A 57,671-nucleotide genomic window follows, 5' to 3' on the forward strand; every position below is an offset into this window, starting at 1 on the left:
TATTGTATTCTTTCTGGGTAAATTCTCTAATAATGTTTACTTGGTGCTCTTCCTCTCTTACCTGCTCAGTACTGCCGATTCTGTTGAAATTAAATATGGAGGTGTTACATTGAATAGTCCTATTCTAAATCAAATTGGAACGGTCTTTATTCCAGTAAGTAACATAGAACAAGCTCGAGATTGGTATTGTGACATATTAGGTGTACCAGCAGATGGAGAAATTCAGTTCGGTCATATTTATGTAATACCTATGAATGGTACAGGCATTGTATTAGATAGCAAAATTTTCTCAGAAGAAAATATATTTAAAAACCCTGTATTCCATCTCAATACAGAAAATATAGAAGAAGCTTTTCAATACATGAAGAAAAATCAAGTTGAGTTAACAAGTGATATCGAACATAATCACTATTTCAATTTTAAAGATCCTGATGGAAATCATTTAATGATTTGTAAGTGTTAACGAATCATTTTACGATAATTAGTCCTAATAAATTGAAGGAAGTAATAAATAATGAGTTTTCAAATCACAAGAGAATTAAATAATGACGACAAAAATCACATTAATAATGAGCTATATAAATTTAACTTGGCTCATTTTCCAGAGGATTTAAGAGGGCGGTACGAACAAATCAATTTATTTCTTAAAGATGAAAATGGTCTTGTTCGTGGTGGTTTATTAGGTGAAGCGTGCTGGAATTGGTTAGAAATCCACACTTTATTAGTTGATGAAGAAACTCGGAAATTCGGGTATGGCTCCAAGCTATTGATGGAAGTCGAGCAAATCGCATTAGAGAAAAAATGCGATTTCATCAAGGTAGATACATTAAGTTTTCAGGCGTTAGATTTCTATAAAAAAAACGGTTATCAAGTATTCGGAAGTATTGATAATGTGGGCAGAGAATTCACGCATTATTATTTAAAAAAGGATTTGAATATTTAATAGTAGGCGATATGAAAAGCTACAAAAAGTAATATTTTTCGTAGTCATCGGAGGTACATAATGGAGTTTTATCAATTTAATAAAGAAAGTGGTAAGCAGATTTCAAAATTCAACTCAGATTTTATTATGTCTCGTATTATTCAAACTGATAAGACAACTAACATTGGTTGTATGCATTTAGACAAGAATGGTATTGTAGGCTATCACCAAGCGGTAGTTCCTCAACTCTTGTTAATCTTATCCGGAGAAGGTACTGTTCGTAATGATAAAGAAGAATACTTTAAAGTCCAATCTGGAGATGCTGTATTTTGGGAGAAAGATGAGTGGCACGAAACGAAATCAAATGATGGATTAACTGCTATTGTAATTGAAAGTACAGAATTAAATCCTTCTTTATATATGCCATTAAAGAAATAGTTATAGTTTTGCTAACGGGTGTTTTACATCAAAATCGTTGAACGATAATGGAGGTAGACATAAATGAGAATTCAAAAAGCAACATTAAACGAGCTTGAGTCGCTAACAGAACTATTTGATTTATACAGATTGTTCTATGAACAAACGTCTAATCTGGAAGGTGCAAGAGAGTTTTTGAGAGAAAGGTTGATTAACGAAGAGTCAGTAGTTTTTATAGCATTTGATGAGAATAATCCTGTTGGTTTTGTTCAGCTATATCCAACATTTTCATCAGTTAGTATGCAGCGGTCATGGGTGTTAAATGATTTATATGTGAAAGAAAATGCTCGTAAAAAGGGATTTGCTGAGAATTTAATAAAGAAGGCAATTCATTTTGCAGAGGAAACAGGTGCAAAAGGAGTTTCGCTTGAGACAGGTAAGGAAAACATTACAGCACAAAGGCTTTACGAAAAAATCGGATTTATAAAAGAGTCAAATTGTTTTTATTATTTTTCAGTTTAATAGTAATCAAACCAACGAGTGCGGCAAATTAAAAGTTAGGAAAGCAAAACAAATTGGATTGATAAAACATCTAAAAGAAGGATAGTTCAAGAAAGGATTGTTAATTACGATGAAAAATGAAGAAAATTTGAAGATAAAAAAGGTCATAGAGTGCGAGATTGATAACGAAATAACTGAGAAGATTCAAGAGTTATTGACTGAGAGTTTTCAGGGTATTTATCCAAACAATAGAATTTATTTTAAACAAGTGCCTCATTTTAGATTCTTAGCCTTTAACGAGGATAAACACCTTCTTGCACAAGTTGGGTTAGATTACCGAGTTATGAATCTTAATGGAAAACTTATAAAAGTGCTTGGGATAATTGATTTATGTGTTTCACAGGAATCCCGTGCAAAAGGAATAGCTTCACTTTTACTATTAGAAATCGATAAGTACTGTGTAGGGAAGGATATTGATTTTATAATTTTATTTGCCGACAATCAAACATTGTATTTAAAGAACGGCTACAAATCTGTTAAGAACAAATGTAAATGGTTGAAAATCGATGATAGAAATCAAACTATGCTGGGAATAGGCTATGAAGAAATTAGTGAATTGATGATTAAGAAAATTGGTATGAATGAATGGACTGAAGGCGATATAGATTTTCTAGGTTATCTCTATTAAGATGGGGAATTAAATTAAGAATTGAATAGAATAGAATCCTGGAGGGTGTTGAAGTATCATTTTTCGTCAATTATGTCCCAATGCTTTCCGTCATGTCCTCCACAAACGTTTTAAAGAAATATATCCATACCATATAAAAGAGAACTAATGTCTATAACTTTTAAAGTCTCCTGGAAGTTTTATATCCTCGAATGTCCCTCCTTTATCTCCTCTTTTTATTTCTATCTATTTATTTACATAGCTTTTACTTCTGCTTCATAATGCACATACAATTCTCCCGTAAACTGATGATGGAATAAATTTACTTGGGAGGAATTTTGCTAGATGAACAAGAAATTTTTGGTGCCTATAGCGTTGATGAGTAGTTTAACATTTTCCACGGTAATTCCTTCACCAACCGAGTTATTGCAGAATAGCCAAACACATGTTGAGGCCGCAGCATTCTCTCCAATCCTCATTACGGAACTGTTGCCTAACAGCAATAATGTAGCTGATACGTCAACGGATGCGTTTGAGTTTATCGAACTATATAACAATAGCACCCAATCAATTGATTTAAAGAATTACAAGTTAGTCTACGGATATCCAGATGGGAAAATGGTAGATTGGACATTTAATGAAGACAAAGCGATTGCTCCAGGCGAGACACTCGTCGTGTGGGTCAAAAATAAAGCAAATACGAATCTGACTCTTGCAGATTTCAATACTGAATTCAATACCCAGTTATCGGAAAGTCAGTTTACCTACATCGAGTCGGATGGAATGGCAAACTCTGATGAGCGAACGATATCGGTTGCGGATACGTCCAACAATATTTTCACTTCAGCAAAATATGTGAAAGCTGATGTCGGCCTGAATAAAGGTATTCAATACAAAGCCGGGGAAGACGGGAAAACTATGGACATTCTTACGTCTTCAGAAGCACCGACCCCAGGTAGATTGATCACGGGACAAGCCCCTGCAGACCCAATAGTTGAGGATAAAGCAGCACCTGTCATTGCACATCAAGCGATCGACAAAGTGGCGGTTGGTGAACCAGTTAACATCAAAGCAGTGGTTACGGATGAAACAAAACTCGAAAACGTAAAACTATTTTACAAACTGACGGATAATGGCAGTTGGCTTCATAAGGATATGGTCGGTTCATCTGAAGAAAATACGTTTGAAACCCAAATCGACCAATCGGAAATATTGACGAACAAAGTAACCTACCGCATTGAAGCATTTGATGGGCAAAATACATCCAGGACAGAAGATTATCAAGTGTTGATTGAAGGTATGGACGTTAACCCACAAAATGTTCCTGCACTTCTTGTGACAGAGCTCGTTCCAGACTCGACGAATGTTGGATCACTGGATGGCTATGAGTTTATCGAAGTGTATAACAATTCGGCAGAAGCCATTAACTTGAAAGATTACAAGATTCGCTATCGTTATCCAGCGGAAGGTCCGGAAGCGGACTTGATATGGAAAGCAGATAAAGAGGATATTATCCTGCCTAGTGGCAAAACCATCGTCTATTGGATTAAAAATGCGAGCAATCAAGAAAAGACTGTGGCTGATTTCAACCAAATTTACAATGTGAACTTGATTGAAAATGTAGACATCGCGGAAATCCAATCTGGAGGAATGGCCAACTCGAGTCATCGCGGTTTGGCCATCGCAACAAATACAGGCATTGATATTTCATCTGCCTATTATTACGACCAGCCGGATGTAGATGACGTGGCTGCGAACAAAGGCATTTTATACACGTACCCTTCAGATGGCAAATCCACTGTCATGAAAAAATATAGCCACAGCTTGGAAAATGCGACACCAGGGAGCCTATCACCAATCCAGATACCAAAAGCCAAGGTTACTTTTACTGAGGACAAAACAGCGCCTTCAATCAGCGATTTGACTGAAGCTATCCCGACGTCAGGACACGAAAATCTTGATCTTTCATTCGATGTAACGGATGAGTCCATGGTCAAAACGGTGCGTCTTTTCTATAGAACAAATGAAACCGACGAATATCGTATTGTCGATTTAACCAAAACCTACGATTCTACTGTTTATTCTCATACGGTTGCTTCACCAGAGTTACTTGGGAAGGAGAACTTAAGTTATTACGTTCAGGTATCAGATGGCACAAATGAAGTGGCTTCGGATGTTAAGCAAATCGAAATATTAAACGACGATTCGATTGTAACAGGATTGAACGTGGAAGATGGCTCTTTTTTAAGTAAAACGGTTTTGCTGAAAACGTATGGCAAGGATTCAAAACTATTAATTAATCAAAAGGATGTCACGGGCGAAACCAAACCTGCGCTACCAACACAGGCTTACTTCGCCTTTGATGCGAAAAATGTCAATCTATACTTTAAAAACGGGGTCACGATTGGTGATGAGACGCTCCACATTTTCGATGACACAATTAACACTTATACAACCTTGACCATACCGGTGGATCCTGATCACTTTACGCAAGGGCTCGATACCAAAATATCGATACGTGCAGGTACAAAAGTGTCTCCTTTCGATACAAATTCAGAAGAAAATCGCGATGACTTCTATGTCAAAAATGTACGATTAGTTTTAGCGGATGGTACCACTCTTTACGATCCTCAATACAAAGATATCGAAAAAGAGCTATCGGTCGGAGACGGTGCGAGTGCCAAGCCGGTAATCGATTTCAGCTTCCATCTGCCGGATGAGAAATTTAGTGCAAAAGCCTACGCTTGGGACACAACTGCAGAAACTGAAGGAGCGCATACGGTCGAAGCGCAGGATGCAGAAAATACAAAAGCTGAAGTTATTATCGATAACAGTGCACCAATCATTACCCCCTCGATTGAAGAAGGAAAGGAATACAAAGGTGCCTTTACAATTCAGGCAGAGGTTGAGGATAAGTACTCTGCAGTTGAAAGCGTGACTGCGTTGCTGGATGGGGAAGAAATCACATTGCCTTTTGAGACGTCATCCGCAAAATTGGCACAAGGCAAACATACAGTTTCATTCACGGCAAAAGATGTTGCCATGAATGAAGTACAAAAAGATATTCACTTTACCGTATTGGAAGAAAAACCATACATGCCGGAAATCATTTCTCCAGTAGACGGTACGGAAAACGTCAACCCGAACGAGACGAAACTGCAAGTGAAAGTGACGGACCCTACAAAGGATGAGCTGAATGTTTCATTTTATAAAGGACACAAGTTTGAAGCGGATGCAGAGGAAATCACAGTGTTTGAAAACAGTGCAGACCGGGAACCGCCTAAAGAGCTAATTCCAGCAGGTGAATCCGTTGTCACGGCAAAAGATAAAATGGCCAAAGTGGACGGAGAGTACATTGAAACTACTTCACTGGATAAATTCCCGTATCATCGATTTGAAGTTGCTGTAGGGGAAAAGCTTGATGAAGATGACGAAATCGTCCTGAACTGGGAAGGGAAATCACTAATCGGCCGTAAAGTATCAATGTACGTTTGGAATCATGTAAATGCTTTATGGGAACTGCAGGAATGGAAAGTTGCAAAAGACGACAAGAACTTCACTTTACATGGATCCGTCAACGGGAAAGAGTTTGTCAAGGACGGAAAAGTACAAGTGATGGTACAGGATGAAATTGCGTCCACGACGGATTTCGATTATTCGTTCATCTGGATGTCGGATACACAATATTATTCCGAAAGCTACCCACATATCTTCGAAAGAATGACGAAATGGATGGCCGAAGCGAAACAAAGCCTGAACTTAAAATACGTTTTCCATACAGGCGATTTGGTCGATGAAGCCGATCAGCCGATACAGTGGGAGCGCGCGGATACATTCATGGGCACGCTTGACAATGCAGACATTCCTTACGGTGTATTGGCAGGAAATCATGATGTCGGTCACAAAACAGGGGACTATAATGAATACAGTAAACACTTCGGGGAACAAAGATTTATGGAAAAGGATTATTATGGGGTATCCTATAAAGACAACCGTGGCCATTACGATCTGATAAGTTCAAACGGAAATGATTTTATTATGATGTATATGGGCTGGGGAGTGAATGAAGAGGATATTGCATGGATGAATGAAGTCCTAGCCAAGTATCCTGAAAAGAAAGCCATTCTTTCCTTCCATGAATATTTATTGGTATCCGGCAACAGAAGCCCAATCGGTGAAGAAATATTCAACGATGTAGTCAAGAAGAATGAAAACGTAATTGCGGTATTGTCAGGTCATTACCATGACGCTGAAACACTGATCGACGAAATCGATGATGACATGGACGGTACAGCCGATCGGAAAGTGTATCAAATGCTAGCCGATTATCAGGGCGGACCTGAGGGCGGACAAGGCTTCCTGCGTCTTATGAAAGTAAATCCGGTTGAAAACACCATCCAGATGCAGACCTACTCGCCTTATTTGGATCAGTATAACTACTACAATCCGGTAGATTATCCTGGAAAAGATGAATTCACGATTGAAACGGACTTGACGCCGAAAGAAAAAGTTGTTGCTACAGATATGTTCAAGGCAGAAGTATTCACGACTGAACGAATCGGTGAAGTTAAAAACATCACGGATGGTTCGATTGCGGAAGTAAATTGGAATAATCTCGAACGTTCGACTAAACATGGCTGGTATGTTCAAGTGAAGGATTCATTTGGCGGAGAAATGCGCTCTGATGTTTCCGTGTTCACAACAGGTAACCAAGAAAGTGACAACGGTGGAAACGACAATTCTCCTGCGCCTATCCCACCAGTTACAGATGAACAAATCTTTAACGTAAATGAAGGCCAAATAACAAAAACGAATGATTCGTGGACTTTTGACCAAATACCAACTTCCGATAGCGCGAAATGGGTCATTCCAAAACAAGTAATATCCAATGCAATCATTGCGGACAAACCCCTACGTTTCTTGACGAAGAACGGTCATGAAGTTGTGTTGCCAGTTGAAGCTGCGAAACAATTGCAGCAGAATCAATACAGCATCTCGATTATTTCAACTGTTAAGGCTGAAAAAGAGGCCGGTCTTCCAACTGGCACTCGTTACACTGATATTGTAGACATCGCTTTAATGGCAGGAGATAAAGAGATTGACTCACTTGAGTATCCAGTCGAACTGAAACTGAAGTTAGCTCAAACTATTAATAAACATCGAACGACAGCAGTCTATTACGACAATGGAACGAACGCGTGGGTTTATGCTGGCGGACATGAGAAGAATGGCTATTGGACCGTTTCAACCAAGAATCCATCCATGTTCACGGTCATGTCTGCAAAGGTCGCATTMAAAGATACTGCCAAGCACTGGGCTAATAAAGAAATTGACTCAATAGCTTCACGCTTTATAACAGAAGGAAAAACAGCTGAATTATTTGCACCGGAACAAAAATTGACACGTGCTGAATTCGCCGTCCTTCTTGTAAGAGCGCTGCAAGTGCCTTTGGAAGACTATAAGGGAACATTCAAAGATGTCCCAGCTTCAAAAAAATGGGCAGCCCAACAAATTGAAGCGGCTCATCGCATGGGTATCGTAAACGGTAAGGACGACGGCTCATTCGATCCAGACGCAGATATCACACGTGAGCAAATGGCGGCCATGATGATGCGTGCTATTGACTATTCAAATCCAGAACTGACGACGAATTTGCCTCAAAAAGACAAATTCAAGGATGACTCGAAAATCAGTATGTATGCGAAAGAGGCAGTAAGCAACGCAAGTAAACTGGGTTTAATCAATGGTCGATCAAACGGAGCGTTCGATCCTAAAAAGCAAACGACAAGAGCGGAAACGGCGGTAGTTTTATATCGCATGCTCGACAAAATTGAATCTGTTGAAAAATAATAAATAAAGATCAAAAGGCTTCCGCACTTCTTTGGCTCATGTATCATCAGCAAGTAAAAGGACACGGTTGGGATACCATTCGTCCTCTTTTTCGCAGAAGAGGTTCTTTGCACATTTCGCTGGTGGGCTAGGAGCAAACATGGCCTAGCGATTTCGTAGCCATTATCAAGAAATAAAAAAGCGTCAATAAAATTGCAAAAAGACACCGCCAATCATTCAGAGAATTTTTGGCGGTGTCTTTTTGCATGGATTCTAATTTCTTAGACTAATACTGGTTTGACGTAGAAACAGCTTTCACTTTTCATTTTGCATATTTTTTTTAATCGAGTAGCCTCCGAGACAATATCTTCAACACAGGTAAATTCTTCATTCTCGTTTGTAACGACGGCAATCGATATAGAAACTAACGGAATCTTTTCCATTTGATACTCACGATTTGTGGTATAGATAAAATTTTCTTTTAGATGCTCATTGGTATAAAACTTTTTGATTTGCTCATCAAATGCATTGATTACTCTGTCACAGTAATCTTCATAGAAGTAATGGTTAAAGAGAACAATAAAATCGTCGCCTCCGATATGACCCAAAAAACTTTCTTTATTATCAAGGGAGTTAGTTAATAGGTCTGCAGTTAGCTGAAGAATTTCGTCTCCTTTTTTAAAGCCATAATAATCGTTATAAGCTTTGAAACGGTCTAAATCTATATATAAAAGACTAAACTCTTTTTTATGCTCCAAAACTTTGTTTAGATTTTGATTAATAATAATGTTTCCTGGCAGTCTAGTCAGGGGATTTAAATAACTAGCAAACTCAACTTGTATGTCAGAAACTTTCATTAAAAGGCTTTTAATACTCACTACACCGACGATTATATCGTCTAATTGTATAATTACGTCATCATATATTTCTTCTTCGGATCTATCCATCGCTAACTTACTGACTTCAACAATAGAAGTGAAAAAGTCCACAATCAATGGATTATTATTGGCTAATATTTCAATAGGCTTCTTAATGTAAAGGTTATAACCATATTGTGTACCCATTTTTTGATAAAAATTAGTTCTAGTAATTAAGGCTGTAGCTGAATTTTGCTCAGTGATAACAATGCCTTGCAGACTTAAATCATTATGAAAAATTTGGTCCACCTGATGACAAGGCGTTCCAAAAGGTACCTTAGGTATTTCTTTAGCAATATCTCCGATATAAGCAATCATATAAACCCCCATATTTAGTAATTTTGTCTTAAATTCACTTGAACATTGTGGTAAGAGTTGTACTTAAACTAAAGAAGGTAATAAATACTTTTAAGTTCAATTGGTAAAAACGTAAAACATATTACCTATACTATAATAGCTCTTTTAGTTTATATAAAGGAATATATTGGGTTAATTTTTGTATAAAAACAACCCTTCACAAAATCTGATTAAAAATGATGTGAGGGGTGTTTATGTTGAATTCAAAAAAGGAAATACGTATGTTTTTTCTAATCTGTACTTATTTAGAATTTCATTTAGCGCGATATAAATGTGCAGGTGTGACAATCGGTGATTGAGTTAAGGGTACTATTCCATTTTTTAATAGAGGGTTCGGTTTTCCTAATGCATAACCTTGTCCAAATCGAACGCCAAGTTTTTGAATAAACTCCAATTCTGACAATGTTTCAATGCCTTCTGCAATAACGTCGGTTTTGGATTGCAGTGCAAACTCGACCAGAAGTTCGACTAACTGTTGTTGAGCTGGTTGAATGTTAATATTACGGATCAGCGACTTATCAATCTTGATGAATTCAGGTTTTAAATATGCAAGCGTTTTGAGACTATTATAACCGGTTCCTGCATCATCCACGGCAACTCTAAATCCTTGTAGACGATAATTCTCTATTATTTTTTCAAATCGATTATAATCAATCACGGCGTCTTTTTCCGTCATTTCTAATACAACTTGGCTAGGAGAAAGATTATATTTATCTAATAGCTCCAACGTTTTTCCACTTCGATATGCCGAATCTGTTAGTACTTGTGGTTGAATATTAAGAAAAACCAACCGATTTTTATACTCTTGCGAGTGCTCTAACTGCTCCGAATATCTCTCAAGTGATAGATTGCGCAAAAAGGCTTCGACCATAAAGACGTTATCACTTTGACCCACATAATCATAAAATTTTTCTGTTGTTGGAAACAAGGATGTGATTTCAGGACGATTCAGTATTTCATATCCAATGGTTTCATTTTCCACAAGAGATAAAATTGGCTGAAATACCGTTGTTATCTTTTGCTTACTTATAAGTCCCTTAAACTCTTCACTTTTTTTAAATTCTTGAATAACAAAATTATGGTTATTATGTAAATATCGTAAATATTTAAACATCGTACTCATCTGGTTAATCTTCATTTAATCTCCCTTAACATCGCGTTCTATTTTTTTACTTTTATATAGTATATCGATGCAATATTTCTTGAGTATTAAGGAATTGTAAAAAGTTTCTAGCTATTTAGGGTTTATAGCACGTCTTCATAAAAGCGATGAATAAAATTGGTTTAAAAAGGAAAACAGGTAGTTTAGGAGAATTGGTATAGTAAGACTTACATAATCGAGGTGAAAAACGTGTCCAAAATAGCTCTCTTGACAGTTACTCACGATCCCAGAGGAAGAAATATTAAGCAATTTAATGAGTTACAAAAAGAATTTGAAGGTATTTATTCTGAGCTTTTTATTACGATTAGTGATGAATCGTCGATTGAATTAATTAAAGAAATGGAAAGAAGCAAGTTTAATGTGAAAATTATACCCAAAGAAGGTGCAGCCAAGGCACGTAGAGAAGCATTAAAGTTTGGGCTATTGGGTCAAAGTGAATATTACCATTACTGTGACTTTGACCGAATATTAACTTGGGGAAAGAACCATTTAGATGAATTAAAAAACATAGTATTAGACATTCCAAATCACGATTATTTAATTTTAGGTCGTACTGAAAGAGCAATGAAAACACACCCTGTAGAATGGATTGAAACAGAGAAGATTACAAACAAAATCTGTTCTTTAGAGTTAGGGATAGAAGTTGATATAACTGCTGGTTCTTGTTCTTTTTCCCAGGAAAGTGCTGAATATATTAACAGAAATTCGAAAGAAAAGATGACAGATGCAGAATGGGCAATGATCGCACTTCGAATCGCAAAATTAGATGTAGACTATCGTTCTGTGGATGGCTTAGAATATCACGAAGAAACGAATGGAATCTCTAGGATTATTAGTGATACCGAAAAATGGTTAGACCGATTGCAACTTAGTTTAATTATCAGTGAAACTGCATTCAAAACAGGCAAATAATTCTTTGTTGAACCAACGAGGAAGGTTTGTGAAATATGGATTAACCTAAATTGAAAACTTGAATTAGGGGGGACTGGCATGGAAGATTACATACTTACTCTATTAAATGAAATTCCACCCGTTGAAAAAGGTAAAAGAGTCGTTCTTGGAATAGATGGATTAAGCCGTTCTGGGAAAACAACCTTTGTAAAAAAAGTTCAACACCAGCTACAAGAAAAAAATATCCCAGTCTGCATTTTCCATTTAGATGACTACATTGTGGAGAAAAAAAGGCGTTACGACACCGATTATGAAGAGTGGTATGAGTACTACCATTTACAATGGGATACTGAGTGGTTAAAAGAGAATTTGTTCATCAAACTAAAAACGTCTGAAGAACTAAACTTACTAACTTATGATGATCAATCTGACACACACAATATACAAGTAGTTAGATTACCTGAAACTTGTCTAATTATCGTTGAAGGAGTATTTCTACAACGAAAAGAGTGGAGAAGTTTCTACGATTATTTAGTTTATTTGGATTGTCCGAGAGAAATAAGATATAACCGTGAAAGTGATGTGACACAAATCAATATCGAGAAATTTAGAAATAGATACTGGAAAGCAGAAGAGTATTATTTGGATACAGAATCCCCAAAGAAGCAAGCAGATCTAGTATTTCAAAATTAAATGGGAATCTAGTTTTTAAAGGAATACACTTTTCACACTAAAGACCTTGAGGTATATATTGAGCTCAAAATAGAGCTCTTTTAATTTAATGGCTGTAAGAAATAGGGAGGATAATTTTGAGAGACAGAGCTTCGGTTATTCTTGTAGAAAATAATAAAGTTGGGCTGATTAAACGTATTAGGAACGGTTCAATTTACTATGTTTTTCCTGGAGGGGGGATTGAAGAAGGTGAACATCCTGAAACAGCTGCAAAAAGAGAGGCCTTTGAGGAGTTAGGTGTAATAGTAAACGTTAGTAAGTGTATTGCAAAGGTGGACTGTAACGGTACACAATACTTTTTCTTAGCTGAAATACTCGATGGGATTTTTGGTACTGGACAAGGAGAAGAATACACTGATAATAATCGAGATAGAGGTACATATTTGCCAATATGGGTTGAAATAGAAAAATTATCTTACATTGACGTTAAGCCAAAAGAGGTTGCTGTCACAGTACAATCAATTTTCAACTAAACGACATTTTGGTAGGACATTCCTTTGGTGGCGTCAACATGCGCTTATTTGCTTCTGGATTTCCAAACGAAGTTGCAGGAATGGTGTCGGTCGATTCAACTTCTGAAGACTATAGGGAAAGATTTCTTCCAGCCATGTCATCGGAATTCCAGGAACTAATGATTAATAGCTAATTTGTCTTTAGTTTTCTTGTTCAACACCCGGGGGATTTAGTTCAAGATCATAAATAGAGGGAGTGATATTATTGCAATATTTTATTGGGATTGTACCTTCAGATGAATACAAAATGAAACTAATAGATTTTCAGCATAAGTGGAAAAATAATCTGATTACAAATGTTGTGGAACCACATATAACTCTAAAAGCACAAGGTGGATTAACCCCAGATGAAGAGTGGCTAAGTAGAGTTGAAAAAGTATGTAATAACTTTCAACCCTTTCAAATTACACTGGATAAACCAATGTTCTTTGGTGATGACATTCTTTATTTAAGTGCAAATTCCCATGAATTATATAAACTACATAAAACTATAGTTCGAGAAATTTCTCCTTCCAACGAATTAATTAAACAGTATTTTGAGCTGGACGACTTTGTACCACATATGACTTTGGGGAAAGCAAATTATGGTTTATCAAAAATAGATCTTATAGATATGAAAGTATTAGCAGAAAAAGAACTTAGTCCTTTTCCAACTTTTGATGTTAAATTTGTAAGGGTTTATCAAGAGATTGAAACAAATAAATATAAAAAGTATATAGATATCCCATTAAATGGTGTGAACTAAATTTCTGTTTTTGTGGTAAAATTTAGTAATTATAGATGCCGCAATAAAATTAGTATATTTTTCACCTTTTGAATAATTAATGTGGAAAGTATTTCTAATTCGAGCTAATCAGTGAGTATAGATAAATAAGATAAAAAGTGATTTTTTTAAATAAGGAATAACAACACTCGGGGGTGTGTCAAAATGAACAAATTTGTTATTGGGTGGAGAATCTTATTTTTAGTAATTCTAACATCACTACTATTACTCGGAGGGATTAGTAGAAATATATTTTTCGCTGTGATACTAGGCATAATTATTTTTTCAATCATCCCTGAAGTTTATTCAAAAAAGTTAGGTGATAAGTAAATGTTAATTCCAAAAATCGTATTAGAGGGTATGTTAACAACGCGGGCTTATGAGAGGATTTGTACGAGCAAATTAAAAACAGGTATCGGAAGTATTCTCCCAGATACCTGTTATTAGTGAAGCTTAAAGCTCTTTATATTCAGTCATCGAGTCCATATGGCTCGCAATCATTGCAATCATTGTGCTGGCCTCTTCTTTAGAAAACGTAAAGATGCTTTCGTCTTTATGGAGCTCGTCATCCAGCCAATAACGGTTGACTCTTTTGAGGACGCCGTGACCCGTGTCCCCAACCAGTCCAAACTGATAGGTGATTTCTACTTCATCTTCTATATGAAATGCGGTGACTTCAGGAGATTCCCAATCAACGCCGACCTCTTCAGGATCATAATCATCATGTACAATTTCATCTACATAATACTCTTCACCGTCTTCATCTTCATCTGTTACATAAGTTTCTTCCAATACATAATCATCTTCATCATCTATTTCATCCACATAAAACGCTTCACTATCTCCGTTCATAAAAGAATGGAAGCTTTCGTGAACGGCGTCAATAACGTCTTCAATATCTGGCAAAATAATCCGAGCTTGCATTTCATATTCGAAATCAAATGTTTCAATGTAAAATTCTTCGTTATGTGGATCAAAGAGGAGGGTACAGAAAAACTCCCTGTCATCATCTTCCGTCTCGACGAAAAATTCAATTCTCGGATGTTTGGCACTTTGATCAATCGTCATTTGACCGACTTTATCGTATTCATCGCAAAGCGAATTCAGATGATCTTGCAGCTCTGCTGTTACTCGGTTAAACCATTCCATCGACATGCTATTCCCGCCCCTTAAAATATATTCTTCATTCAATTTTTTATCTTTTCCCATTTCATGAATTTGTTGCATGCCATTTATATCCTTTTTTTAATTAAATGATTTTTTAAGAATAAAGGTTGGAAAACTGGGGAATTTAGAATGATAGATATAGAAAGTTAAATTTCAGGAATAGATATCAGAGGAAATTTAAACTCAACTGAAAAAGGAGTGTTTCAATGAATTCTCTAGAGCAATCCATTAAAAAATATGCTATTCCTTTTGAAACACAAGATGATTTTACACCTATTATAGAAGCTATCGGCGAAGCGAAAATCGTTCTATTGGGAGAAGCAAGCCATGGTACTTCAGAGTTTTATTCGATTCGTGCTGAACTGTCAAAAAGGTTGATTGAGGAAAAAGGATTCACGCTTATTGCTGTTGAAGGTGATTGGCCATCCAGCCAACAAGTTAATCGTTATATTAAAGGGTTCTTAGAAGAAAAAGAAGATGTAAAAGATGTGTTAAAGGCGTTCAATCGTTGGCCAACATGGATGTGGGCTAATGAGGAAATTGCTGACTTTATCACATGGCTCAAGGAACACAATGCCAAAAGTGGAGGTAGTCAAAACGTAGGTTTTTACGGAATTGATGTCTACAGTTTGTGGGAATCATTGGACGAAGTAATCACTTATTTAAGCAAGACAGATCCAGAAAGTGAGGATCTGGATCTGGCCAGGAAAGCGTTCGCGTGCTTTGAACCTTTTAATCGACATCCTGAAACGTATGCCATGTCTTCGGTGAATATATCGGAAGCATGTATCGATGAAGTGACTAAGCTACTAAAGTCTATACGCGTTCATGAAGATAACTATAATGATGTACAGGAAGCCGATTTGAACTTAAAAATCAATGCAATGGTTGCACAAAACGCTGAAGAATATTACCGAGCTATGGTCCGGAGTGATGACATCTCCTGGAATGTCCGTGATGAGCATATGGTTGAAGTGATAAACGAAGTCATGGACTATCATGGAAACGATGCAAAAATCATCATTTGGGAACACAACACCCATATCGGGGATGCTTCCGCAACGGATATGGAAGCGGCTGGCATGGTGAACGTTGGCCAAATTCTCCGCCTGCAGAACAGAAAAGAAAATGTCTTCGCTGTCGGGTTTGGCACATACAAGGGAACAGTGATCGCAGCTGACCAGTGGGCAAACCCATATGAAATAATGGTCGTGCCACCAGCTATGAAAAAATCATGGGAATACGCTATGCATGCAGCTGGTGAATTTAATAAGTTATTAATTTTCGATGATGACAATCGCCACCTGTTTGATGAATGGATTGGTCATCGGGCAATTGGTGTGGTTTATAATCCTGAGTTCGAGGCTTACGGGAATTATGTATCTTCAAAAATGGGAAGTCGCTACGACGCTTTCATTTATCTGGACGAAACCAAAGCCCTTACTCCAATTGAGCATGACAATCCATAATCACTCACTAATTGCACCGCATTTGCGGTGTTTTTTTGTTTTCGTTATTTAATTCAATAATGAAATAATGGTAAAATGTAACAATAATTAATTATGTACAATCAACAACTTAAGAAATATTTAATGCTTGTAGAAGGATGAAACTAAAGGAAAAGGACTGGTGGACGAATGATTATCATGATAAATGGAGCATTTGGAGTGGGGAAGACCACTGTTTCCAATGAACTACAGAAAGAAGTCGAAAATAGTATGATTTTTGATCCGGAAGAAATAGGTAGTTTGTTAGGAAAAATTCTCCCAGTAGATGTTATGGCTCTTGAAGCAAAAACAGGAGATTTTCAGGATTTGGAGCTTTGGAAACAATTAACCGTTACCGTAGCTGATCACTTAATCGCACAGTATAAAGTGAACTTAATTGTTCCAATGACTATTCGGAAAGTAGAATATTTTAATTACATATTCGATGGATTTAAGAAGATTGATGAACAAACAACCCATTTTTGTTTAACAGCAAATCAGGAAACTATTTTCGATAGACTTAGGGAACGTGGGGAAGAAGAAGGAAATTGGTGTTTCCAACAAACATTCAAATGCCTGAAAGCATATAAAGAACATTATTTTGGAGATTACATCAACACGGAGAATGTCCCAGTACATACGATTGTTCAAACCATAAAGGAAAAACTAAAAATAGTAGAAGCTGTTAAATAGATGAAGACTTTTGTGGTACATGGGGACATGTGACGGAAACTAATTTTGACGGAGGAATGACGATGGATGATTCAATCCATAAAATCTTAGAACTAACCAAACCAGAACAATTCGAATGTGCATTTCCACTAATGAAACAGTTAAGATTGGATTTGACGATGGAGTCTTTTCATGATTTGCTCGGGCAAATGACACAAGACGGATATCGACTTTTTGCCTTATTTGCTCAAAATCAAATCGTAGCTTTGGCAGGCGTAAGCTTGAGAACGAATTTTTATAGCGGCCGTCACGTTTATATTTATGATTTAGTTACGGACGTCTCTAAACGTTCGCTTGGGTATGGAGAGACATTGTTGGAGTTCATACATGAGTGGGCAAAAGAAAATGGTGCCGAATATGTAGCACTGGAATCGGGAATCCAAAGAACCGATGCTCATAGATTCTATGAAGACAGAATGGATTATGATAAATGGTGTTTTTCGTTCAGAAAAAAATTGTAAACGATGATGAAATGAGTTCTTTGAAGGAGTTGAAGGGTTTTTTCATTCTTGATGGAAACTGAAATTACTCACTACTATTCTTGAGATTTCCTGATAGTGTGCTAGTATGTAAGTAATTAAAATAGTTGCGGGGGGACGCATTGGCGTTGAGAAGGTTAAAACCTGACCCTTTGAACCTGTTCGTTAAGACGAACGTAGGGAGCAAAGTACATAGCGGTTTAACGCTTTTGTTTTGTACTGTAGCTCTCCATTATGGAGGGCTTTTTTGTTTCTAATTCAATATTTTAATTGCGGGGGGACTTTTTAGTTGAGAAGGTTAAAACCTGACCCTTGGAACCTGACAGTTAACACTGACGTAGGGAGCAATGTTTCATCAGAAACGCTCTTTTGTCATACGCAAAAGGGCGTTTTTTGCACTTGCGTCCATCCAAAGAAGGAGGACTAGTAATGACATTTTGTGAAGAAGTACGAAAAGAAACGGATCTTTATTGGCAAGGCAGTTTTGATCACCCCTTTGTAATGGGACTGGTGGACGGGACATTGCCACTTGAGAAATTTGCGTACTACATGATGCAGGACGCCTATTATTTAAAGCACTACACAAAGGTGCTGGCGATTGCCGCCACGAAGGCTGAAACGAATGAAGACATAGCATTCTTTTTAGAATCTGCCCGCTACATCAATGAAGCCGAGCTTGATTTGCACCGAACTGTTTTCAAAGAGCTCGGTATTACGGAGGAAATGGAAGCACACTTTGAACCTGCTCCGGCTGCCTACAACTACGTATCGCATATGTACAATGCAGCTCATAACGGGGATGTAGCAGAAGCGTTTGCCGCCATGTTCCCTTGTCCATGGCTCTATCAGGAAATCGGGGAGAAGTATAAAGACGCTAAACCAGGTGTCAAAGCTTATGAAGATTGGATTGCCATGTATAGTGCACCAGGTTACAAAGAAAAAATCGAGCATCAAATGCAAATGATGAATCGATATGCAGAGGAAAATCCGAATAAGAGAAGTGTGCTGAAAGGTCATTTTGCTAAGAGCTGCTATTACGAGTGGAAATTCTGGGAAATGCCTTGGACACTTGAGAACTGGGAAAACGAGGTGAAAGTCTATGCCTATTGAACAAATACGTCAAAAAAAGCCTCTCGTTCACTGCATGACAAACTATGTCGTGGCGAACTTTACCGCGAATGGGTTGCTAGCAATCGGTGCGTCACCGGTCATGGCGGATGAAATATCAGAAGTAGAAGAAATGGTTGCCATTTCCTCGGCTCTATTAATTAATATCGGCACAATCAATACACGAACGCAAGAAGCGATGCTTCTGGCTGGTAAAAAAGCGAATGAACTTGGTACACCCGTTGTTTTGGATCCGGTAGGCGTAGGAGCTACATCATTTCGCAAACAGGCAGTTAGGGATTTGCTGGAACAAGTTCGGTTTAATTTAATCAGATGTAATGCAGGTGAACTGGCTGCAATCGCAGGTGTTTCGTGGCAGTCAAAAGGAGTGGACAGTGGAGAAGGCGACATGGACATCGCGGACGTTGCCAAGCAAGTAGCGAAGGATTGGAATTGTATCGTAGCTGTGACCGGCGCTTCGGATTATATAACCGATGGAAACAAAGAATTTTGGATAACTGGCGGGCATGAACGAATGACAGAGATAACCGGTACTGGGTGTTTGTTGAGTGCAATTTGCACCGCGGCTTTAAGTTTGGATGGAGAGGCCCTCCTCAACTTACGCAATCTCCTTCAAGCTTATAAACAAATATCCGAGCAAACATCGTCTCAGACACAACTTCTTGGTTCTTTCCAGACTGAAGTACTAAATGCTTTGCATCTCTATTCCAAAGGTGAAGGAAAATGAACATTGTCATGACGATAGCAGGCTCGGATAGTGGGGGCGGAGCCGGTATACAAGCCGATTTGAAAACATTTCAGGAACTTGGCGTATTTGGTACGTCCGCGATTACAGCGCTGACTGCTCAAAATACGCTGGGTGTAGAAGGGATCTTTCCAGCATCACCCGATTTCGTGGCACAACAAATAGATGTTGTCTTTAAGGATATGCCCATCCAAGCAGTCAAAACAGGCATGCTCTTTTCAACAGAAATCATTGAAGAAGTAGCAAATAATTTGCGAGAAAAAAATGTGCAACTTGTCGTTGATCCCGTGATGATTGCCAAAGGAGGGGCAAATCTTTTGCAGAATGAAGCAGTGGAAGCTTTACAGACTAAACTTTTACCACTTGCAACAGTATTAACCCCAAATATTCCAGAAGCCGAGGTGCTGGCCGGTTTGGAAATCCAATCGGAGTCGGATATGCAAAGAGCAGCTAAAGAGATTTTGGGAATGGGTGTCAATTGCGTGGTCATGAAGGGCGGTCATCTAGAAGAAAGGGATACGGCAACTGATACAGTCTTTATGGCCGATGGGACAAGCTTCAAAATGGTATCTGCTCGTATCGACACCAAGCATACACATGGAACGGGCTGTACGTTTTCTGCCGCATTGACTGCATTTTTGGGACAAGGAATTCCTTTGAAGGAAGCTTTGGTCGAAGCGAAAAAATTTGTCCAGCTGGCTCTCGAGAATCCTCTTGGTATCGGCCATGGACACGGACCGACCAACCATTTCGCTTATAAGCAATTAAAAGCAATTTGTGAGGTGACCATCATTGAACCGTAAAGATTTGGCAGTATACCTCATAATGGGTACACCCAACTGTGTGGAAGATCCCTTGGTTGTTTTAAAGGAAGCGTTGGAGGCTGGCGTAACGATGTTTCAGTTGAGGGAAAAAGGTGATGGGGCGTTGAAAGGGGATGAACTGGAAGGGTTTGCTCGGCAGTGTCAGGAAATATGCAAATCTTACAAGGTACCATTCATTATCAATGACGATGTGGAATTAGCGATAAAATTGCATGCAGATGGGGTGCATGTAGGGCAGGATGACATCGCCCTTACGGAAATAAGAGAAAAGTTCACGGGACGAATCGTGGGAGTTTCCGTGCATAACCAACAAGAGCTAGAAGATGCCATCGAAGGTGGTGCGGATTATGTTGGGATTGGTCCGATATATGAAACAAGGTCGAAATCTGATGCAATGGCTCCAGCAGGTCCCACATTCTTGCGACAAGCCCGAAGTTTACTTCCCGATTTCCCAATCGTCGCTATTGGAGGAATCACAGCTGAGAATGCACACGAACCGCTGCAGGCAGGTGCCGACGGAGTGGCGATCATTTCAGCGATTTGTCAATGTCAGGACCGTCATGCAGTAGTTTCCTTGATATTAAGTAAAGGTGGAATTAGGAGATAATTGGTTAGTTGCCCCTATAACGGGGAAAGTTGCCCCAATAACACCAAAAGTTGCCCCAATAGCTCGAAAAGTTGCCCCAATACATTAAACGAAGACATGAATAAGCCTTCCCAACTTTAGCGGGGAAGGCTTTTCACTTCTTTTAATACGCTTTTGCTCAACAAGTCATTGTCGAATTAAGTTCTAATTTGCGTTCTTTCTTATTACAGTGTAAGACAACGACTTGAAAAAAGGAGCGTAAGCATGTTAATAGATGGGGTGTTTTCTGGAGGAGGCTTGAAAAATTTTGCATTAGTTGGTGCATATCAAGTATTGGAGGAAAAGGGATATCGCTTTCAACGAGTAGCGGGAACAAGTGCAGGGGCTATTCTTGCCTGCTTTATTGCTGCTGGATACACGGGTAAGGAAATGGAAGAGCTGCTGGGTGATTTAGATTTCAAAACCCTACTTGATGCACGAAAATCAATCGTTCCATTACCAATTATGAAATGGATTTTCCTGTATTGGCACATGGGACTGTACCAAGGCAATGCACTGGAAAACTGGTTCATGGAAAAATTGGCGGCAAAAGGGGTATATTCTTTTGGTGATTTACCGGATGGTACGTTGAAGCTCGTGGCTTCTGATTTGACGAATGGCAAAATAATTGTTTTTCCAGATGACTTGGCAAGTTATGGGCTATCAGCGGATACCTTCCCCATTGCCCGTGCTTTACGTATGAGTTGTGGCATCCCTTTTTTCTTTGGACCAGTCACTTTGAAAGTCAAGAATGGGGAGACAATTGTTGTTGATGGAGGTGTATTGAGTAACTTTCCTTTGTGGTTATTCGATGATAAAGATGGAAATAGGGAACGACCCGTTCTTGGTTTGAAAATCAGTCGTGGCCACCACGAATCGAAAGGAAATAAAATCAACAATGGACTCAATTTATTCGAAGCGCTTTTTTCAACGATGCAAAATGCACATGATGAAAGGTACATTTCCAGGAAACATGAGAAAGATATTATCTTCATACCAGTAGATGATGTTAACACTACAGATTTTGATCTTAGTAAAGAAAAGAGAGAGGCTCTGATTGAAAGAGGACGGAGTCGAACCGAGCAATTTCTGAAATCTTGGACACCGCCAATTCATGGAAGAAGCTTTCAAACTTCAAATCGTTAGTATTAATATCTGTGAGTTTCGATTAACGACCTGCTTTCAAAATAGTTGAAAAACCTTCCTTTTATTCTTTGGATGAATGGGGGTTTTTCTTGCTTATAACCTTAAAAATCACTGGATATAATTGCAGTTTTCAAGAAGAAGAGTTATTAAACGATTCAATTAGTTGATTTTAATAATGCATCGTATTATAGTAGTTGATGGGTCAATTGTTGACCCGTCAAACATTAAAGGGGTGGTTTTATGTCCAACTCATGTTCAGATGAAGGAAAAATTGTCTATCGATTATATGAGATAAATAAGCAAACAAGCCCGAAGTTTGAGCGCTGTACAGGCATCAGTCAATCCCGATTGGATTTGTTGAACAAGTTGTTTGAAGTGGATGAAATCAGTCAGACGGAGCTTCAAAAAGAAGTGAATATAGATCATGCAGCTGTAACGAGGCACTTAAAGCAATTGGAAGAAAAGAGAATGGTCACACGACGTAAGAATCCAGCAGATAATCGATTTACGTTTAATCGTCTGACGGAAGAAGGTCGTGAAAGTATTGTTGCTTACCAAGAAGAGAAACAGCAATTCATTTCGAAGGTTTTAACTGGATTCAATGCAGAGGAACGCTCTTTACTTTTGGAAATGCTGACACGGATACAAGACAACGTCAAAAATATTAATCCAAATGAGTAGTCGCAATAAGACAAACTAGTATAAATATAAAGGAGAATGAAAAATGAACCATACACTTATAAATGACTTTAATGAAATCGTAACAGGACGTCGTTCCATCCGGAATTATGATCCAACTGTGAAAATAACAAGACTGGAAATGACTGAAATACTAACAACTGCCACGCTTGCCCCTTCATCCGTTAATCTCCAACCTTGGCGTTTTGTTGTCATCGATAGCCCAGAAGGTAAAGCGACATTGGCTCCCCTGGCCAAATTCAATCAAAACCAAGTGGCAACATCTGCTGCAATGATTGCCGTATTTGCAGATATGAACAGCATCGACTATGCTGACGACATTTACGGTAAAGCAGTGGAACAAGGTCTGATGCCAGCTGAAGTCAGAGATGCACAGCTACCAGCTATCAAAGGATTGGTTTCAACCATGTCACCGGAACAATTGAAGGAAATGAACTTAATTGATGCTGGTTTAGTATCCATGCAACTGATGCTCGCAGCAAGAGCTCACGGTTATGACACGAATCCAATAGGTGGTTATGAAAAGGACCAAATTGCTGAAGCTTTTGGTATGGACAAAGAGCGATACTATCCCGTTATGCTAATTTCGATTGGAAAAGCGATAGATAAAGGGTATCAGTCTGTCCGTCTACCTGTGGATGCCATCACTGAATGGAAATAAAGCTAACAGTCAAGTATCAGAAAAGAGGAACTGAATCGATGTTTATTATTCATGCTGAATTTCAAGTGCAAGTAGAAAAAGAACAAGCATTTTTGGAAGAAATTCATCCACTAATCACAGCCTCTAGAGCTGAAAGTGGAAATGTTTCGTACGACTTAATGAAAGATATAGAGAAAGAAAACTTATACACGATGGTCGAAGTGTGGCAAGATTTGAACGCTGTCGAAAGTCACAACAAAAGTGATCACTTCACTTCCTTTTCAAGTAGAGCTGCAGAATATCTAGCCGCACCTTTGAATGTGAAAATCTACGAAGGTAATGAAAGAATCAAATAATAAGATGGCAAAAAGACACTTCCAGTAATATAGATTGGAGGTGTCTTTTTGTGTTTGTGACTATACTTGCATAATGAATGACGAACGATTTATGAACAAGGTTAATTGATGCTAGGTTGCAGAGGGACAAATTCATTTATGAATTAGCTTGTAATTTAGATTTAGGCAACAACACTTCCACGCTAGTTCCTTTATCGACTTCGCTTGATATATTAATAGTTCCTTTATGAGCTTCAATAATGCTAAAACTAACAGTCATTCCTAAGCCAATACCTTTTTCCTTTACGCTATAGAATGGCTCACCAATGTGTTTCAAACGGCTTTCCTCAATCCCACACCCATTATCTTCAAATTTAATCGCAAAATAGTTTTCATCTTTTTCGAATATAGAGATATTGACTTCACCTTGGGTGGATATAGATTCTATAGCATTTTTTAGAATATTGATAAACACCTGTTTTAATTTACTATCATTACAATATGTATCAAAGTTTTCTAATTCATTTAAATTCAGTTGAATATTTTGAAGCGATGCTTCTGTCGATAACAATTGAATGACTTCTTTAACAATTGTATTTATGTTTTTGTTGGAAAAAATAACTTCCGATGGTCTTGAAACAATCAATAGTTCGTTAACGATGGTATTAATTCGGTCTATTTCATCAATCAACATGTCGGTATGAGGTTCAAGATTAATGGCCTTATCTTTCCCCATTTGCAAAAACCCTTTAATAGTGGTCAAAGGGTTGCGTATTTCGTGAGCAATGCCTGCAGCCAGTTCACCAATAACAGACATTTTTTCTGACTGTCTCAACATACTTTCCGTTTCTTTTAATGCGGTAATATCTCTCCCGATTACGACCAGCCCTTTTCTCGAACCATCAGGATTGAAAATGGGTACTTTGAATGCATCGAACGTTTTGCTTGAGCCATCTCTTAATTGAATGGTTTCTTCACAGCGAGTGACTTTCCCAGCCCTCCAAGCTTCCTCGTCGGTATCAATACAATAAATCAAAGCATCATGATAATAATCAGTGTACTTGGCCATCTCTCTATCGTCCTTGCCACTGTAATCGATGCCTTCTAGTTCGAATAATTGAGCACCAAATTTATTGATTTGAAGCCATTTGCCTTCACCATCTTTAAATGAAACACAGTCTGGCATGGTATCTATTAGTAGCGTGAGCTTCTCTTTTTCTTCTTCAATTAGTTTTGAATCTCTTAAATTTTTAATATAAAAATACATAAGAATGGCGGTAAAGAAAACAAATAACAGACTTTTGAATGTCTGAAGGAGAAGGACTTTATCAAAAATGGTGTTAGGATCAGTTAATAAATAATCTGTCCCTATAACCCAGACTGGACCTATAATCAAATAGACAAACGGAATTATTCGGTAAAAATCGGTGCTTTTTTTCATTGTTGAACCCCTTAAATATTGGAAAGTATGATGCTATTTAGTTATATTGTCACATACAAATGAAATTTCAGCAATTTAACATTACGTTTACTGCACGCTGGACCTCACAATTTATAGTTTTTCCAGAAGAGATTGGCCTTCGTACTTATCGTAAAGCAATTCGTCAAAAGAGGGAATATGTATATGGCTAGAGAAGATATATCTTACATAATAACTTCATAAATACGTACAAGAAGGTGCATTAATGCAGCAAAAGATTAAAATAGCAAAATGGTTACTGGAAGTTGATATTGATTCAATTAGATTTTGTTGCTTTAATACCATGGAGTCACGGGGAAAATAAATTAAAGAAGGTGAGAACATGATTAAATTCCACGGAACACCAACGTTGGAAACCGAGCGATTGATTCTTAGAAGACTAGTTATTGAAGATGCACAAAGCTTCTTTACCCATTGGATGTCCGATGAACGGGTTACGGACAATCTCATTAAAGGAGCACATAAATCAATCAAGGAGTCAGTCGAGAGGGTAACGAATATCGTCAGTGAATATGAGGGACAAGAATTTTGTTATTGGGGCATTGAATTAAAAGCAACTGGCGATCTTATCGGAGCAATCGATTTTTATCATTTCGACCTCGGCACGGAAAATTGCGAAGTAGGATTTACACTCGGTTACGACTGGTGGAATCAAGGATATGGAACAGAATCGTTGAAAGCCGTTATGGAATTTGGCTTCAGGCATATGAATATTCATAAGATATCTGCAGCACATAACAGTGATAATCCTGCATCCGGAAAAATCATGCAAAAAGTTGGAATGAAACAAGAAGGGTTGATTCGGCATATGATTCGTAACGCTAAAAATCAATACAAAGACTGTGCTGTCTACGGGATTCTCCAGGAAGAGTATTTAGTACAAGTAAAGATGGGGTGATTACTCATGTCGACAAAATCAGATTTACAAGATCTAGTATTAAGAGATCGAGAAGGTGGATCTCCTTTGGTAGTCATGATGTGTGGTGTGGCCGGGTCAGGAAAGACTACTATCGCTCAACAGTTAGAATGTGAAGGTTTTATACGTCTCTCATGATGAAGAAATTTGGGCTAGTGGAGTGTATTATCATTAAATTTCATGCCAAGCCTAATTTTGGTCATCATATGACAACAAGTTAACAATTCGATGACATGAAGGGGTATTGGTTTAACTATCAGGGATTCTCCGTTAAGATGCAGACTATGCTTTAGTTATAAAGCGTAGCTTTGAATCGAAAGGGGTTTACATGAGAATGAATATTAAAAAAATTATATTACCGTTTGCAGCAGGTGTATTGGCATTGAGTTTAACTGCTTGCAACGGAGAAGATAAAGCAACAAAAGAAGAAAAGCCACAAGAAGAAACGAAGCAGGAAGCAACAAAAGCACCATCTGAACAAGACCAAGCAGCTGCAGCTAAAGAGATGCAGGCAAAGCTTGCTAAGCAAGAAGTAGACGAGAGCAAAGTTGTTGCGGTAGTCAATGAAGAAGAATTAAAAGGTGAGCAATATAATGCAGCATTGGCTTCCGTACAAGGGCAAATGCAACAGACAGGTCAAGATCCTAGTAGCAAAGAAGCGGCAAAACAGGTGAAAGAGCAAGTACTTAATACGCTTGTTGGACAAACGTTGATTTTACAAAAAGCGAAAGAAGCAAAAATTACTGCTACAGATAAAGAGATTGATGAACAATATAAATCTTTTGTAGAGCAATACGGTGGAGAAGAAGCAATGAATAAAGCGTTGAAAGCACAAAGCATGGATACTAAAATGCTGAAAGCCCAAATTGCTGACTCCATTCTGTTTGAAAAATATCAGGATAAAGTAGTACCTGCCAAAGAAGTAACAGAAAAAGAAATTAAAGCCTATTACGATCAAGCTGCTTCTCAAGCAAAATCAGCTGGACAAGATCTTCCTCCACTTGAAGAAGCAAAAGAAGAAATTAAAGGGATTCTTAAACAACAACAACAGCAAGTATTATTGGCTAAACATGTTGAAGAGTTAAAAGCTGACGCTGAAATTGAATTGAAAATCTAATGTATAACTTGCATGGCCTCCCATTAATCTGATTAATAGGGAGGCTTTTGCATGGGTATACTAATCATTATTCACTAAATTAATTATCAGGAGCTATATGTCATGAAAGAATTCAAAATCACTTATTTTTTTGATGAAGACCATTACATCCGGCGATTTATCCATGTTGAATCCATGGAAATTGCAGAAGAGCTGATACAAAGTGAAAGAGAACAAACCATTTCATTTCGTGATAGCAGAGATATATACCATGAGTTGAATACGCGAAATGTTCGAGTCATTCAACTTTCGGAATATCACCGGGTTGATAAAAGCACAAAAAGAGAGGGGCGATGACCATGTCACCGTCTCTCTCTTTTATTGTGACTACAAACACACCTTATTCAGCAGAAAGTTCACTTTCAGTTACCCATTTATGATTCTTCACTTCTTCACCATCAGTCGAAGTGTAATCTACCATATACACAGTTGTTTCCTCAGCTGAGTCGATAACTGCAGTTACGCCTTTCATCCCTTTCGTATGATCTCCCTCGACAATTACTTCATCGCCTTCTGCATATGGTTCAGTAGCAGCGTCTTTTATTTCCTCATGAATGATCCATTTATGGTCTTCTACTTTTTCTCCACCAGTCGATGGTGTATAAGAAATGGTATATACTGTCGTATCGTAAGCTCCAACGATTGTAGCTTCGGCATCTTTCATGCCTTTCATATGTTCTGCGGTAATGGTTGCTTTGCTACCTACTTCAAAGGTTGGATTCTTAGCGTTTTTTAACCCTTCAGGAATCTCACCAGAGCTGGAATGTGAACCACCATGATCCATCTCACTATGGTCGGATTCCTTGCTCGTTTCATTTCCACAACCGCTCAGTGCCACTAGTAATGCAAAACTCAATAAGTAAAGTTTCTTTTTCATTGGTATTTACTCCTTTATCATTTTGATTTCTTAAATGTATCATACCCTAACGGGGTATATATTAAAAGTGAAAAGTCTGTCAGGTAGACAGAATGGGGTTCCAGGTAGACAGTTCTGCATTCCAGGTAGACAGAATGGGGTTCCAGGTAGACAGTTCTGCATTCCAGGTTGCACAAAATTCCGTTCGGCTGAAAATCGTCTCGCTAGCTGAAACTTTCGACGCCGATAATGTCCCACTCTATGAAGAAAACCCTTGAATACGTCAATTACGTATCCAAGGGTTGCTCTTATATTTAGTGTGCTGCCACAGGTGGTGGGGGAATCAGCCAATCGTTCTCTTTGTTAACACGTAACAATTTGGCAGCATGCGTTAAATACTACAAAAAGTTCTTATTTCAATAATGCGAAGACAAAACTTTATATGTTTCTGTCGAAGAGAAGAATAAAGAAAACAGTTAAAATCAAATAACACTTTAACGAAAAGGACTACCAAATCGGTAGCCCTTTTTATTTCCAAGGATAATCATTTATTCTAAAGTTCGGGTCTTACCCACAACTTGGAAAAATCAACGTATCCAAAATGCTTGATATTGACGTTCATTAGATTGGTAGAGAAGGGGATTTGACGTTTTTCATAATATAAAGGAATCATTAGCGAAGCTTCCAAAAGAACTCTTTCCATTCTCAAGTTCAAGGAAGTCCACTTTTCAAAAGGGGTATGCACATATTCCTTTAAATACATGCTGGCCGATTCATCGGCCTCAATCATTTTTGCCAATGGGGAGTACCCATTTTTAAGAAAATAGTAAAAGGACAGATCTTGATTCAATTCGAATACTTCACCGTGAATGAACAGATCGGCTTCCTGGTTCCTTGCACTATTTTGAACTGTCTCGGCAAAGGACAGCCAAGTGATTTCCACAGGGACGCCTTCTTTTTCGAATACTTCCTTCAGCCACATAGTGGTTTTTTCCGTATAGTTCACTCCTCTTAAAATCAATGGTTCTGAAAAATGGGGGCGTTGCATAACTGGTACTTTGTATTGCTGATCATGACCTATGAGGCAACTCTTATCGTTGGCCCAAGCACGTGAATGTACGAGTGGAATTTCATGGCGATGCTTCGCTATTACAAAGTGCAGATAGTCTCGGACTTCATTGCGCTGAATCTGTGAATCGCGAAACGCATTCATGATTACTACTCCGAAACCTGAGCTACTTTCCACTTGGAAAGTAGCATCTCCTGGCTCTTGAGTTGCAGAACGGTAGACGGTATCGAAGTCTTTTGGTACCTGCACAAATTCCACTGCATCCAATAAAGGTCTTTCCAAAAAGTATTCCTTGAAAGCACAGATCGTGGTTTTTAAGTCATTGTTTTCTTCTAAATAAAATGCTCCGGTGCCAAGTAACTGTCCTTTAGTTTCCTTGTAAATGCTTGCAGTTAACGTACCCAAAAGTTGGAGGCAATAGCTGCAACCGTTTGGGAATTCAAAATCAATTATTAGAGGTGCCACGATTTCAATGTGCTGAACGGGCTCCCATAAATCCCGGAAATGCTTATGGCTCCTCAATTTTTCCAGACAGACCTTCACATCTTCCGCGGTCAGTATAGATGCATCATGGAACTTAATATCTTTTCTCAAATAGAGTCGGAGTTTCGTTGAGGTTACATCCCAACTGTGGGCAAGTTCAGGTGAAACCATGCCCTTTTCGTCAATGGCTACTAATCGATTGAATAGATTCGCCACCAAGCTGGCGCTATGTACTTCTGCCGCTTCCAGAGGATGCATCGTCAGGAAGGTGTATCTTCTTGGAATGATGAGCTTGTCCATGTGGTTTGTACTTTGGTTGTAACCGAATTTGGAATGGAACTTATTCATCAAACGCATTTTGCTGTCGCTTGACCACTCATAGAGTAAGTATTTCCCGCACGTTTCGACTGGTTCTTCATCAATCATTTTCATGACCAAATCTTCATAAACTTCTTCCACATTTTTTTGCCATTGAATCTTCGATGCTTTGCCTCTCCCAAGTCCTGAAGTAAAGATAAGCCAGCCTTCTTTTGTCCATTTCTGCAAGTATCTTGCCGTTTGTTTCCTACTCAGACCGAGGAGTTCCGTTAGTTCATTCAGCCTGATGCTCCCTGATGAAACCGAACGCCATACGGTCAATAAATGTCTATCCATCATGTTCTCCTTTTTTTGAAAAAGTGGACATAATTATTTATTTTGTCCATTTTTAATGTCAATAGTCTAGTTTAATATACATAAGTAATAAGGGGGGTTCAACATGGCCTTTAAAGACTATCCACAAAATATAAAAGTTCGGTTGATTACATCGTTTTTCAACCGTGCGGTATCATCAGCGGTCATGCCTTTCATGGCATTATTTTTTGCACAGGAAATGAGCAAGGTCTGGGCAGGTGTGTTTCTGGTATTCACAGTCATCGTCAGCTTTTTCACTAATTTGATCGGGGGCTATATTTCGGATCGATTCCCACGCAAAAGGGTGTTACTCCTCACATCTTCCTTGAGTGCGTTGCTGTTTCTATTCATGACCTTGAGTCTATTACCTGAAGACAACATGATTTGGTTATTTGCGATTGCCTATGCAGCATTCGTAGTGACAAGTAGCCTAGGGCGACCTGCCATGCATGCGATCATCATCGATTCGACCACGCCTGAAAATCGAAAAGCAGTCTATGCCATTGAATACTGGCTCGTTAATCTATCTATGGCAATCGGTGCGGCACTTGGAGGATTGCTTTACGTCAATCATCAAACTGAACTGTTTGCCATGTTGACGGTCACATCGGCCAGTCTACCGATTGCTTATCATATATGGCTGCGGGATGAGTCAACAAGTAGATTGGAAAAACAGCATCAAAATGTATTACTGGATGTGATTCAAAATTATAAAATTGCTTTTCAAGATATTCCGTTTGTCAAAGTTGTCGTAGGCTCGATGTTTATTTTTGCCGCTGAGTTTTCACTTAACAGTTACATCGGCGTTCGTCTCGCAGAAACGTTCGAGACAGTAGAAATAGGGGAGTTCCAAGTGGGGGGAGTAAGGATGCTGAGTTACCTCAATATCCAAAATATGCTTTTCGTTGTGTGTTTTACGTTTGTCATCAATAAACTCACTGATAGGTTCAATAAGAAAAATGTTTTACTGTTTGGACTTCTGCTATATGGAATCGGTTATGTAACGGTCACGTCTGCCAACACGTGGTACATTCTAGTTCTCTTTAATATCATTGCAACACTGGGAGAACTGATTTATTCACCGATTCGAAATACGGAAGAGGCAAACATGATGCCAGCCAATAAGAGGGGATCTTATTCAGCCTTTTCGAACCTATCATTCAGCGGTGCAGACTTGGTTGCTCGCTCCACGATTATCATAGGTGCATACCTGGTCCCGACCATGATGTCCGTTTACATTGGAATGATTCTGATGGCTGGTATCGTCTTGTTATATGCAGGTTTATTTATGAGCAAAAATGTTTCAAATGAAGGAATAATAAATGCTACTGTTTGAAGGAAAAGGACCATCCAAAAGATGGTCTTTTTTCGTGTGAAGTGAATGATTTTTAAATTGAAGCAGTGCATTTGTTATAATTGCACCGTGCAATATTTTACGAAACGCTAAAAATCCGATAGTATAAGTAATAATTTAACATCAAATATCGAAAAGTATTTATTTAAAGGAGTACACTCAAGATGTCAACACTCGCAATATCCAACTACTTGAAAGATCATGCAGATCAAATAACGGAAGAATGGTTGAATGAGAGAGTAAAAGAGCCGGGTTCATTTTATTCTAATCAAGCTTCACCTGATGTGGAGAAACTCTTGAGAAAGCAGCATCAACATACCATTCAGTTATTGATATCAAGCTTTGATCAAAATGATTTCGATTTTCGGGAAAGACTTGATGAATGGGCTCAAACTGTAGCAAAGTCGCGAGTGGAACATCGAATAGCCATTCATGAAGTTATTAAATTTCTTGGAAAAACGAGAACGCTCTTTTGGGAATATATGAAACAATATATCGATCAAACGAATGAAGATGTTTGCAAACATCAAGTATCGGAATGGAGTGAAATGCTGAATTCCGGATTTGAACTGATGACTGTCAAGTTCTCTGAGTATTACCATGAATTCAACGAAAAAAGATTGTCCGAGCATCAAGCCTTGATAAAATTACTGGAAATACCACTCATCAAGATTTGTGATAAAATTTCTGTTCTTCCGGTAATCGGTGTGATTAATTCGGAACGTGGGTTGTCCTTACTTAATGATATCCCGATGAAGTGTAGTGAAAACATGGTAGAAAGTTTAATTATCGATCTTTCTGGTGTGATTGAAATTGAAGAAGTCGTTGCATTCCAGCTGACTCAACTTGTTCAAGTTTTGAATTTGATGGGGATTGAAAGCTTTATCTCCGGTATTCGGCCAGAAGTTGCAAGAAAAGCAATCAGTTTTGGAGAAGATTTTCATGCAATTTCTAAAATATCTTCAGTTCAAGAAGTGATTGGAAAAAAGAACAATCCAATGTGAGTATCATTAAAATTCAAAAATAGGACACCTCCAATTATTACTAATTGGAGGTGTTTTTTCTTTTATTCAGTTTCACGATACTCTAGGACTTGTAAGATTTTTCTCTTTCACTTTTTTTACGATGATTCGATGTCATTGGCTCATGTTTTGGTTTTAAGAATCCCTGCTCCACTAATTCCATCGAAATCTCTTCTTTTGGTGAAGTTGCATTAAAATCTTTCTTCTTTGGTGTTTGAGACAAGGGACCTGTAAAGTTAATAGCTCCTTTATGATTGTCACTTCCCATCAAAAAACCTCCTTAAAAGTATCGTTCCTTCTTAACATGGTTTTAAAAGCGAAGTTCATTCTTTAAATTTCAAAAAAACAAATCATGTAGAACGAAAACACGTTCATTTAAAAGATACTTTGAAGCTTTTTTCCAGTCAGCTCCCATTTCTGTACACTCACTCAACAATCACTCTTCTACGACTTGGCTATGTCCTCAAATTAAAAAAGACAATCTCATAGGATTGTCTTTTGGTTTGAGGATTGATATGTCGGGTTGAATTGTAAAAGTTTTCGTCACACTAAAAATACCATGGAGGCTTGGGCCGTATATCATTTTGATGGGATTTCCGGTTAACTTCGATTTCACCAGATTCTTTCGATTCATTCGATTCATTCGATTTATTGGATTCAAAGGATTCATTGGAATCATTGAATTTAATAGATTCATTGAAATCATTGGATTTGGAGATAGATTTGGAATTGAATTTTGTTCGAGACGTATATTCATTATCGAAATCATACGGGATAAACTGCTTATAGTCATGCGTATTAATATTGGCATTCCGGTATTCCTTAAAAGGTTTGTCAATGGACTTGCCATCTTCATTCTTCTGCGCACGTAAGTGGTCAACTATTACGTTTCCAATATATCTGCCTAATTTTAAGCCTTCGATGTTATCGGCTTCAAAATGAACGCCAGCACATAGACGGCTGAAGGCGTCATCAAAAGCAATTTTTCGTAACTTTTGTGCTTCCATTGGGAAGAAATAGCTTAACACCACTTCTGCACAGCCAGACATGCTGGCACGGCCAGAAGGATAGGAAGGAAATCTAGGTGTGCCAAGAATCGTTTCCATCTCATGGTCATATTGATTTGGTCTGGCAACATCCAATTTATACTTCAAATCCCATACGACAATCTTGGTGTCATTGATTGCCATATTGACAGCAGCTAGTATTCGAGAGGCATAGACAGGACTGACCCCATAGGAATCTACTAAACGGTCAATGATAGGAGTCCACTGTTTAGTAGGGACACCTGTTCCATAAAAAGTGGCCAACTGTTCCTGAGTGCGTGTCAGGTGGTCGAGCGTACGCTGAACAATCTTTAATTCTTGTTCAAAATCTATTGCACTAGGTTTTTTAATGGGAAAATGCATTATCGTTCCATTTGGATTCAAGAAGTTCTTTTCTTTGTCTCTTTTTAAATAGGTCAAAGACCAAGAACCTGAAGATGGAGTAACAGGATTTACGGGTGGTTTCTTTTCACCTGCATAAGGTACTTCGGACCAACGTAAATAATTTTTCTTCATTTTTTCATCTCCACTCTATTATTCCTTTAACCTATGTCAAAGGTTAAGAACATGTGTATTAATTAAGCTATTCGCAAAATGAAAATGATGAGAAAAGTACTTTCAAAAATCGGATTTTAATTTTGAAGATCTTTTTGCCGGATGAGGCAATTGTGAAAAGTCCCGGTAATCATAAGTTGTCTCATTTCATACTATGAATAAATCACACCCTAAATGGAGGGAAAAAATGGATATACTGAACAAGGTGAAGAGCTTCCGAGAAGAAGAAAACAGTCTAAAGTGGGAGGGTACATTTGCTGAATACTTGACCATCGTTAAGGAAAGACCAGAAGTTGCCCAATCGGCTCATTCACGTGTTTATAATATGATCAATAGCCATGGGTTGACGCAAAAGACTGGTCACAAAATGTACCATTTTTTTGGTGAAGAAATATTTGGACTTGAAACGGCCATTGAGCGACTAGTAGAAGAGTACTTTCACCCAGCTGCAAAAAGATTAGATGTTCGAAAGCGTATTTTATTGTTGATGGGACCTGTAAGTGGAGGGAAATCAACAATTGTGACATTGTTGAAACGTGGTTTTGAAAAATATTCAAAAACCGACGAAGGTGCTGTGTACGCGATAAAAGGATGCCCAATGCACGAAGACCCACTTCACCTCATTCCCCACGAGTTACGTGACGAATTTTTTGAAGAGTATGGAGTCCGCATTGAAGGCAGCTTGTCTCCTTTGAACGCGATGCGTTTGGATAAAGAGTTCAATGGACGCTTGGAAGATGTAATGGTGGAAAGAATTTTCTTCTCCGAAGACAAACGGGTGGGAATTGGCACATATACGCCATCTGATCCGAAATCACAGGATATTGCCGATTTGACAGGAAGTATTGATTTTTCAACAATCGCAGAATTCGGTGCGGAATCAGATCCTCGTGCTTACCGATTTGATGGGGAACTGAATAAAGCGAACCGCGGAATGATGGAATTTCAGGAGATGTTGAAACTCGATGAAAAATTCCTATGGCTGTTGTTATCTCTAACTCAGGAAGGAAATTTCAAGGCAGGAAGGTTTGCATTAATCAGCGCGGATGAACTCATAGTGGCTCATACAAATGAAACAGAGTATGCTTCGTTTATTTCAAATAAGAAGAATGAAGCCTTGCATTCCAGAATTATTGTCATGCCAATTCCTTATAACCTGAAAGTGAGTCAGGAAGAACGGATTTATGAAAAAATGATCCAGGAAAGCGATATGACACATATTCATATTGCTCCGCAAGCATTGCGAGCAGCCGCCATTTTCTCAGTATTAACAAGGCTTGAAACACCTAAAAAGCAAGGCATTGATATTGTGAAGAAAATGCGTTTATATGACGGAGAAAGTGTAGAAGGCTTCAATCAAATCGATGTGGAGGAATTGCAGAAGGAGTTTCCGCATGAGGGGATGAACGGTATTGATCCGCGTTACGTAATCAATCGGATTTCTTCGGCCATCATCCGCAAGGAAGTGCCATCGATTAACGCTTTGGACGTTTTACGTGCACTGAAAGATGGTCTCGACCAACATGCTTCCATCACGCCGGAAGACCGGGAAAGGTACATGAATTATATTTCCATTGCCAGAAGGGAATATGATGAAATTGCCAAGAAAGAAATTCAAAAAGCCTTTGTTTATTCCTATGAAGAGTCAGCAATTACCTTAATGGATAATTACCTGGACAATGTAGAAGCTTATTGTAATAAAAATAAAATAAGAGATACTTTGACCGGTGAAGAAATGAATCCGGATGAAAAACTAATGCGTTCAATCGAAGAACAAATTGGCATATCTGAAAATGCGAAAAAAGCGTTCAGGGAAGAAATCCTCATTCGTCTGTCTGCCTACGCTAGAAAAGGCAAGCGCTTTGAATACAATTCACATGAACGTCTACGCGAAGCTATACAAAAGAAACTTTTTGCGGATTTAAAAGATGTGGTGAAGATTACGACATCGTCCAAAACACCGGATGAATCACAGCTTAAAAAGGTAAATGAAGTAGTTGCGAGACTCATTGATGAACATGGCTATAATTCAATTTCAGCCAATGAATTATTGCGTTATGTAGGAAGCCTGCTTAATCGATAATGGGATGAATATGAATAACAAAACAAGACGAATCAGATAGTTCGTCTTGTTTTTCTTACTCTCTGAAGTCAATAACTTGTTCGCCAACGCATATGATAGTTAAATTAAAAAACTTTTAATACTGGATGGGTGTGGGTGGAAATGAACGAAAAACCTGATAAGAATTTTGTCATCTCACAGGAAGACTGGTCGCTCCATCGAAAAGGCTATCAAGATCAGCAACGTCATATGGATAAAGTCAAAGAAGCCATCAAGAATAATTTGCCGGATTTAATCAGTGAGGAAAGTATTGTTATGTCAAATGGCCGGGATGTCATCAAAATTCCGATTCGCTCCTTGGATGAGTACAAAATTCGCTATAATTACGACAAATCAAAACACGTGGGTCAAGGGAATGGTGATAGTCAGGTAGGAGATGTCATCGCACGTGGTTCTGGGGAAGGGAAAGCCGCTCCAGGGCAAGGGAAACAAGCAGGGGATCAAGCGGGTAAGGATTATTATGAAGTGGAAATCACCATGGCAGAGCTGGAAAGTGCCCTTTTCAATGAACTCGAGTTACCCAATTTAAAGCAAAAAGAACAAGCTCAAATTAGAAAAGAAAAAATTGAATTCAATGATATTCGTAAAAAAGGGCTGATGGGCAATATTGATAAAAAGCGCACCATCTTAACGGCCATCAAACGCAACGCGGCGAATGGGAAAGCGGAAATTTCGCCTATCCATAATGAGGATTTGCGGTTCAAAACATGGAATGATGAAGTAAAACCGGAATCCAAAGCAGTTGTACTTGCGATGATGGATACGAGTGCATCCATGGGAGCATTTGAAAAATATGTGGCTCGCAGCTTTTTTTTCTGGATGACCAAATTTCTACGTTCCAAATACGAAACGGTGGAAATTGAATTTATCGCCCATCATACAGAAGCAAAGGTTGTCACGGAAGAGAACTTTTTTACAAAAGGTGAAAGCGGCGGCACCATTTGTTCATCTGCCTATCAAAAAGCGCTGGAACTGATTGAACAAAAATATCATCCTTCTCGATTCAATATTTACCCGGTCCACTTTTCAGATGGTGAAAACATGTCAAACGATAATGAAAGATGTTTGAAGTTGGTTAATGAACTGATTGCCGTTTCCAGTATGTTTGGCTACGGAGAAGTGAACCCCAATAATCGATATTCCACTTTGATGTCCACTTATAAAAAAATCTCGAATCCGATGTTCCGCCATTATATATTGAAAGAAAAACAAGATGTCTATAAAGCATTGAAAAGCTTTTTCCAAAAAGAAATAACTTCCGTTTGAACTGGTCGGTGCCTTGCACTTGTCATTGAATAAACCGTCGGAGGGATTCAATAGATGGAAAAGAATGCTCTTCATCGGGCAATAGACGAAATTACGGAAATTGCAACTGGATTTGGACTGGATACGTATCCGATGCGTTATGAAATTTGTCCTGCTGATATTATTTATACATTTGGTGCATACGGCATGCCCACACGATTCAGCCATTGGAGCTTTGGGAAACAATTTCATAAAATGAAGCTGCAATACGACTTGGGTTTAAGTCAGATTTATGAGCTGGTGATCAATTCAAATCCATGTTATGCGTTTCTGCTTAATACAAATAGTCTCATTCAAAATAAATTAATTATTGCCCATGTGCTTGCCCACTGTGATTTCTTTAAAAACAATGCTCGATTTTCGAATACGAAGCGTGATATGGTCGAAAGTATGACGGCAACTGCCGAACGGATTGCCAATTATGAAATGATTTATGGCAAAGCAGAAGTAGAACGGTTTTTGGATGCGGCCATGGCCATACAGGAGCATGTGGATCCCTCCATTATCAGACATAAATTATTGGACTACGATACGAATGAAGAAGAAAAAGAAGTCAATCGGAAAACTCAGTATGATGACTTATGGAACTTGGATATAAAAGCGACAGACAATAAGGCACTCATAGAAAAAAGAAAGAAATTTCCGCCATCCCCTGAAAAAGACCTCTTATTGTTTATCCAGGAATATAGCCGTGAACTGGAAGAGTGGCAAAGGGATATCTTAACCATGATGCGGGAAGAAATGCTGTATTTCTGGCCGCAAATGGAAACGAAAATCATGAATGAGGGCTGGGCGAGCTATTGGCATCAGCGAATATTAAGAGAACTGGATTTGACGCCAGCTGAAACCATCGAATTTGCGAAATTGAATGCCGGAGTTGTTCAGCCTTCCAAAACGAGTATCAATCCCTATTATCTGGGCTTAAAGATTTTTGAGGATATTGAAAAGCGATACAATCATCCAACAGAACGAATGAAGAAAAACGGCGTTAAAGAAAATTCGGGTCGGGAAAAAATGTTTGAAGTAAGAGAAATTGAATCAGATATTTCTTTCATCCGAAATTATTTGACGAAGGAATTGGTGAAACAGGAAGATCTATATTTGTTTGAAAAGAAGAATGGAAACTATCAAATTACCGATAAAGACTATGAGCAGGTTCGTGACCAATTGATTTCGATGAGGGTGAATGGAAGCTTTCCTTATATTGTGGTTGAGGATGGAGACTACTCGAGAAATGGTGAACTCTATTTAAAGCATGGATACGAGGGAACTGAGCTGGATCCTCTTTATCTAGAACATGTACTGCCTTACATTTATCAGTTGTGGGGACGGTCAGTCTATTTGGAAACGTATGTTGAGAATAAACCAATTGTTTATTCATATGATGGGAAAAAGGTGTCACGTCGCTTATTATGATAGACAATAAAATTCCAGCATCTTTTGAAGATGTTGGAATTTTATTTGGTTTAACCATTTCATTTACTTTCTTAAATAAAAGGGACAGAAATTAAGTTGTAGTTTTTATTTTATTGGCTGTGTTAAAGGATGTAGAAGATACCGGTTATTTATCGTACAATTGTACTAATAGCTTCCGCATGAGCCAGCAAGTATGACAGAGCCTATTAATGAACAAGAAAGGAGGTGTTTAAATTGTCCACATCTAAAATAATGAAATGGGTCACCGGCGGTCTTGAAGCGTTATTGGGGATTCCTTTTCTAGGAGCAGGCATTGTAATTGGATTTTTATGGATTCCATTAGGCATTATGTTAGCATTACACATTGTAACATTGGTTCTCACCAAAAAAGATGGTGGCACGACCACGGGAAGTATACTTGGTATCGTCACTTCTTGTATCGCATGGATTCCTTTTGTAGGAATGATTATGCACATTCTTTCTGCCATTTTCCTAATGATCGATGCTGCTAAACCGGAACATCACAATCAAATCAACATAATGGATGAAGTATAATATGTAGAATCATGAGGGTGCCATTACATAGGATTCACTCACTTTTTATAGCAGTTTTCAAAAAAAGTTTGTTTTTCTTTTTAATATCATCTAGTTGTCGATTTGCATTTTCCGGTAAACGAATCAATTTATAAAGAATTCCAACTGCTTAGTTAGCAGCTGGAATTCTTTTTGTTCTGATATAAGAAAATCCCATAATCATAAAAAGGAAACCAGTAGCTATTGAGCTGCTGGTTTCCTTTTTATAATGATTATCTACATGTATATGATAAAAAAACAATGAAAGAATGAGTGTCAGATGTGTAGAGAGCGTCGGCGAATTTCGATTTCCAACAAGTAGATAAATTCAGGGCATAACTTTAATTCTTTTGCCTTAACGTATGATTCAATCAACAATTCAGATGATAGTTTACTCAAAGTGAATTCACCTCCGATTACATAATAGATGGGCCATTTTAGGAAAGCAGCAAATAAATTGGTAAATATCTTTGATGTAATCTTAATCTATCAGATAGTTTTGTTCGGAACAAGCGTTCTCTTATCCACAGCTAACGGTGGATTAATTGTGATTAACTTGTTGATAGATAGTAGAAATGTACACTCAGTACCCGGGAAAGTGTGTATAACCTTATCCACAGAAACGAAAAAGTGAGAAATTTGTCGAAAATTTTTTTTGGAAATATTGACCTTGGAAGGAATTTCAAGAAAAGAAACGAATAACTCTATTAGAAAGTTGCAATGGAGGAAACGAATTTGATTTATAAAAATGGGCAAATAACAGTGCGAGTACTGAAAATAGAGGATAAACACTTATTGGCAAAATGGCTTTCGGATCCGAAGGTCTTACAATATTATGAAGGAAGGGACAATCCATTTGACTTGGAAAAAGTAAATGAGAAATTCTATAATTGCGATGAAAATGAAATGAAATGTATGGTTGAATATGAGGATGTTGAAATAGGTTACATCCAGTACTATGAATTGGAAGAAGAAACGAGAAATCATTATGGTTATTCTGATTCGCCATATAAGATTTATGGCATGGACCAGTTTATTGGGGAAACAGAGTATTGGAATAGAGGAGTAGGAACGGCACTTGTGAAATCCATGGTAACGTTTTTGGTTGAGCAAAAACAAGCTGATCTTGTAGTAATGGACCCACAGATATGGAATGAACGTGCCATACGGTGTTATGAAAAATGTGGATTCAAGAAGGTAGCTCTATTACCTAAAAATGAACTGCACGAAGGTGAGTATCGTGATTGCTGGCTAATTGAATATCAAAGGTAACAAAAACGGCAAAAGCATTTAGCTTTTGCGGTCAGCTTGTTGTCACAAGAATATTTATCAATATAAAAGTATAAAAATTCGAATTCTTATCTTTTGCACTCTATCGAAAAATATTATGGTCGGCTATTTCTTTCGCTTTCCGCGGACGAAACGCTAGCCTCCTCGGCTCAGCTGTCTATGACAGCTGAGCCTGTGGGGTCTAGCTTATTTCGTTTTTCCGCAGGAGTCTTCAGAAATAGCCGACCATCTTACTACTGAAATAATATGAAGAGATACGCAAACAGAAGCGAAATCCGTTGATTGGAGTGGAGGCGGCGACTTCAGCGGGAACAGCACGAGCTGAAGGCCCCGCAGGAACGTAGTGACGAGGAGACTAAAGCCGTGCCCGCGAAACGCGTCCGCCGCAAAGGAAATCAACATTTTCTTGCATACGCTCTTTTTCATTAGTATACAGTTATATTCACTCATTTTATTTTTGTCTACAGTCTAACGGCAAAAGCATCAGCTTTTGCCGTTTTTTCTATTTCTGATCGTGTCTTTTCTCTAAAAATGTAGGACGTATAGTACCCCAAGGGGCTACATCAAGAGTGAGCGCCAAATCCTTCGTTTCCTCTAAATTTGGACCGGTACCTTGTTCCACATAATATTGTTCAAGCTGTGGTGTAGTAATTTGTCCACCATAATTTGTTCCTTGTATAGCTCCCCAAAAATGTTCGCTTTCCAATCGATCGATAATGGCATAGCCATCTTTGCCTTCTTTTAATGAAAAATAAATATCGCCTTCCGGTGCAGAAGAGGAAGATTTCAAATCAGGGTATTGCAATAACACATACTCGCCGTAAAAAGGATCATACGGGTCGTATGGCTCGGCTCGCAACACATATTCTTCGCCAAACCAAGAAGCTGCAAAGAAGCTCAAAGCAATCAAGCAAATCATCAGTGTCTGCAAGACAGGAAATAAAAAGGGCTTCATGAAGAGGCACCTACTTTCTTCTTGTTAATTCTCCAGGCGATGCCGGACAATGCAAAAAGTAAAAGCGCTCCGATAAGGAAAAATAGGGAGACATCCATTCTTCCCCACGCATAAATGAAATACAGGACAAACTGGACAAGAATGAAAAATACAAAGCCGGGTGCAAGTAGTCTTTCTTTACGATGCTCATTTATTAAATAAGCAAGTGCGATGACTTCGGCCAAAATGGCAAGACCGATTGCCGATTCATCATAAAGCAGAAGTCCGATCAGACTTAGTGCAGCAACCCATTGGAATTTTTTGAATCGGAAATAACAGAACGCGAGTATTGCTACTCCAACGATAGCCAGAGTGATTGATTCAACAATATTTATCTCGATGAAAGAGAGTTGGGTTTCTCCCAAAACGGCTAAATAAACTAGAAGCTGTATTCCCCCTATCATAAGGTAGAGGGGACGTACAATCTGTTCTTTTTCCGGGAAGAAATGAATGAAAGCGACAACAGCAAATAGTGACCATATTGGCCAAAGTACGTTGTCATATTCAACGACTGACCAAAGTGTGAGTCCTGCTCCAAATAGTAGAATCCAACTAAATGAAATCGAGATGGGCCTTTTACTGAAATAAAACCAGGCTAATGAAACAGCTAAGAATGCTCCCCATTCAAACCACCCCAGAGTTACAACGGAAGTAAATAATACTTGAGCCCCAAAAACAAAAGCGACGATGGCATAAGGAAATTGACGCCAGTGCCAATAATGACCAAGTGCTGCAATGAATATAGCCCATGGTAAAAAGGAATTATATAAGGAAAAATGATATGTTTGGACCGTTACAACGATGCTTGCTGCAAACATGGCCAATCCAATAAGCCGGAATATGATTGGTTGACCAAATTTTTTCATCTCAGAAAAATGCCCAAGGATGTAAAACAACCACATAACAGAAAGTACAAGCAATATTCTTAACACATCAGGCATCGCTTGCCAATTGGCAGCAATGAAACTGAACACGGCCAATGAAAAGAAGATAAGCCCGATAATCAAAAGCAGTGGGATTTTAACAGGTTTCGGTTGCTTACTTTCAAATGCAAGAATCTTTTCGACAGTTGATTCGTCGATAAATCCTTCATTTTTCCAACTTTGTAGTTTTTGTTTAAGTACCACGTTACATCTCCTTTATTCTATTTTTTACATTTTAGTTTCTTATTATCAGTATAGACATACCTTCAACTAGGCACATGGATATTTCCTATCATCATGTATAAAAAGGGTTTGCTTTCTGAAAACTGATTGGTCAGGATGTGTTTGGCAAAGTTTCAGAACCCTGCCCTACGATGCCATTTGGAATTTCCTGGCCCTTGCAATGATCGTCATCGGATTTATTTTTGTTCGTGGATTTAAGGATGAAAAGCGAGATATACGAGAAAAAGGAATTAATGTACATGGCCAATCCCCATCATGATGGAAATGAATTAGTTGGGTGATAGCTCTTATCTTATATGTATATGCAGTTACATTGACACAGCGTCGATATAGGAAACGATGGCCGCAATATATAATCTTTTGTTGGTTTCCAGGGATTATTTGTACAGCGGCATCCATGATTGGTCCATTGGCACAACTTGCGTTAGTAGATTTCAGAGCTCATTATTCTTTATTACCAATTGTTTAAATCTACGGGACCTCGTGAAGTGGCCTTTCAGGACTCGCGAATTACACAATGAACAAACAAAAAATACCTCCATTCCATGTCAGGCTGCATGAAATGGAGGTATTTTCAATTAGGGTGTATTTCTTCATTGGCTGAAGGATCATTTGTCACTTTTCGTGATGGATCATTGATTACTTGTTTGTTCATTTCATCAATAAACAGTATGTCCACCGTTTTCATATCTTCATGCATATCAAATAAGCTCACTTTGTCCGTTTGCACGGCATCCGGATTATGCATGTAAGGACCTTTAGCCAATCTACGGTCTTCTTCTGTAAACACTTTTTTCTTCATTGGTTTTCATCCTTTCAACTATTTGTAAAAGGTGGCAGAGAACACTCTTATCATGTGCTTTAAATGAATGACTATGTATACACAGTTAACGTTTAAACGGGAAGGATTTCGAAAAGGTCATGATGACTTAATGGTAATGACTATTAAAACGAGGTGCTAATTGTTTCCATAACACTTCTTTAAGTCCTTTCTTATGCATATGACAAACTATAGTCCATATTTTATCGGTGACTAAATTTCGAATGAAAAGAAGGAGACAGAAAATGAAACCGATTATTGGAGTCAGTTCGTTTGTGCAGTACGATGGGGATGAATACTCTGTATCCATGGACAATGCCCATGCTATCTTACAGGCGGGGGGCATGCCAGTGATGTTGCCACATTTAGAGGAAAAGTCCGATATAGATGAGTTGGCACAATTTTTGGATGGTCTTTACCTGACAGGAGGGTACGATATTGACCCTACACTTTTTGGCGAAGAACCACATCCGATGCTGGGGGTTATAGATCCTGCCAGAGACGTTTTTGAATTAGCTCTTATTCGAAAATTTTTAACGCTCAATAAACCGATTCTGGGTGTTTGTCGAGGAATCCAGTCGATAAATATCGCCATAGGTGGAGATATGTATCAAGATATTGGTGCTCAAGTAAAGAATGATTTTTTGCAACATCAGCAACGGGCACCTAAGTCGCATGGTTCTCATTTTGTGAATGTAACAGTTGGTACGCTACTGCATCAAATCACTGGGCAACACCGCTTGAAGGTCAATAGTCGCCACCACCAAGCCAATCGCAATGTTCCCTTTCCATTAAGAGTCAGTGGGAGTGCAAGTGACGGTGTAATTGAAGCTATTGAAAGTGAAGTGCATTCCTTTGTCCTTGGTGTCCAGTGGCATCCTGAAAACATGTTTTTTGGCGGCGATGAAGCTGCGCGGAAAATTTTCAATGCATTTGTAGAAGCTTGCAATAAAAGTTTAAACCCCCAATAAAAATTATTATTGAGGGAGTCATATATTTATTTTTTTCGTTTTTTGGCTTCCCTTGCTTGACGCTCCCACATTTTTAAGTGAGGATATGGATCGAATGCCCACTCCGTACGTCCGTTATATTTATACATGCCATAATGCAGGTGAGGTGGGAATCGACCTGAAGTTCCTTGTTTCCCATATCCCGAACTTCCCACAAAACCAATAACAGAACCGAGTTCGACGATATCGCCTTTTGCTAATCCTTCATTAAAATAAGCTAAGTGCGCATAATAGTGATAGGTATTTTGAATATCACGTATACCCACACGCCAACCGCCAAATTGGTTCCAACCCAGTTCTTCAACAATTCCATATGAGGTCGATTTTACCGGAACGCCATATCCGGCAAATAAGTCAGTGCCTTCGTGAATGCGTCGGCCACCCCATCCGCGGTTAGCCCCCCAAGTTCCTTTATAACTGTAATTGTGATTAAGTGGGATAGGGAAAACATGTTCACCCAGATCCAGTGTGTTGAAGTGTTTATATAATTTGGCAATGGTCATGATTTGATCGACGGTTTTTTCACTTTGGTAGTATTCGTATACGGCCAGTTTAAAGTCTTCTTCAGATTGTCCGTAACTGGCTAAATAAGAAGACATCGTAAAAAGCACATCTATACTATCTTCTGGATTTGCCATGCCGTCTGCATTCCCGTCTAGTCCATTTCCACCAAAAAATGTGATGGATTCAGGTGTTATGTCATCTTTATCTGGATTAAATATTCCTGCCCAGAAATCGTCTGAGAATTGAATGGCAATCGTGCCATCTCTCTTCGGAATGTCTTTTCGCACTTGCTGAATATTGCGTTCAAACTGATCCACAGCGGCTAAATAGTACCAAGGGACAAGTGTGTTTTCAAATTGTAAATAGTAGCTCATGCGCTCTTCCAGTACATCCACTTTCGGTGGCTTCTCTAATGCAGAAACGACGGAACTGAATAGCAAAGACAGTGTAAGCGCGTATAGTGTTAAGTGAAATATTCGTCGCACTAAATAAACCTCCTTTGTGAATCATTACATTAGAATATCCCGTTCCAAATAAATCATAAGTAGTAAACTTGACCAGTTCATTTTTGCCATTCTAAGTAGAAATTCAAACTAATTTTGCACATACTAATATGAATAGTGAAGATAGTCGGCATCTCGCAGGTATGCTGAACTTAAAAAGTTTTTGCCATTTTAAATATAATCAAATTAAAAGTCCTCACAAAGAAAGGATGAAGAGTATGATCTTTGAACAATCGGAATTAGATAAATGGGTTCAGCAATATCCGCTTTTGGATAATATCATTCGCTTGGAACCGGTTGTATGGTTAAATTCACGGCTTCAAAAAATGGAAGACATTGATTCCTTGCCAGTGACGAAAACGGATATGAAGGGTGCCGCAGCGCTATTTCAAAGATTTGCTCCTTACTTGGCGAGAGAGTTTCCTGAAACGAAAGAGACGAATGGTATCATCGAATCACCTCTTCGAAATATAGCGAAAATGAAAAATGAGCTGAATACAAAATACGATGCCAAAATAAACGGGGAATTGTTTTTAAAATGCGACAATGAATTGCCCATTGCAGGTTCAATTAAGGCACGCGGCGGTATATATGAAGTCCTGTATTATGCGGAAAAGATGGCGTTGGAAGCAGGTCTAGTTAAAAAAGACGATGATTACAGCGTGTTTTCAAGCGATCAATTCAAACAATTTTTCAGTCAGTATTCAATCGGTGTTGGATCTACAGGGAATTTGGGTCTGAGTATAGGTATTATTGGCGCCAAATTAGGTTTTCATGTTTCTGTATACATGTCCGCAGATGCTAAGCAATGGAAGAAAGATTTATTGCGGGAAAAAGGGGCGACCGTACATGAATTCAAAGGAGATTTTGGCGAAGCCATTTTTGCTGGAAGGCAGGAAACGAAAAATAATGTAAAAGGCTATTTTGTTGACGATGAAGATTCAAAGCATTTATTCCTCGGCTACAGTGTCGCGGCGATTCGTCTGGAAAAACAACTACAAGATGAAAACATACAAGTTGATGCTGAACATCCTTTATTTGTTTATTTACCGTGTGGTGTTGGCGGGTCGCCTGGTGGAATTGCGTTCGGACTTAAACAGATTTTTGGAGATTATGTACATTGTTTCTTTGTGGAACCCACTCATTCTCCAGCTGTATTAGTCGGGCTGCTGACAGGGGAAAAAGAAAAAGTTTGTGTGCAGAATTTTGGAATCGATAACTTAACTGAAGGGGATGGCTTAGCTGTAGGAAGACCGTCATGCTTCGCATCCTCTATTAGTGAGAAGCTAGTCAGTGGTATTTACACAATGGAGGATGAACATTTATTTAAATTATTGGCCTTATTATCGGATAGTGAAGGGATCCATCTGGAACCATCAGCCACTTCAGGTCTGATAGGACCAGGACTGATATTAGCGTCCGAATACGTGAAAGAAAATAACTTGAATACTTCTCAAGCCACACATATCGTTTGGGCAACGGGTGGAGCACTTGTACCAAATGATGACATGAAAAGATTTTATGAAAAAGGACAAAGCTTACTTTAATCTAGTTTTTATCAAATATACACACAAAGACACCCCAAGCAGTTCTGCGACTACTCGGGGTGTCTTGCTCTATCATATTCAGATGAGTACTAGATTATGACTGTGAGAAGTGAGAAAGGAATCTAGGTAATTTCTCTTCCCATAGCAACATGTAAAATATCAAACCAATGGTCTCTTGTTAAAGATATATCCAAATCCCGTATAGCAATTTTTATACGGGGCATTTTGCCTGAACCCACTATCGGCATAATATGTGCCAGATGGCTGAGCAACCAGGCATATAGGACTTCGTCAATGCCCATGGCCCCAACTTCGTTTGCAATTTCTTCAAGCTCTTTACACAATTTAATCGTCCTCTCATCCTGTGAACTGAAAATTGCTTCACCAGCCAACGGTGACCAAACCATAGGTGCCAACCGTTTCTTGGCATAAATCAAGAATTCCATCTTCAAAGTTTTCAAGTTATTTATTAATAATCTTGGTTTAAAAAATAAATTTTTGAGGTATATGAATATTTAGTTAACATCATAAAATTTAAGAATGAGAACTTAAAGGCAAAAACGAAGGAATAATAACATAGTATTTGACTATTTTATTAAGTAGTGAATATAATTTCATTAATTCTGAAAATTTCTGCTAGAATGAATTATACATATATACATAAGGTTTAAAATTTAGGAGGTCAAGAATGATTGCATTTAAAGAAGTAAATAAGTATTTTGGAGATTTTCAAGTTTTGAAAGATATTAATCTCACAATCAATAAGGGTGAAGTAGTTGTCATAATCGGGCCTTCGGGTTCAGGGAAAAGTACTTTGCTGCGTTGTATGAATCGGTTGGAAACAATTTCTGAAGGCACCCTTACTGTAAATGACGTATCAGTAGGTGATAAAAAAACGGATATCAATAAGCTAAGACGCAATATCGGAATGGTATTTCAGCATTTTTATTTATATCCACACAAGACAGTGCTTGAAAACATCATGCTAGCTCCAATGAAAGTTTTAGGGCAATCTGCAAAAGAAGCTAAAGAAACAGCTATGTACTATCTTGATAAAGTAGGTATATCTGATAAGGCCGATGCTTTCCCTTCCCAGCTATCTGGTGGCCAGCAACAGCGTGTGGCAATTGCACGTGGTCTAGTTATGAAACCCGAAATCATGCTTTTTGATGAGCCGACTTCGGCACTCGATCCCGAAATGATTGGTGAGGTTCTGGATGTTATGAAAACCCTTGCAAAAGAAGGAATGACTATGGCTGTGGTCACTCATGAAATGGGATTCGCTAAAGAGGTTGCGGACCGAATTGTATTTATGGATGAAGGAAAAATTTTAGAAGAAGCAGTTCCGGCTGAATTCTACGAGAATCCCCGTGAAGAACGGGCTCGTTTGTTCCTCAGTCGTATTTTAAATCATTAATAGGGGGTAATTGGAATGTTTCAGACAAAAAAATTATTAAAAATGGCTTTTGTATCTACGATGGCCGCTATTTTTCTTGCTGGTTGCAGCGGGGACGATAATGCAAGCGGAGACAAAGATGTACTTGCACAAATCAAAGATGACAAAAAAATTGTGTTTGGTGTAAAATACGATACTCGTCTTTTTGGATTGAAAAATCCATCAACTGGCGAAGTTGAAGGGTTTGATATCGATCTTTCCAAAGCACTGGCAGAAGAAATGTTCGGCCCGGATGTTAAACCTGAGTACAAAGAAGTTACTTCGAAAACGCGAGTAGGACTCTTGAATAATGATAAAATCGATGCGGTTGTCGCTACGATGACAATTAATGAAGACCGTAAAAAAGAAGTTGATTTTACTGATGTTTATTTTGATGCAGGACAATCATTGCTTGTAGAAAAGGGAAGTAAGATTAAGGGCATTGAAGACTTAGCCAAAGGAACAAAAGTGCTTGCTGTTAAAGGCTCCACATCTGCAATAAATATTCGTGAGAAAGCTCCTGAAACGACTGTTCTTGAATTTGAAAACTACGCTGAAGCTTTTACAGCATTAAAATCTGGTAAGGGTGATGCCCTGACTACAGATGATTCTATCCTTTATGGCATGGCTGAAGAAGATCCTTCATTTGAACTTGTCGGTGGAACTTTCACGGAAGAGCCTTATGGAATCGCTGTTAAAAAAGGTAATCAAGAGCTTGTCGATGAGTTGAACAAAGCATTGAAAAGCTTAAAGGACTCAGGAAAATATGATGAAATCAAGGATAAATGGATTAAGAAATAATTATTTATATTAGGTTTCTTGTCAGGATGGGCAGTATTCCGTAAATAGAATTACGGACTGCTCATCCTGATTAATTAGGAGGAGATCGTTTGCTGGATTTCTCGATACTTACAGATAATATGGATTTATTTGTGGAAGGATTTAAAATAACCATTATTGCTAGTTTAATAGCATTGGTTTGTAGCTTTCTTCTTGGGACACTTATTGCAGTTATGCGAATTGCCCCATTTAAACCGCTAAACTGGATTGGAACGGCGTATGTGGAATTTATCCGTAATATACCTGTACTGGTCATTGTGTTTTTCACTTACTTGGCTGGTAGTTACGGCGGAATGACGGCAGGGATTATAGGATTGACTGTTTACACAGCGGCTTTTATTGCTGAAGCAATCCGTGCAGGGATTTTGTCAGTGCCAAGGGGCCAAATGGAAGCAGCCAGATCATCAGGACTGACTTACGGACAAGCAATGAGAACTGTCATCCTACCACAGGCAATAAAAATTGTTATCCCGCCTCTTGGCAATCAATTTATCAATTTGGTTAAGAACTCATCACTATTAGCCGTCGTGGCAGGTGGGGATTTGATGTATCAAGGGGATTTGATAGCTGTGAAGACATTCTCCACTTTTGATACATATATTTTCGTTGGTTTGTTTTATTTGATTTTAACTATACCTTTAAGTTTTGGCGTAGTATTTTTGGAAAAACGCCTGGCTAGAAGTAATTAAGGAGGTGCATAGATGGATTTCCTGGCACCGTTCACTGAAGTATTAACACCGGCCAATATAAAATTTTTACTCGAAGGATTTTGGGTCACAATTAAGGTAGCTGCCATTTCAATTGTGCTTAGCTTTATAATTGGTGGTCTGATGGGGACAATCAGGTACGCGAAGATTCCTGTTGTTTCACATGTAGTTGCATTGATTGTTGAGACAATCCGTAACCTCCCTTTACTGTTGATCATTTTCTTTACCTATTTTGCGTTGCCCGAAATCGGGATTGATATGGAAATAATGACAGCTGCCATCGTGGCATTGACGATTTTTGAATCCGCGATGCTTTCAGAAATCATCCGAAGTGGGCTGAATTCCATTGATAAAGGACAGATAGAGGCTGGACGTTCATCTGGCTTGAACTACATACAGACATTACGATATATTATTATGCCCCAAGCTTTGAGAAGAATGGTTCCACCGATTGTCAGTCAATTTATTTCCCTCCTGAAAGATACATCTTTGGCTGTCGTCATCGCGTTGCCAGAACTATTGCATAACGCTCAAATTTTATACGCACAGAACGGATCGGGTGTCATACCTATTTTCGTCACTATTGCATTGATGTACTTTATCGTTAACTTTGCTTTATCCTTAGTTGCACGAAGACTGGAATTAAAGCAAGCTTAAAAAAGTCCGGCTCAACAAGTTGAGCCGGACTTTTTTAAGAACTAAAACTGTTGTGATTTCTTCACGCAGTTTATGAAGAAGATAGATGTAAAAACAGTGCATTTAAATACGAATGACTAAAAACTAATTCAATGGATAGTATTCAGGAATGTGGGAACGCTAATTCTTGACTAATATTCAAATTGAAGGAGGATTTGTGATGCCTAGACCACTGCCAAATGATTCAGCAGATAACAAAGAAAGACTTAACAAAACGATTGACAATATGGAAGCAGCAGAAGAAGCAATGACGTATGCTGAAGGGAAAGAGCTTGCCGCAATCAAGGAAAAAAACGAACATCGTAAAGAAGCCATTGATGGTTTAAGAAAAGAAATAATAGAAGAGGGCAAATCACGTATCAATGGCTACATTTAAAAGAGTGTAGCATTGCTAAATAAAGGTGGAGACTATACGTTCTCCATCTTTTTTAATTATTGACTGTTTGCTACATAGTGAAAAAGGATATATTGTCCCTTATGAGAAAATTGTCATGACATGGGGCTGGGAGAATTTAAAGATTTTTCCTCCCGGTTCCAGTACTTTAGAGTTTCGACTGATCTCGATCTCGAAAGATAATGGGACGCAGTAAATATTGACGTACTATGATCTACCTACCGAAAAAATCCAGACTCCCCTAGAAGGATGGAAACATTATATGATTCGATTGCAATCTTTTGCAGAAGGAAGAGATGCTGGTGTCGATCCTAGGTCTATCCTTACAAAAACATGAAAGAGGGGAAATCCATTATGTCTACTGTAATACATCAAGAAATACGTTTTAACGTTAGCCCAAATCACCTCTATGAAGCGCTAACCGATGCAACGAAATTTGCTAAAGTTACTGGCGGTGCACCAACTGAAATCGGATCTGAAGAAGGAGATTCTTTTTCTTTATTCGGTGGAATGATTACGGGCAGAAATATTGAATTAGTGCCTAATGAAAGAATTGTCCAAGCTTGGCGTGCCGGTAATTGGGAAGCAGGTGTTTATTCTATTGCTAAGTTTGAATTCAAGGAACTTGGCAATGAAACTCAACTCGTATTCACACACACGGCTTTCCCGGAAGCTCAAGGGGAACATCTTGGGACAGGATGGCATGAAAATTATTGGAAACCACTTGAAAATTACTTTACTTAAAATTATTGAGTAAAAACTCCGTTTTGAGAGAACATAAAAGTAACCGAAACGGAGGTGTCATTTTTATGACGAATAATCAGAATAAGCCGGGTGCATATACTCAATCCGGAACAGATATTGAAGAGGTCAAAAGAAATAATGCAAATTCAGGACTTACTTACAATCAAGTGAAGCAGTTGATTGCAAAAACGGTTGGGAATGAACAAACTGAATTCGGCAGTGAGCAAGTCTTTCCAGAACAACAAAAGAAAAAGTAAAGTTCATTATGTGAAGCAGGTGCCTTTTAGGTATCTGCTTTTATCTTTTGTAAATTGTAAGATAGAATTGACTTAAGTGAGGTGGCGTGATGAATAAAACAATAGGTGTGTTTGCCCATGTTGATGCAGGGAAAACAACATTTTCCGAGCAAATTCTTTACCATACGAAAAGTATTAAGCAAAGAGGACGTGTAGATCATAAAGATGCTTTCCTCGATAGCCATGAAATAGAAAGACAAAGAGGAATTACAGTATTTGCGGATCAAGCAACTTTTACATATAAAGATTCAACGTATTATTTAATTGATAACCCAGGACACGTTGATTTCTCTCCAGAAATGGAGCGTTCCGTTCAAGTAATGGATTACGCTATTGTTATTTTAAGTGCTGTTGAAGGAATCGAAGGACATACAGCAACCATCTGGCAACTACTGAGAAAGCATCACGTTCCTACCTTTTTCTTTATTAATAAGACCGATCGTACTGGAGCGGATGTGAAAAACGTAGTACAAGAAATACAGGAAGACTTTTCAGCGGACGTCATTGATATTACTCAATCTTTTCACGAAGGTGAAATGACGGAAAGTCTAATAGAATTTATCGCTGAACGCAATGAAAATCTTCTTGAACACTATATGGAAGATGGTTATGAGAAGGATTTATGGATTAACACAATGAAAGACTTGATTAAGGATAATAAAGTTTTCCCGTGTGCCAGTGGGTCAGCGCTGCAGGATATCGGTATAGTCGAATTCCTGGATAAATTTCATCAATTGACCGAGACGCAATATACAAGTGATGAAGCATTCTCTGGAAGAGTTTATAAAGTTAGGCATGATGAAAAAGGGACAAGAATCACTTTTATAAAATCATTAAGTGGTACTTTGAGCGTTAGAGATGGAATAACATATGGTCCGATAGAGCAAGCATTAACGGAAAAAATCACACAAATACGGGTCTACAATGGGAATAAATTCAAAACGGTAGAACATGTGAAGGCCGGTGAACTTTTTGCAGTTTCAGGGCTGACAAATGCAGTTACAGGCGATGGATTAGGAACTTTATTGGGGAAAGCTGAATATGAATTGGTACCGACATTGAAATCCAAAGTTGTTATTGCTCCATCTGTTCATATAAAAGATGCATTGAAGTGTTTTCAACTTCTGGATGTGGAAGATCCATCGTTGAATGTGATGTGGGAGGAACGTCTCCAGGAAATCCATATCCATGTGATGGGCGCAATTCAATTGGAAATTTTAAAACAGCTGGTTGCAGAAAGATTTCATATTGAAGTTGAATTTGAAGAACCGCAAATCCTTTATAAAGAAACCATTGACTCTACTACCATAGGGTACGGGCATTTTGAACCATTGAAACATTATGCCGAAGTGCATTTGAAAATGGAACCTGCTGGGAGAAACAGTGGTATCACATTTGATAATGTCTGTCATGCGAATCACTTGTCGGTGGGCAATCAAAACTTGGTCAAGCATCATTTATTGGAGAAGGCGCATAACGGATTGTTAACCGGTTCTCCATTGACAGATATTAAGGTCACATTACTAACAGGACGAGCGGACAATATGCATACGTCTGGCGGTGATTTCCGGGAAGCCACATACAGGGCATTGAGACAGGGGGTGGAAAAAGCATCAAATCTTCTGCTGGAGCCCTTTTATGACTTTAGGATAAAAATAGACGTTGATCAGATGGGAAAAGTACTTTCCGATATTCAAATGGCGCATGGAAGTTTTGATTCACCTAAAACGGAAGGCCATAAAGTGATATTGACCGGAAAAGTCCCAGTGGCCACCTTTATGAACTACTCGGCGGAGCTTGCTTCGTTTACACAAGGAAAAGGTGTATTAAATTTGATGTTCGGTGGATATGAGCAATGTCATAATGAAGATGAAGTCATTCAGAGAATTGCTTACAATAAAGATGCAGACCCTGAATATAGTTCATCATCGATTTTCTGCGCGAAAGGTAAAGGCTACACTGTACCGTGGGAGCGGGCAGAAGAACTAATGCATTGTTTATAATGCAGAATAGAGGGTTTTTCATGAGTGAGAAGGAAATGGATAGAATGCTTCGTATTAAAACGGCAGGAACGCTCGAAGTGCTGAATCAGTCCGTGCATTATAATCGATATGAAGCAACACCCTATATTGCTTTAGATGAACTGTTCAAACATTATGAAATAACAAAGGACAATCGAATAGTGGATGTTGGATGTGGCAAAGGTCGGCTTTCTTTTTACATTCATTATCATTTTCAAGTACCGACAATAGGTATTGAAATGAGTGGCAAACTTTATCAAGATGCACTAGAAAATTTGCAGAGCTACGATAAGACTGGGAAGAAATCGAAGGGACTAATTACCTTCGAACGATGTCTTGCTGAGGACTACAAAATCGATTCCAGAGATGATGTATTCTATTTCTTCAATCCATTTTCTGAACAAATTTTTATGAATTTTGTTGAACATATTCTCGATTCGGTGGATGAGCATAAAAGATCTATTGACTTAATTCTTTACTATCCATCCTCAGCGTATCTTTTGTTTCTCGAAACAAGGACAACCTTCGAATTTCTGCGAGAAATCAAAGTACCAGAGCTGTATGAACAAAATGAAAATGAACGATTCATGATTTTTCATCTTCCTTTAATGAATCTCAAAATAGAACGTGAAGAGCGTAAGACAAACTAAACTGAAAAATGAAATGAGGACGAGCTTATGACGAAGGTAAATGAACTGGATGGAGCAAAAGTAATTAAACAAACGAAAAATGACGGAACACTAAAATTAAGCACTATGTATTTTGAAGAAAAAGATGGCACTACGATTGAAGTACCTATAACTGCTTTAGCCATTGCAAAGTACGAAGAAGAACGAGGGTATTATTTATTCATGTGTGATAGCGAATGGACAGTTCAGGACGATCATCATCTTGAATCGCTTGAGGCGGCAATCACTTGGGCAGAAAAGAATTTTGATGTGACTGATAAAGAATGGATGTAGGTTTAATAATTCAAGTAGATGAGGTGATATATAGATGAAGCCATATAAAAATTGTCAAAGTTGTGGAATGCCACTTTCAAAGGATACTGAAGGTGGCGGTACAGAAAAGAATGGAAATAAAAGTGTCATGTATTGTAGCCATTGTTATCAAAATGGCACGTTTACATCTCCAGAGATGACCATAGACAAAATGAGAGAGCAAGTGAAAGGGAAGTTGATTGAATTCGGAATTCCGAAAATGTTAACTGGACTGTTCACTAGTAATATCCATAAATTGGAACGTTGGAATAATGCTCGTTAACTATATTAAATGTTGGGTTGCCATTAAACCAAGTTGGTTCAGAAAGGGATCAACTTTTTTTGTGGAATTAAAACGTGAAAGAATAGAACCTTTTAATCGATATTCCTTGTATGTGAGTTGAGTCTTTACTGGATAGTCATTAATATTCTCTCAACTATTTCTGATATAGACAGTTTGCTTACTTGACAAATTCAAGTTACAAAAATATAATTACTTACATAAAGTAACCTGTCAGAGAAAACACGATACAAAAAGGGGATAGTAAAATGAGCGATATTCAAATGGTTTCCAAAGAAGCTCTTTCGGTTTTAAAAGATAAAATAAAGTTAATAAAAAAAGATGATGGCGCGGTTTATTTAGTGGGTCCCATTCGCCTTCCTGTTAATTTATATGGAGAAACGGTCATTTTTCAATGGTACTGCTGGTTGAATAGCAACAATGAAAACGAAGATTTTCAACAGATTATCGATAATTTATCTTCTGCCAATCTTGCAGAATATCAACAGTCAAGCGTCCTGGTGTATGGTGATTTTGAAAATGATGAAGAATCACTTATTAGAATGCACTCCATTTGTCACACTGGTGATATATTTGGCAGTAAAAGATGTGATTGTGGATTTCAATTGAAACAATCCATGCAAATGATTGTCGATCACGGTTCAGGAGCGTTGTTTTATTTAGCAAATCATGAAGGAAGAGGAATTGGGTTATTCAGCAAAGCCATGGCCTATATTCTTCAGGAAAATGGCTACGACACAGTGGAAGCTAACGAAAGCCTCGGTTTTGTGGATGATTCCCGCAATTATGATGATGCTATCCATGTACTCAAAGCATTACGTGCAAAACCTGTTACTTTGTTGACAAATAATCCGAAAAAACTCGCGGCATTGATTGATGCTGGTATGCCAATTTCAGGTCGTACACCTTTATGGGGAGATGTATCCGAATTTAATGAAGCTTACTTGCAGACGAAAATTAAACGTTCCGGACATTTAGAAATCGAGGATGAAGGGACTTGTCCAAATGACTAATCATGAATTTTATATGGATTTGGCCATTAATAATGCAAGGGCGATGAAGGGGCAAACAGATCCGAATCCTCTGGTGGGCTCAGTCATTGTGAATGACAACCGAATTGTTGGAGTCGGAACTCATTTGAAAACTGGGGAACCACATGCAGAAATTCATGCGCTGCGCATGGCTGGAGACAAAGCGAGGGGTGGAACCATTTACGTCACACTCGAACCTTGCTCCCATTACGGGCGTACGGGTCCTTGTGCTGTAGCGATTGTAGAAGCCGGCTTGAAGAAAGTGGTTATTGCAACGCTCGATCCAAACCCAATGGTCTCCGGACGAGGTGTCAAAATTCTTGAAGATGCAGGAATTGAAGTCATTGTTGGCATTCAAGAAGATGCATCAAGAAAAATGAATGAAGTATTCAATAAGTTCATCGTCGAGAATCAACCATTCGTAACTTTAAAAGCGGGCATTACTTTAGATGGTAAAATTGCTACACATTCATCTGATAGCAAATGGATTACATCTGAAGAAGCAAGAAACGATGTCCATAAAATACGAAATGAAAACATGGCGATATTAGTGGGCGTAAATACGGTTATTGCGGACAACCCAGAATTAACAACAAGAATTTCAAATGGTCGAAACCCGATTCGCATTATATTGGATTCTACATTAAAAATTCCACTAGAGAGTAAAGTTGTTACAGATAAATTAGCTGA

Annotated in this window: 62 protein-coding genes, 1 pseudogene and 2 riboswitches (1 of these 65 running past the window's edge); of the genes and pseudogenes, 49 read left to right on the forward strand and 14 right to left on the reverse strand. The window is 38.3% G+C overall.

The genetic code is table 11. The features are described from left to right. Positions 1-109: 109 nt before the first annotated feature. The 6 genes from AC1DSK_RS07625 (at position 110) to AC1DSK_RS07650 (ending at position 8,357) form a co-directional block, all read left to right on the forward strand. Positions 110-463 (forward strand): VOC family protein, encoded by a 354-nt coding sequence (locus AC1DSK_RS07625; protein WP_342542982.1) that lies wholly within the window; start codon positions 110-112, stop codon positions 461-463. Between the two features lie 51 nt (positions 464-514). Next, the gene (locus AC1DSK_RS07630; protein WP_477547385.1) at positions 515-943 is read left to right on the forward strand and encodes a GNAT family N-acetyltransferase; all 429 of its coding nucleotides are present in this window, start codon (positions 515-517) and stop codon (positions 941-943) included. Positions 944-1,003: 60 nt separating this feature from the next. Next, positions 1,004-1,360: a cupin domain-containing protein gene (locus AC1DSK_RS07635; protein WP_342542984.1), complete on the forward strand. Its 357-nt coding sequence runs from the start codon at positions 1,004-1,006 to the stop codon at positions 1,358-1,360. A gap of 63 nt (positions 1,361-1,423) precedes the next feature. Beyond that, positions 1,424-1,861 (forward strand): GNAT family N-acetyltransferase, encoded by a 438-nt coding sequence (locus tag AC1DSK_RS07640; RefSeq protein WP_477547386.1) that lies wholly within the window; start codon positions 1,424-1,426, stop codon positions 1,859-1,861. A 109-nt stretch (positions 1,862-1,970) separates the two neighbouring features. Then, on the forward strand, positions 1,971-2,528 hold the full coding sequence (locus tag AC1DSK_RS07645) for a GNAT family N-acetyltransferase (protein WP_477547387.1): 558 nt from the start codon (positions 1,971-1,973) through the stop codon (positions 2,526-2,528). 324 nt (positions 2,529-2,852) lie between these two features. Next, positions 2,853-8,357 (forward strand): S-layer homology domain-containing protein, encoded by a 5,505-nt coding sequence (locus tag AC1DSK_RS07650; protein ID WP_477598150.1) that lies wholly within the window; start codon positions 2,853-2,855, stop codon positions 8,355-8,357. A gap of 260 nt (positions 8,358-8,617) precedes the next feature. Here AC1DSK_RS07650 and AC1DSK_RS07655 read toward each other — a convergent pair whose 3' ends face one another. Together AC1DSK_RS07655 and AC1DSK_RS07660 are read right to left on the reverse strand one after the other, a co-directional pair. Then, positions 8,618-9,571, reverse strand: coding sequence for a GGDEF domain-containing protein (locus tag AC1DSK_RS07655; protein ID WP_477547389.1), 954 nt, complete (start codon positions 9,569-9,571; stop codon positions 8,618-8,620). Between the two features lie 292 nt (positions 9,572-9,863). Beyond that, on the reverse strand, positions 9,864-10,748 hold the full coding sequence (locus AC1DSK_RS07660) for an EAL domain-containing protein (RefSeq protein ID WP_477547390.1): 885 nt from the start codon (positions 10,746-10,748) through the stop codon (positions 9,864-9,866). 213 nt (positions 10,749-10,961) lie between these two features. Between AC1DSK_RS07660 and AC1DSK_RS07665 the strand changes: the two genes are divergently transcribed. From AC1DSK_RS07665 to AC1DSK_RS07685, 5 genes and pseudogenes are all read left to right on the forward strand, one after another. After that, the gene (locus AC1DSK_RS07665) at positions 10,962-11,684 is read left to right on the forward strand and encodes a hypothetical protein (protein WP_477598152.1); all 723 of its coding nucleotides are present in this window, start codon (positions 10,962-10,964) and stop codon (positions 11,682-11,684) included. A 78-nt stretch (positions 11,685-11,762) separates the two neighbouring features. Then, positions 11,763-12,356, forward strand: a complete 594-nt coding sequence (locus tag AC1DSK_RS07670; RefSeq protein ID WP_477547392.1) for a kinase — start codon at positions 11,763-11,765, stop codon at positions 12,354-12,356. 116 nt (positions 12,357-12,472) lie between these two features. Beyond that, positions 12,473-12,868 carry an NUDIX hydrolase gene (locus AC1DSK_RS07675; RefSeq protein ID WP_477547393.1) on the forward strand — a complete coding sequence of 132 codons (396 nt, stop codon included), beginning with the start codon at positions 12,473-12,475 and terminating at the stop codon, positions 12,866-12,868. A gap of 5 nt (positions 12,869-12,873) precedes the next feature. Then, positions 12,874-13,023: pseudogene (locus AC1DSK_RS07680) on the forward strand (alpha/beta fold hydrolase); the annotation flags it as partial. A gap of 89 nt (positions 13,024-13,112) precedes the next feature. Beyond that, positions 13,113-13,652 (forward strand): 2'-5' RNA ligase family protein, encoded by a 540-nt coding sequence (locus tag AC1DSK_RS07685; protein ID WP_477547394.1) that lies wholly within the window; start codon positions 13,113-13,115, stop codon positions 13,650-13,652. A 471-nt stretch (positions 13,653-14,123) separates the two neighbouring features. On the opposite strand, the gene AC1DSK_RS07690 is transcribed toward AC1DSK_RS07685, so the two are convergent. Continuing rightward, positions 14,124-14,825 carry a hypothetical protein gene (locus tag AC1DSK_RS07690; RefSeq protein ID WP_477547472.1) on the reverse strand — a complete coding sequence of 234 codons (702 nt, stop codon included), beginning with the start codon at positions 14,823-14,825 and terminating at the stop codon, positions 14,124-14,126. Positions 14,826-15,043: 218 nt separating this feature from the next. On the opposite strand from AC1DSK_RS07690, the gene AC1DSK_RS07695 reads away from it, so the two are divergent. The 11 genes from AC1DSK_RS07695 to AC1DSK_RS07745 all read left to right on the forward strand — a co-directional run bounded on the left by AC1DSK_RS07695 (position 15,044) and on the right by AC1DSK_RS07745 (position 23,698). Then, positions 15,044-16,306 (forward strand): erythromycin esterase family protein, encoded by a 1,263-nt coding sequence (locus tag AC1DSK_RS07695; protein ID WP_477547395.1) that lies wholly within the window; start codon positions 15,044-15,046, stop codon positions 16,304-16,306. A gap of 168 nt (positions 16,307-16,474) precedes the next feature. Then, on the forward strand, positions 16,475-17,017 hold the full coding sequence (locus tag AC1DSK_RS07700) for an AAA family ATPase (RefSeq protein ID WP_477547396.1): 543 nt from the start codon (positions 16,475-16,477) through the stop codon (positions 17,015-17,017). 62 nt (positions 17,018-17,079) lie between these two features. Continuing rightward, complete coding sequence (locus AC1DSK_RS07705; protein WP_477547397.1) at positions 17,080-17,517, forward strand: GNAT family N-acetyltransferase; 438 nt, start codon at positions 17,080-17,082, stop codon at positions 17,515-17,517. A 119-nt stretch (positions 17,518-17,636) separates the two neighbouring features. Next, positions 17,637-17,735, forward strand: a riboswitch (TPP riboswitch). Positions 17,736-17,799: 64 nt separating this feature from the next. Further along, positions 17,800-17,896, forward strand: a riboswitch (TPP riboswitch). A gap of 68 nt (positions 17,897-17,964) precedes the next feature. Next, on the forward strand, positions 17,965-18,645 hold the full coding sequence (gene tenA, locus AC1DSK_RS07710; protein WP_477547398.1) for a thiaminase II: 681 nt from the start codon (positions 17,965-17,967) through the stop codon (positions 18,643-18,645). Further along, positions 18,635-19,390: a hydroxyethylthiazole kinase gene (gene thiM, locus AC1DSK_RS07715; protein WP_477547399.1), complete on the forward strand. Its 756-nt coding sequence runs from the start codon at positions 18,635-18,637 to the stop codon at positions 19,388-19,390. Before tenA ends, thiM begins: the two co-directional genes overlap by 11 nt. Further along, the gene (gene thiD, locus AC1DSK_RS07720) at positions 19,387-20,211 is read left to right on the forward strand and encodes a bifunctional hydroxymethylpyrimidine kinase/phosphomethylpyrimidine kinase (protein ID WP_477547400.1); all 825 of its coding nucleotides are present in this window, start codon (positions 19,387-19,389) and stop codon (positions 20,209-20,211) included. Before thiM ends, thiD begins: the two co-directional genes overlap by 4 nt. After that, positions 20,201-20,839: a thiamine phosphate synthase gene (gene thiE / locus AC1DSK_RS07725; RefSeq protein ID WP_477547401.1), complete on the forward strand. Its 639-nt coding sequence runs from the start codon at positions 20,201-20,203 to the stop codon at positions 20,837-20,839. The genes thiD and thiE overlap by 11 nt, the downstream gene beginning before the upstream one ends. 243 nt (positions 20,840-21,082) lie before the next feature. Next, the gene (locus AC1DSK_RS07730; protein WP_477547402.1) at positions 21,083-22,003 is read left to right on the forward strand and encodes a patatin-like phospholipase family protein; all 921 of its coding nucleotides are present in this window, start codon (positions 21,083-21,085) and stop codon (positions 22,001-22,003) included. Between the two features lie 240 nt (positions 22,004-22,243). Beyond that, entirely contained in the window at positions 22,244-22,684 is a 441-nt protein-coding gene (locus tag AC1DSK_RS07735; RefSeq protein ID WP_477547403.1) for a MarR family winged helix-turn-helix transcriptional regulator, read from the forward strand. A gap of 43 nt (positions 22,685-22,727) precedes the next feature. Further along, positions 22,728-23,363 carry a nitroreductase family protein gene (locus AC1DSK_RS07740; RefSeq protein ID WP_342543002.1) on the forward strand — a complete coding sequence of 212 codons (636 nt, stop codon included), beginning with the start codon at positions 22,728-22,730 and terminating at the stop codon, positions 23,361-23,363. 38 nt (positions 23,364-23,401) lie between these two features. Beyond that, positions 23,402-23,698 carry a putative quinol monooxygenase gene (locus AC1DSK_RS07745; RefSeq protein ID WP_477547404.1) on the forward strand — a complete coding sequence of 99 codons (297 nt, stop codon included), beginning with the start codon at positions 23,402-23,404 and terminating at the stop codon, positions 23,696-23,698. A gap of 136 nt (positions 23,699-23,834) precedes the next feature. Here AC1DSK_RS07745 and AC1DSK_RS07750 read toward each other — a convergent pair whose 3' ends face one another. Beyond that, positions 23,835-25,118 (reverse strand): ATP-binding protein, encoded by a 1,284-nt coding sequence (locus tag AC1DSK_RS07750; RefSeq protein WP_477547405.1) that lies wholly within the window; start codon positions 25,116-25,118, stop codon positions 23,835-23,837. A gap of 361 nt (positions 25,119-25,479) precedes the next feature. On the opposite strand from AC1DSK_RS07750, the gene AC1DSK_RS07755 reads away from it, so the two are divergent. From AC1DSK_RS07755 to AC1DSK_RS07770, 4 genes are all read left to right on the forward strand, one after another. Further along, the gene (locus AC1DSK_RS07755; RefSeq protein ID WP_477547406.1) at positions 25,480-26,055 is read left to right on the forward strand and encodes a GNAT family N-acetyltransferase; all 576 of its coding nucleotides are present in this window, start codon (positions 25,480-25,482) and stop codon (positions 26,053-26,055) included. 6 nt (positions 26,056-26,061) lie between these two features. Next, on the forward strand, positions 26,062-26,211 hold the full coding sequence (locus AC1DSK_RS07760; protein ID WP_477547407.1) for a hypothetical protein: 150 nt from the start codon (positions 26,062-26,064) through the stop codon (positions 26,209-26,211). Positions 26,212-26,407: 196 nt separating this feature from the next. Further along, positions 26,408-27,190, forward strand: a complete 783-nt coding sequence (locus AC1DSK_RS07765; protein WP_477547408.1) for a SurA N-terminal domain-containing protein — start codon at positions 26,408-26,410, stop codon at positions 27,188-27,190. Positions 27,191-27,292: 102 nt separating this feature from the next. Next, positions 27,293-27,526 carry a hypothetical protein gene (locus AC1DSK_RS07770; RefSeq protein WP_016429314.1) on the forward strand — a complete coding sequence of 78 codons (234 nt, stop codon included), beginning with the start codon at positions 27,293-27,295 and terminating at the stop codon, positions 27,524-27,526. 43 nt (positions 27,527-27,569) lie between these two features. On the opposite strand, the gene AC1DSK_RS07775 is transcribed toward AC1DSK_RS07770, so the two are convergent. Both AC1DSK_RS07775 and AC1DSK_RS07780 read right to left on the reverse strand, forming a co-directional pair. Then, positions 27,570-28,106: a YdhK family protein gene (locus AC1DSK_RS07775; RefSeq protein ID WP_477547409.1), complete on the reverse strand. Its 537-nt coding sequence runs from the start codon at positions 28,104-28,106 to the stop codon at positions 27,570-27,572. A gap of 532 nt (positions 28,107-28,638) precedes the next feature. Further along, entirely contained in the window at positions 28,639-30,291 is a 1,653-nt protein-coding gene (locus tag AC1DSK_RS07780; RefSeq protein ID WP_477547410.1) for an ABC transporter substrate-binding protein, read from the reverse strand. A gap of 103 nt (positions 30,292-30,394) precedes the next feature. Between AC1DSK_RS07780 and AC1DSK_RS07785 the strand changes: the two genes are divergently transcribed. Both AC1DSK_RS07785 and AC1DSK_RS07790 read left to right on the forward strand, forming a co-directional pair. Next, the gene (locus tag AC1DSK_RS07785) at positions 30,395-31,645 is read left to right on the forward strand and encodes an MDR family MFS transporter (RefSeq protein WP_477547411.1); all 1,251 of its coding nucleotides are present in this window, start codon (positions 30,395-30,397) and stop codon (positions 31,643-31,645) included. 182 nt (positions 31,646-31,827) lie between these two features. Then, on the forward strand, positions 31,828-32,667 hold the full coding sequence (locus AC1DSK_RS07790) for an STAS domain-containing protein (RefSeq protein WP_477547412.1): 840 nt from the start codon (positions 31,828-31,830) through the stop codon (positions 32,665-32,667). Between the two features lie 82 nt (positions 32,668-32,749). Here AC1DSK_RS07790 and AC1DSK_RS07795 read toward each other — a convergent pair whose 3' ends face one another. Next, positions 32,750-32,953, reverse strand: coding sequence for a hypothetical protein (locus AC1DSK_RS07795; protein WP_016429309.1), 204 nt, complete (start codon positions 32,951-32,953; stop codon positions 32,750-32,752). Between the two features lie 280 nt (positions 32,954-33,233). Beyond that, a complete protein-coding gene (locus tag AC1DSK_RS07800) occupies positions 33,234-34,247 on the reverse strand; it encodes a vanadium-dependent haloperoxidase (RefSeq protein WP_477547413.1) in 1,014 nt (337 codons plus the stop codon). A gap of 226 nt (positions 34,248-34,473) precedes the next feature. Between AC1DSK_RS07800 and AC1DSK_RS07805 the strand changes: the two genes are divergently transcribed. The 4 genes from AC1DSK_RS07805 (at position 34,474) to AC1DSK_RS07820 (ending at position 39,684) form a co-directional block, all read left to right on the forward strand. Continuing rightward, entirely contained in the window at positions 34,474-36,369 is a 1,896-nt protein-coding gene (locus tag AC1DSK_RS07805; protein ID WP_477547414.1) for a PrkA family serine protein kinase, read from the forward strand. Between the two features lie 141 nt (positions 36,370-36,510). Continuing rightward, positions 36,511-37,674 (forward strand): sporulation protein YhbH, encoded by a 1,164-nt coding sequence (gene yhbH, locus AC1DSK_RS07810; protein ID WP_477547415.1) that lies wholly within the window; start codon positions 36,511-36,513, stop codon positions 37,672-37,674. Between the two features lie 54 nt (positions 37,675-37,728). Further along, on the forward strand, positions 37,729-39,129 hold the full coding sequence (locus AC1DSK_RS07815) for a SpoVR family protein (protein ID WP_477547416.1): 1,401 nt from the start codon (positions 37,729-37,731) through the stop codon (positions 39,127-39,129). 234 nt (positions 39,130-39,363) lie between these two features. Then, complete coding sequence (locus AC1DSK_RS07820; RefSeq protein WP_477547417.1) at positions 39,364-39,684, forward strand: hypothetical protein; 321 nt, start codon at positions 39,364-39,366, stop codon at positions 39,682-39,684. Between the two features lie 294 nt (positions 39,685-39,978). Here AC1DSK_RS07820 and sda read toward each other — a convergent pair whose 3' ends face one another. Further along, positions 39,979-40,101, reverse strand: coding sequence for a sporulation histidine kinase inhibitor Sda (sda, locus tag AC1DSK_RS07825; protein ID WP_081637837.1), 123 nt, complete (start codon positions 40,099-40,101; stop codon positions 39,979-39,981). A gap of 336 nt (positions 40,102-40,437) precedes the next feature. Between sda and AC1DSK_RS07830 the strand changes: the two genes are divergently transcribed. After that, complete coding sequence (locus AC1DSK_RS07830; RefSeq protein WP_477598154.1) at positions 40,438-40,974, forward strand: GNAT family N-acetyltransferase; 537 nt, start codon at positions 40,438-40,440, stop codon at positions 40,972-40,974. Positions 40,975-41,494: 520 nt separating this feature from the next. On the opposite strand, the gene AC1DSK_RS07835 is transcribed toward AC1DSK_RS07830, so the two are convergent. Together AC1DSK_RS07835 and AC1DSK_RS07840 are read right to left on the reverse strand one after the other, a co-directional pair. After that, positions 41,495-41,947 carry a GDYXXLXY domain-containing protein gene (locus AC1DSK_RS07835; RefSeq protein ID WP_477548266.1) on the reverse strand — a complete coding sequence of 151 codons (453 nt, stop codon included), beginning with the start codon at positions 41,945-41,947 and terminating at the stop codon, positions 41,495-41,497. Next, positions 41,944-43,113, reverse strand: coding sequence for a DUF2157 domain-containing protein (locus tag AC1DSK_RS07840; RefSeq protein ID WP_477548265.1), 1,170 nt, complete (start codon positions 43,111-43,113; stop codon positions 41,944-41,946). The genes AC1DSK_RS07835 and AC1DSK_RS07840 overlap by 4 nt, the downstream gene beginning before the upstream one ends. Before the next feature lie 316 nt (positions 43,114-43,429). On the opposite strand from AC1DSK_RS07840, the gene AC1DSK_RS07845 reads away from it, so the two are divergent. Beyond that, positions 43,430-43,621: a cytochrome c oxidase assembly protein gene (locus AC1DSK_RS07845; protein ID WP_477548264.1), complete on the forward strand. Its 192-nt coding sequence runs from the start codon at positions 43,430-43,432 to the stop codon at positions 43,619-43,621. Between the two features lie 105 nt (positions 43,622-43,726). Here AC1DSK_RS07845 and AC1DSK_RS07850 read toward each other — a convergent pair whose 3' ends face one another. After that, positions 43,727-43,954 (reverse strand): hypothetical protein, encoded by a 228-nt coding sequence (locus tag AC1DSK_RS07850; protein ID WP_477531772.1) that lies wholly within the window; start codon positions 43,952-43,954, stop codon positions 43,727-43,729. Positions 43,955-44,217: 263 nt separating this feature from the next. On the opposite strand from AC1DSK_RS07850, the gene AC1DSK_RS07855 reads away from it, so the two are divergent. After that, positions 44,218-44,943 (forward strand): gamma-glutamyl-gamma-aminobutyrate hydrolase family protein, encoded by a 726-nt coding sequence (locus AC1DSK_RS07855; RefSeq protein ID WP_477548263.1) that lies wholly within the window; start codon positions 44,218-44,220, stop codon positions 44,941-44,943. A 26-nt stretch (positions 44,944-44,969) separates the two neighbouring features. On the opposite strand, the gene AC1DSK_RS07860 is transcribed toward AC1DSK_RS07855, so the two are convergent. Beyond that, positions 44,970-45,971, reverse strand: a complete 1,002-nt coding sequence (locus AC1DSK_RS07860) for a M23 family metallopeptidase (protein ID WP_477548262.1) — start codon at positions 45,969-45,971, stop codon at positions 44,970-44,972. Between the two features lie 236 nt (positions 45,972-46,207). Between AC1DSK_RS07860 and AC1DSK_RS07865 the strand changes: the two genes are divergently transcribed. Beyond that, positions 46,208-47,536, forward strand: coding sequence for a D-serine ammonia-lyase (locus tag AC1DSK_RS07865; RefSeq protein ID WP_477548261.1), 1,329 nt, complete (start codon positions 46,208-46,210; stop codon positions 47,534-47,536). 122 nt (positions 47,537-47,658) lie between these two features. On the opposite strand, the gene AC1DSK_RS07870 is transcribed toward AC1DSK_RS07865, so the two are convergent. Continuing rightward, entirely contained in the window at positions 47,659-47,973 is a 315-nt protein-coding gene (locus AC1DSK_RS07870) for an aldo/keto reductase (RefSeq protein ID WP_477598156.1), read from the reverse strand. A 251-nt stretch (positions 47,974-48,224) separates the two neighbouring features. On the opposite strand from AC1DSK_RS07870, the gene AC1DSK_RS07875 reads away from it, so the two are divergent. From AC1DSK_RS07875 to ribD, 13 genes are all read left to right on the forward strand, one after another. Further along, positions 48,225-48,953 (forward strand): amino acid ABC transporter ATP-binding protein, encoded by a 729-nt coding sequence (locus tag AC1DSK_RS07875; protein ID WP_477548259.1) that lies wholly within the window; start codon positions 48,225-48,227, stop codon positions 48,951-48,953. A 15-nt stretch (positions 48,954-48,968) separates the two neighbouring features. Beyond that, entirely contained in the window at positions 48,969-49,772 is an 804-nt protein-coding gene (locus AC1DSK_RS07880; protein WP_477548258.1) for a transporter substrate-binding domain-containing protein, read from the forward strand. 89 nt (positions 49,773-49,861) lie between these two features. Then, positions 49,862-50,500: an amino acid ABC transporter permease gene (locus AC1DSK_RS07885; protein ID WP_477548257.1), complete on the forward strand. Its 639-nt coding sequence runs from the start codon at positions 49,862-49,864 to the stop codon at positions 50,498-50,500. A gap of 12 nt (positions 50,501-50,512) precedes the next feature. Next, positions 50,513-51,175, forward strand: a complete 663-nt coding sequence (locus AC1DSK_RS07890; RefSeq protein ID WP_477548256.1) for an amino acid ABC transporter permease — start codon at positions 50,513-50,515, stop codon at positions 51,173-51,175. Between the two features lie 199 nt (positions 51,176-51,374). Further along, a complete protein-coding gene (locus AC1DSK_RS07895) occupies positions 51,375-51,590 on the forward strand; it encodes a small, acid-soluble spore protein tlp (RefSeq protein ID WP_016429291.1) in 216 nt (71 codons plus the stop codon). Positions 51,591-51,962: 372 nt separating this feature from the next. Continuing rightward, positions 51,963-52,352, forward strand: a complete 390-nt coding sequence (locus AC1DSK_RS07900; RefSeq protein WP_016429290.1) for an SRPBCC family protein — start codon at positions 51,963-51,965, stop codon at positions 52,350-52,352. Between the two features lie 65 nt (positions 52,353-52,417). After that, on the forward strand, positions 52,418-52,609 hold the full coding sequence (locus tag AC1DSK_RS07905; RefSeq protein ID WP_477548255.1) for a hypothetical protein: 192 nt from the start codon (positions 52,418-52,420) through the stop codon (positions 52,607-52,609). Positions 52,610-52,698: 89 nt separating this feature from the next. After that, entirely contained in the window at positions 52,699-54,651 is a 1,953-nt protein-coding gene (locus AC1DSK_RS07910) for a GTP-binding protein (RefSeq protein WP_477548254.1), read from the forward strand. A 20-nt stretch (positions 54,652-54,671) separates the two neighbouring features. After that, the gene (locus tag AC1DSK_RS07915; RefSeq protein WP_477548253.1) at positions 54,672-55,319 is read left to right on the forward strand and encodes a methyltransferase; all 648 of its coding nucleotides are present in this window, start codon (positions 54,672-54,674) and stop codon (positions 55,317-55,319) included. A gap of 27 nt (positions 55,320-55,346) precedes the next feature. After that, on the forward strand, positions 55,347-55,631 hold the full coding sequence (locus AC1DSK_RS07920; protein ID WP_477548252.1) for a hypothetical protein: 285 nt from the start codon (positions 55,347-55,349) through the stop codon (positions 55,629-55,631). Between the two features lie 34 nt (positions 55,632-55,665). Further along, the gene (locus AC1DSK_RS07925; RefSeq protein WP_477548251.1) at positions 55,666-55,932 is read left to right on the forward strand and encodes a zinc ribbon domain-containing protein; all 267 of its coding nucleotides are present in this window, start codon (positions 55,666-55,668) and stop codon (positions 55,930-55,932) included. A gap of 266 nt (positions 55,933-56,198) precedes the next feature. Then, on the forward strand, positions 56,199-56,963 hold the full coding sequence (locus AC1DSK_RS07930) for a GTP cyclohydrolase II (RefSeq protein WP_477548250.1): 765 nt from the start codon (positions 56,199-56,201) through the stop codon (positions 56,961-56,963). Beyond that, positions 56,956-57,671, forward strand: the 5' portion of a protein-coding gene (gene ribD / locus AC1DSK_RS07935; protein WP_477548249.1) for a bifunctional diaminohydroxyphosphoribosylaminopyrimidine deaminase/5-amino-6-(5-phosphoribosylamino)uracil reductase RibD. Its footprint extends 379 nt past the window's final position; 716 of the gene's 1,095 nt are visible here — the first part of the coding sequence; the start codon lies at positions 56,956-56,958; its stop codon lies off the right edge, out of view. Before AC1DSK_RS07930 ends, ribD begins: the two co-directional genes overlap by 8 nt.

It is taken from the genome of Paenisporosarcina sp. P4_B8 (assembly GCF_056402175.1).

Coding starts and splice junctions, on each gene's coding strand:
- AC1DSK_RS07905 (WP_477548255.1), top strand. CDS start 52,418: ATGACGAATAATCAGAATAAGCCGGGTGCATATACTCAATCCGGAACA.
- AC1DSK_RS07660 (WP_477547390.1), bottom strand. CDS start 10,748: ATGAAGATTAACCAGATGAGTACGATGTTTAAATATTTACGATATTTA.
- AC1DSK_RS07925 (WP_477548251.1), top strand. CDS start 55,666: ATGAAGCCATATAAAAATTGTCAAAGTTGTGGAATGCCACTTTCAAAG.
- AC1DSK_RS07705 (WP_477547397.1), top strand. CDS start 17,080: ATGGATGATTCAATCCATAAAATCTTAGAACTAACCAAACCAGAACAA.
- AC1DSK_RS07745 (WP_477547404.1), top strand. CDS start 23,402: ATGTTTATTATTCATGCTGAATTTCAAGTGCAAGTAGAAAAAGAACAA.
- AC1DSK_RS07730 (WP_477547402.1), top strand. CDS start 21,083: ATGTTAATAGATGGGGTGTTTTCTGGAGGAGGCTTGAAAAATTTTGCA.
- AC1DSK_RS07780 (WP_477547410.1), bottom strand. CDS start 30,291: ATGGATAGACATTTATTGACCGTATGGCGTTCGGTTTCATCAGGGAGC.
- AC1DSK_RS07670 (WP_477547392.1), top strand. CDS start 11,763: ATGGAAGATTACATACTTACTCTATTAAATGAAATTCCACCCGTTGAA.
- AC1DSK_RS07755 (WP_477547406.1), top strand. CDS start 25,480: ATGATTAAATTCCACGGAACACCAACGTTGGAAACCGAGCGATTGATT.
- AC1DSK_RS07855 (WP_477548263.1), top strand. CDS start 44,218: ATGAAACCGATTATTGGAGTCAGTTCGTTTGTGCAGTACGATGGGGAT.
- AC1DSK_RS07770 (WP_016429314.1), top strand. CDS start 27,293: ATGAAAGAATTCAAAATCACTTATTTTTTTGATGAAGACCATTACATC.
- AC1DSK_RS07890 (WP_477548256.1), top strand. CDS start 50,513: ATGGATTTCCTGGCACCGTTCACTGAAGTATTAACACCGGCCAATATA.
- AC1DSK_RS07765 (WP_477547408.1), top strand. CDS start 26,408: ATGAATATTAAAAAAATTATATTACCGTTTGCAGCAGGTGTATTGGCA.
- AC1DSK_RS07785 (WP_477547411.1), top strand. CDS start 30,395: ATGGCCTTTAAAGACTATCCACAAAATATAAAAGTTCGGTTGATTACA.
- AC1DSK_RS07865 (WP_477548261.1), top strand. CDS start 46,208: ATGATCTTTGAACAATCGGAATTAGATAAATGGGTTCAGCAATATCCG.
- AC1DSK_RS07645 (WP_477547387.1), top strand. CDS start 1,971: ATGAAAAATGAAGAAAATTTGAAGATAAAAAAGGTCATAGAGTGCGAG.
- AC1DSK_RS07910 (WP_477548254.1), top strand. CDS start 52,699: ATGAATAAAACAATAGGTGTGTTTGCCCATGTTGATGCAGGGAAAACA.
- AC1DSK_RS07875 (WP_477548259.1), top strand. CDS start 48,225: ATGATTGCATTTAAAGAAGTAAATAAGTATTTTGGAGATTTTCAAGTT.
- AC1DSK_RS07630 (WP_477547385.1), top strand. CDS start 515: ATGAGTTTTCAAATCACAAGAGAATTAAATAATGACGACAAAAATCAC.
- AC1DSK_RS07835 (WP_477548266.1), bottom strand. CDS start 41,947: ATGAAGCCCTTTTTATTTCCTGTCTTGCAGACACTGATGATTTGCTTG.
- AC1DSK_RS07640 (WP_477547386.1), top strand. CDS start 1,424: ATGAGAATTCAAAAAGCAACATTAAACGAGCTTGAGTCGCTAACAGAA.
- AC1DSK_RS07760 (WP_477547407.1), top strand. CDS start 26,062: ATGTCGACAAAATCAGATTTACAAGATCTAGTATTAAGAGATCGAGAA.
- AC1DSK_RS07900 (WP_016429290.1), top strand. CDS start 51,963: ATGTCTACTGTAATACATCAAGAAATACGTTTTAACGTTAGCCCAAAT.
- AC1DSK_RS07800 (WP_477547413.1), bottom strand. CDS start 34,247: ATGAAGAAAAATTATTTACGTTGGTCCGAAGTACCTTATGCAGGTGAA.
- thiD (WP_477547400.1), top strand. CDS start 19,387: ATGAACATTGTCATGACGATAGCAGGCTCGGATAGTGGGGGCGGAGCC.
- AC1DSK_RS07750 (WP_477547405.1), bottom strand. CDS start 25,118: ATGAAAAAAAGCACCGATTTTTACCGAATAATTCCGTTTGTCTATTTG.
- AC1DSK_RS07740 (WP_342543002.1), top strand. CDS start 22,728: ATGAACCATACACTTATAAATGACTTTAATGAAATCGTAACAGGACGT.
- AC1DSK_RS07635 (WP_342542984.1), top strand. CDS start 1,004: ATGGAGTTTTATCAATTTAATAAAGAAAGTGGTAAGCAGATTTCAAAA.
- AC1DSK_RS07695 (WP_477547395.1), top strand. CDS start 15,044: ATGAATTCTCTAGAGCAATCCATTAAAAAATATGCTATTCCTTTTGAA.
- tenA (WP_477547398.1), top strand. CDS start 17,965: ATGACATTTTGTGAAGAAGTACGAAAAGAAACGGATCTTTATTGGCAA.
- AC1DSK_RS07795 (WP_016429309.1), bottom strand. CDS start 32,953: ATGGGAAGTGACAATCATAAAGGAGCTATTAACTTTACAGGTCCCTTG.
- AC1DSK_RS07920 (WP_477548252.1), top strand. CDS start 55,347: ATGACGAAGGTAAATGAACTGGATGGAGCAAAAGTAATTAAACAAACG.
- AC1DSK_RS07700 (WP_477547396.1), top strand. CDS start 16,475: ATGATTATCATGATAAATGGAGCATTTGGAGTGGGGAAGACCACTGTT.
- AC1DSK_RS07775 (WP_477547409.1), bottom strand. CDS start 28,106: ATGAAAAAGAAACTTTACTTATTGAGTTTTGCATTACTAGTGGCACTG.
- AC1DSK_RS07850 (WP_477531772.1), bottom strand. CDS start 43,954: ATGAAGAAAAAAGTGTTTACAGAAGAAGACCGTAGATTGGCTAAAGGT.
- AC1DSK_RS07880 (WP_477548258.1), top strand. CDS start 48,969: ATGTTTCAGACAAAAAAATTATTAAAAATGGCTTTTGTATCTACGATG.
- AC1DSK_RS07655 (WP_477547389.1), bottom strand. CDS start 9,571: ATGATTGCTTATATCGGAGATATTGCTAAAGAAATACCTAAGGTACCT.
- AC1DSK_RS07735 (WP_477547403.1), top strand. CDS start 22,244: ATGTCCAACTCATGTTCAGATGAAGGAAAAATTGTCTATCGATTATAT.
- AC1DSK_RS07815 (WP_477547416.1), top strand. CDS start 37,729: ATGGAAAAGAATGCTCTTCATCGGGCAATAGACGAAATTACGGAAATT.
- AC1DSK_RS07805 (WP_477547414.1), top strand. CDS start 34,474: ATGGATATACTGAACAAGGTGAAGAGCTTCCGAGAAGAAGAAAACAGT.
- AC1DSK_RS07930 (WP_477548250.1), top strand. CDS start 56,199: ATGAGCGATATTCAAATGGTTTCCAAAGAAGCTCTTTCGGTTTTAAAA.
- AC1DSK_RS07690 (WP_477547472.1), bottom strand. CDS start 14,825: ATGTCGATGGAATGGTTTAACCGAGTAACAGCAGAGCTGCAAGATCAT.
- AC1DSK_RS07895 (WP_016429291.1), top strand. CDS start 51,375: ATGCCTAGACCACTGCCAAATGATTCAGCAGATAACAAAGAAAGACTT.
- AC1DSK_RS07915 (WP_477548253.1), top strand. CDS start 54,672: ATGAGTGAGAAGGAAATGGATAGAATGCTTCGTATTAAAACGGCAGGA.
- yhbH (WP_477547415.1), top strand. CDS start 36,511: ATGAACGAAAAACCTGATAAGAATTTTGTCATCTCACAGGAAGACTGG.
- thiM (WP_477547399.1), top strand. CDS start 18,635: ATGCCTATTGAACAAATACGTCAAAAAAAGCCTCTCGTTCACTGCATG.
- AC1DSK_RS07790 (WP_477547412.1), top strand. CDS start 31,828: ATGTCAACACTCGCAATATCCAACTACTTGAAAGATCATGCAGATCAA.